45 protein-coding genes (1 of these 45 running past the window's edge) are annotated in these 57671 nt (G+C 70.5%); 19 read left to right on the plus strand and 26 right to left on the minus strand.

Features of this window, described 5'->3' with window-relative positions; translation table 11 throughout:
• Nucleotides 1-90 precede the first annotated feature (90 nt).
• The 3 genes from AB0B61_RS45030 to AB0B61_RS45040 form a co-directional block, all read right to left on the minus strand.
• Nucleotides 91-3000 (minus strand): CBM35 domain-containing protein, encoded by a 2910-nt coding sequence (locus tag AB0B61_RS45030; RefSeq protein ID WP_358446231.1) that lies wholly within the window; start codon nt 2998-3000, stop codon nt 91-93.
• 134 nt (nt 3001-3134) lie between these two features.
• The gene (locus tag AB0B61_RS45035) at nt 3135-5015 is read right to left on the minus strand and encodes a potassium transporter TrkA (protein ID WP_358446234.1); all 1881 of its coding nucleotides are present in this window, start codon (nt 5013-5015) and stop codon (nt 3135-3137) included.
• 250 nt (nt 5016-5265) lie between these two features.
• Nucleotides 5266-7269, minus strand: coding sequence for a translation factor GTPase family protein (locus AB0B61_RS45040; protein WP_358446236.1), 2004 nt, complete (start codon nt 7267-7269; stop codon nt 5266-5268).
• Between the two features lie 231 nt (nt 7270-7500).
• On the opposite strand from AB0B61_RS45040, the gene AB0B61_RS45045 reads away from it, so the two are divergent.
• Both AB0B61_RS45045 and clpX read left to right on the plus strand, forming a co-directional pair.
• Nucleotides 7501-8679, plus strand: coding sequence for a cytochrome P450 (locus AB0B61_RS45045; protein WP_358446239.1), 1179 nt, complete (start codon nt 7501-7503; stop codon nt 8677-8679).
• A 19-nt stretch (nt 8680-8698) separates the two neighbouring features.
• Nucleotides 8699-9916 carry an ATP-dependent Clp protease ATP-binding subunit ClpX gene (clpX, locus tag AB0B61_RS45050; RefSeq protein ID WP_358446242.1) on the plus strand — a complete coding sequence of 406 codons (1218 nt, stop codon included), beginning with the start codon at nt 8699-8701 and terminating at the stop codon, nt 9914-9916.
• A gap of 4 nt (nt 9917-9920) precedes the next feature.
• On the opposite strand, the gene AB0B61_RS45055 is transcribed toward clpX, so the two are convergent.
• On the minus strand, nt 9921-10907 hold the full coding sequence (locus tag AB0B61_RS45055; RefSeq protein ID WP_358446245.1) for a phosphotransferase: 987 nt from the start codon (nt 10905-10907) through the stop codon (nt 9921-9923).
• 172 nt (nt 10908-11079) lie between these two features.
• Between AB0B61_RS45055 and AB0B61_RS45060 the strand changes: the two genes are divergently transcribed.
• The 4 genes from AB0B61_RS45060 (at nt 11080) to AB0B61_RS45075 (ending at nt 18177) form a co-directional block, all read left to right on the plus strand.
• A complete protein-coding gene (locus AB0B61_RS45060; RefSeq protein WP_358446248.1) occupies nt 11080-11562 on the plus strand; it encodes a cation:proton antiporter regulatory subunit in 483 nt (160 codons plus the stop codon).
• An 8-nt stretch (nt 11563-11570) separates the two neighbouring features.
• A complete protein-coding gene (locus tag AB0B61_RS45065; RefSeq protein ID WP_358446251.1) occupies nt 11571-12731 on the plus strand; it encodes a cation:proton antiporter in 1161 nt (386 codons plus the stop codon).
• Nucleotides 12732-12940: 209 nt separating this feature from the next.
• Entirely contained in the window at nt 12941-16918 is a 3978-nt protein-coding gene (locus AB0B61_RS45070) for a Pls/PosA family non-ribosomal peptide synthetase (RefSeq protein WP_358446254.1), read from the plus strand.
• Nucleotides 16915-18177, plus strand: a complete 1263-nt coding sequence (locus AB0B61_RS45075; protein WP_358446257.1) for a M1 family metallopeptidase — start codon at nt 16915-16917, stop codon at nt 18175-18177. The genes AB0B61_RS45070 and AB0B61_RS45075 overlap by 4 nt, the downstream gene beginning before the upstream one ends.
• A gap of 6 nt (nt 18178-18183) precedes the next feature.
• Here the strand turns inward: AB0B61_RS45075 and AB0B61_RS45080 are convergent, their stop codons facing one another.
• Entirely contained in the window at nt 18184-19551 is a 1368-nt protein-coding gene (locus AB0B61_RS45080; RefSeq protein WP_358446260.1) for an MDR family MFS transporter, read from the minus strand.
• Nucleotides 19552-19645: 94 nt separating this feature from the next.
• Between AB0B61_RS45080 and AB0B61_RS45085 the strand changes: the two genes are divergently transcribed.
• Nucleotides 19646-20227: a TetR/AcrR family transcriptional regulator gene (locus AB0B61_RS45085; RefSeq protein WP_358446262.1), complete on the plus strand. Its 582-nt coding sequence runs from the start codon at nt 19646-19648 to the stop codon at nt 20225-20227.
• 7 nt (nt 20228-20234) lie between these two features.
• Here AB0B61_RS45085 and AB0B61_RS45090 read toward each other — a convergent pair whose 3' ends face one another.
• The gene (locus AB0B61_RS45090; protein WP_358446265.1) at nt 20235-21104 is read right to left on the minus strand and encodes a phenylalanine 4-monooxygenase; all 870 of its coding nucleotides are present in this window, start codon (nt 21102-21104) and stop codon (nt 20235-20237) included.
• A gap of 110 nt (nt 21105-21214) precedes the next feature.
• Between AB0B61_RS45090 and AB0B61_RS45095 the strand changes: the two genes are divergently transcribed.
• Nucleotides 21215-21751, plus strand: coding sequence for an NUDIX hydrolase family protein (locus tag AB0B61_RS45095; RefSeq protein ID WP_225296815.1), 537 nt, complete (start codon nt 21215-21217; stop codon nt 21749-21751).
• Nucleotides 21752-21846: 95 nt separating this feature from the next.
• On the opposite strand, the gene AB0B61_RS45100 is transcribed toward AB0B61_RS45095, so the two are convergent.
• The 5 genes from AB0B61_RS45100 to AB0B61_RS45120 all read right to left on the minus strand — a co-directional run bounded on the left by AB0B61_RS45100 (nt 21847) and on the right by AB0B61_RS45120 (nt 27301).
• Nucleotides 21847-22500 carry a DUF4142 domain-containing protein gene (locus AB0B61_RS45100; RefSeq protein WP_358446268.1) on the minus strand — a complete coding sequence of 218 codons (654 nt, stop codon included), beginning with the start codon at nt 22498-22500 and terminating at the stop codon, nt 21847-21849.
• Nucleotides 22501-22604: 104 nt separating this feature from the next.
• Nucleotides 22605-23084 carry a MarR family transcriptional regulator gene (locus AB0B61_RS45105; protein WP_358446271.1) on the minus strand — a complete coding sequence of 160 codons (480 nt, stop codon included), beginning with the start codon at nt 23082-23084 and terminating at the stop codon, nt 22605-22607.
• Between the two features lie 84 nt (nt 23085-23168).
• Nucleotides 23169-23837 (minus strand): nitroreductase family protein, encoded by a 669-nt coding sequence (locus tag AB0B61_RS45110; protein ID WP_358446274.1) that lies wholly within the window; start codon nt 23835-23837, stop codon nt 23169-23171.
• Nucleotides 23834-25465: an AMP-binding protein gene (locus tag AB0B61_RS45115; protein ID WP_358446277.1), complete on the minus strand. Its 1632-nt coding sequence runs from the start codon at nt 25463-25465 to the stop codon at nt 23834-23836. The genes AB0B61_RS45110 and AB0B61_RS45115 overlap by 4 nt, the downstream gene beginning before the upstream one ends.
• A 60-nt stretch (nt 25466-25525) precedes the next feature.
• Nucleotides 25526-27301 carry a PA14 domain-containing protein gene (locus AB0B61_RS45120; RefSeq protein WP_358446279.1) on the minus strand — a complete coding sequence of 592 codons (1776 nt, stop codon included), beginning with the start codon at nt 27299-27301 and terminating at the stop codon, nt 25526-25528.
• Nucleotides 27302-27481: 180 nt separating this feature from the next.
• On the opposite strand from AB0B61_RS45120, the gene AB0B61_RS45125 reads away from it, so the two are divergent.
• The 7 genes from AB0B61_RS45125 (at nt 27482) to AB0B61_RS45155 (ending at nt 35814) form a co-directional block, all read left to right on the plus strand.
• Complete coding sequence (locus AB0B61_RS45125; RefSeq protein WP_358446282.1) at nt 27482-29098, plus strand: protein kinase; 1617 nt, start codon at nt 27482-27484, stop codon at nt 29096-29098.
• 560 nt (nt 29099-29658) lie between these two features.
• Complete coding sequence (locus AB0B61_RS45130) at nt 29659-30579, plus strand: hypothetical protein (protein ID WP_358446284.1); 921 nt, start codon at nt 29659-29661, stop codon at nt 30577-30579.
• Nucleotides 30580-30722: 143 nt separating this feature from the next.
• A complete protein-coding gene (locus AB0B61_RS45135; RefSeq protein WP_358446288.1) occupies nt 30723-32381 on the plus strand; it encodes a WD40 repeat domain-containing protein in 1659 nt (552 codons plus the stop codon).
• Between the two features lie 97 nt (nt 32382-32478).
• Nucleotides 32479-33363 (plus strand): hypothetical protein, encoded by an 885-nt coding sequence (locus AB0B61_RS45140; protein ID WP_358446290.1) that lies wholly within the window; start codon nt 32479-32481, stop codon nt 33361-33363.
• A gap of 96 nt (nt 33364-33459) precedes the next feature.
• Complete coding sequence (locus AB0B61_RS45145; RefSeq protein ID WP_358446293.1) at nt 33460-33873, plus strand: peptidase inhibitor family I36 protein; 414 nt, start codon at nt 33460-33462, stop codon at nt 33871-33873.
• Between the two features lie 288 nt (nt 33874-34161).
• The gene (locus tag AB0B61_RS45150) at nt 34162-35133 is read left to right on the plus strand and encodes an NlpC/P60 family protein (protein ID WP_358446296.1); all 972 of its coding nucleotides are present in this window, start codon (nt 34162-34164) and stop codon (nt 35131-35133) included.
• A gap of 75 nt (nt 35134-35208) precedes the next feature.
• A complete protein-coding gene (locus tag AB0B61_RS45155; RefSeq protein ID WP_358446299.1) occupies nt 35209-35814 on the plus strand; it encodes a Chromate resistance protein ChrB in 606 nt (201 codons plus the stop codon).
• Here AB0B61_RS45155 and AB0B61_RS45160 read toward each other — a convergent pair.
• Entirely contained in the window at nt 35811-36020 is a 210-nt protein-coding gene (locus AB0B61_RS45160; protein ID WP_358446302.1) for a hypothetical protein, read from the minus strand. The genes AB0B61_RS45155 and AB0B61_RS45160 overlap by 4 nt on opposite strands.
• Nucleotides 36021-36029: 9 nt before the next feature.
• Nucleotides 36030-36803 (minus strand): hypothetical protein, encoded by a 774-nt coding sequence (locus AB0B61_RS45165; RefSeq protein ID WP_358446305.1) that lies wholly within the window; start codon nt 36801-36803, stop codon nt 36030-36032.
• Between the two features lie 183 nt (nt 36804-36986).
• Here AB0B61_RS45165 and AB0B61_RS45170 point away from each other — a divergent pair, with 183 nt between their 5' ends.
• Nucleotides 36987-38510 carry a flavin monoamine oxidase family protein gene (locus AB0B61_RS45170; RefSeq protein WP_358446308.1) on the plus strand — a complete coding sequence of 508 codons (1524 nt, stop codon included), beginning with the start codon at nt 36987-36989 and terminating at the stop codon, nt 38508-38510.
• Nucleotides 38511-38591: 81 nt separating this feature from the next.
• Here the strand turns inward: AB0B61_RS45170 and AB0B61_RS45175 are convergent, their stop codons facing one another.
• Both AB0B61_RS45175 and AB0B61_RS45180 read right to left on the minus strand, forming a co-directional pair.
• Complete coding sequence (locus AB0B61_RS45175; RefSeq protein WP_358446311.1) at nt 38592-39737, minus strand: aminotransferase class I/II-fold pyridoxal phosphate-dependent enzyme; 1146 nt, start codon at nt 39735-39737, stop codon at nt 38592-38594.
• Nucleotides 39734-41311 carry an APC family permease gene (locus AB0B61_RS45180; RefSeq protein WP_358446314.1) on the minus strand — a complete coding sequence of 526 codons (1578 nt, stop codon included), beginning with the start codon at nt 41309-41311 and terminating at the stop codon, nt 39734-39736. The genes AB0B61_RS45175 and AB0B61_RS45180 overlap by 4 nt, the downstream gene beginning before the upstream one ends.
• 119 nt (nt 41312-41430) lie before the next feature.
• On the opposite strand from AB0B61_RS45180, the gene AB0B61_RS45185 reads away from it, so the two are divergent.
• Nucleotides 41431-42306, plus strand: coding sequence for a LysR family transcriptional regulator (locus AB0B61_RS45185; protein WP_358446317.1), 876 nt, complete (start codon nt 41431-41433; stop codon nt 42304-42306).
• A gap of 56 nt (nt 42307-42362) precedes the next feature.
• Here the strand turns inward: AB0B61_RS45185 and AB0B61_RS45190 are convergent, their stop codons facing one another.
• The 4 genes from AB0B61_RS45190 to AB0B61_RS45205 are packed head-to-tail and all read right to left on the minus strand — an operon-like array spanning nt 42363 to nt 47708.
• Nucleotides 42363-42602 (minus strand): hypothetical protein, encoded by a 240-nt coding sequence (locus AB0B61_RS45190; protein WP_358446320.1) that lies wholly within the window; start codon nt 42600-42602, stop codon nt 42363-42365.
• Nucleotides 42603-42649: 47 nt separating this feature from the next.
• Nucleotides 42650-44779 carry a hypothetical protein gene (locus AB0B61_RS45195; protein WP_358446323.1) on the minus strand — a complete coding sequence of 710 codons (2130 nt, stop codon included), beginning with the start codon at nt 44777-44779 and terminating at the stop codon, nt 42650-42652.
• Complete coding sequence (locus AB0B61_RS45200; protein WP_358446326.1) at nt 44776-46404, minus strand: peroxidase family protein; 1629 nt, start codon at nt 46402-46404, stop codon at nt 44776-44778. The genes AB0B61_RS45195 and AB0B61_RS45200 overlap by 4 nt, the downstream gene beginning before the upstream one ends.
• Nucleotides 46401-47708, minus strand: coding sequence for a cytochrome P450 (locus AB0B61_RS45205; protein ID WP_358446329.1), 1308 nt, complete (start codon nt 47706-47708; stop codon nt 46401-46403). Before AB0B61_RS45205 ends, AB0B61_RS45200 begins: the two co-directional genes overlap by 4 nt.
• A 215-nt stretch (nt 47709-47923) precedes the next feature.
• Here AB0B61_RS45205 and AB0B61_RS45210 point away from each other — a divergent pair, with 215 nt between their 5' ends.
• Together AB0B61_RS45210 and ppk2 are read left to right on the plus strand one after the other, a co-directional pair.
• The gene (locus AB0B61_RS45210) at nt 47924-48883 is read left to right on the plus strand and encodes an acyl-CoA desaturase (protein ID WP_358446332.1); all 960 of its coding nucleotides are present in this window, start codon (nt 47924-47926) and stop codon (nt 48881-48883) included.
• A gap of 142 nt (nt 48884-49025) precedes the next feature.
• Nucleotides 49026-49931 carry a polyphosphate kinase 2 gene (gene ppk2 / locus AB0B61_RS45215; RefSeq protein WP_358446335.1) on the plus strand — a complete coding sequence of 302 codons (906 nt, stop codon included), beginning with the start codon at nt 49026-49028 and terminating at the stop codon, nt 49929-49931.
• Here ppk2 and clpB read toward each other — a convergent pair.
• The 7 genes from clpB to AB0B61_RS45250 all read right to left on the minus strand — a co-directional run.
• The gene (clpB, locus tag AB0B61_RS45220) at nt 49920-52553 is read right to left on the minus strand and encodes an ATP-dependent chaperone ClpB (protein WP_358446338.1); all 2634 of its coding nucleotides are present in this window, start codon (nt 52551-52553) and stop codon (nt 49920-49922) included. The two genes, ppk2 and clpB, sit on opposite strands and share 12 nt — an antisense overlap.
• 12 nt (nt 52554-52565) lie before the next feature.
• Nucleotides 52566-52859, minus strand: a complete 294-nt coding sequence (locus AB0B61_RS45225; protein ID WP_358446341.1) for a chaperone modulator CbpM — start codon at nt 52857-52859, stop codon at nt 52566-52568.
• Complete coding sequence (locus tag AB0B61_RS45230; RefSeq protein ID WP_358446344.1) at nt 52856-53782, minus strand: DnaJ C-terminal domain-containing protein; 927 nt, start codon at nt 53780-53782, stop codon at nt 52856-52858. Before AB0B61_RS45230 ends, AB0B61_RS45225 begins: the two co-directional genes overlap by 4 nt.
• Nucleotides 53782-54285, minus strand: a complete 504-nt coding sequence (locus AB0B61_RS45235; RefSeq protein WP_358446347.1) for a nucleotide exchange factor GrpE — start codon at nt 54283-54285, stop codon at nt 53782-53784. Before AB0B61_RS45235 ends, AB0B61_RS45230 begins: the two co-directional genes overlap by 1 nt.
• 1 nt (nt 54286) lies before the next feature.
• Nucleotides 54287-56185, minus strand: coding sequence for a molecular chaperone DnaK (dnaK, locus tag AB0B61_RS45240; protein ID WP_358446350.1), 1899 nt, complete (start codon nt 56183-56185; stop codon nt 54287-54289).
• 60 nt (nt 56186-56245) lie between these two features.
• A complete protein-coding gene (locus AB0B61_RS45245; RefSeq protein WP_358446354.1) occupies nt 56246-56722 on the minus strand; it encodes a general stress protein in 477 nt (158 codons plus the stop codon).
• Nucleotides 56723-56841: 119 nt separating this feature from the next.
• Nucleotides 56842-57671: the 3' portion of an AAA family ATPase gene (locus AB0B61_RS45250; RefSeq protein WP_358446357.1), read on the minus strand. 1882 nt of this gene lie beyond the right edge of the window; the window shows 830 of its 2712 coding nt (coding positions 1883-2712); its start codon lies beyond the right edge, outside the window; the stop codon is at nt 56842-56844.

The raw sequence follows: 57671 nt of genomic DNA on the forward strand, positions 1-57671 counted from the left end.
TTCTCGCTCATGGTCTTGTTGGCCGGCCCCTGGCATTGGCAGCCGCCAGTTCCCGCCGGGGAGACCGGCGGCACGGGGCGGGCACCGGCCTCAGCCGAGTGACAGCCGGTCCAGGTCGGGGGCGGCCTCCGTGTCGTTGTGGATCTTGATGGTGTTGGCGCCCGCCCGCAGGGTGACCGGCACGGACGTCGTGTACGGGGTGTTGTTGCCGACGCCGCTCACCTTCACCTCGATCGGCGCGGCGTCGTTGACGGTGACGAAGTAGGAGCGGTCGCCGTTGACCGTGAAGTCGATGAACAGCGTGTACTGGCGGGCCGTGTCGACGGTGACGTTCTCGAACAGCACGTACGCGTCCGCCGCCCCGCCCAGGTTGCGCACCTTCTGCCCACCCGAGCAGGGCGAGCAGTTGGTGATGCCCGCGCTGCCGAGCCGGTTGCGCGAGTCCTCGGCCTCACGCACGAACACCCGGTCGGCCGGGCGCAGCCGTACCCGCAACTGCTTGGTGACCTGGTTGGCGCGGCCCAGCACCTGGAAGGAGGCGGTGATGGGGATGTCGGCCGCGGTGACGTCCTGGCCGGGCGGCGAGGTGAGGGTCCAGGTGCCCTCCAGCGTCTGGCCGAGCCGCAGGGTGGCGGCGGTCGCGGCGGCGCCGGTCAGCGTCCAGCCGGCCGGCACCACCGGGGCCAGGTTGACCTGGTCGAGCGCGTCGTCGACGTCGAGCCGCAGCTTCGCCGACACCTTCATCGACTGCTGCCCTGGACCGACCCACTGCAGGCCGGACGGGTCCACGGTCATCGTCGTCTTCGGGACCTCCGAGGCCGGCGGCATCGGCGCGACGGCGATCCGGTCGAGCCCGGGGCCCTGCCGGGCCGTACTGGACAGTGTGATCGTGTTGGCGCCCGCGTTCAGCGGCACCGCCAGCGCCGTGGCGGCCGGAACGTCGGCGTTGTCGCCGCTCACCGGCACCTCCACCGCCGCGGCGCCGTTGACGCTCACCGACAATGAGGTGGCCGCGGCCGTGGTGTGATCGAGTTCGAGCCGGTACGTCCCGGCCGCCGGCACCGTGACGTCGCCGTAGGTGACCGCGTTGCGCGGGCCGCCGCCCAGCCCCACCACCCTGGCCAGGCCGGAGCACGCCTGGCACAGGTCCAGCCGGGCCGAGCCGCTCCTGGCCTGCCGCTCCGCCTCCAGCGACACCGCCGCCCCGAGGCCCACCGGGTAGGCCGACGCCACCTTGATCTCGTCGATCTGCAGCTCCTGGTAGAAGCGCGGCGCCTGCGGGCCGCCCCAGGTGTTGAGGACTTCCAGCTTGAGGTAGCGGGCGCGGGTGCCGCCGAGGTCGACGACCTGCACGCCGCGCGCGCTGCGCATCGCCGCGGAACGTACGGGCTTGCCCCAGTGCTCGCCGTCGTCGCTCGCGTAGACCCGGTAGTCCTTGATCCGGGCCGAGTCCTCGGGGCGGCCGAACGTCTCGCGGGCGTACGTCGGCGACCACTCGCGCTGGTTGACCGCCAGGTAGGCGGCCTCGCGCCGCTTGCCGAGGTCCAGGGTGAGCGAGACGGGCAGCTTGGCGTCGGCGTCCCAGTAGTTCTGGAAGCTGCCGTCGACCAGGGCGCTCGCCGGGTGACCCGCGCGGGTGGACGTGGCGGTCGCCTTGAGCGCGCTCTGGGGGTAGAAGTGCTCCTGACCGCGGGTCTCGACCTTGAACACGGTGTCGTAGTCGTCCCACTTGGTGATGCCGAGGATCGTCAGGTAGCCGCCGGACTGGGCGAACCGCATGCGCTCGCCGGTACGCAGATCGCTCACCGCGGAGACGCGATAGCCGTTGTCGCGCAGCCGCACCTGATCGGTCCTGGGCCTGGTGACCACGTGCACGTACTGGACCTTCGCGCCGCGCTCGACGGTGACGACGCCGTGCGCGCCGTCGTTCCAGAAGCCCGGCTGCATGCCGCCGTACATGTAGCCGCCGCCCTCGGTCCCCTGCAGCGACGACCGGATCGGCGGCACCCACCCGGCCATGAAGGTGTTGAACTCCTCCTGCTGCGGCGGGAACCTGCCGTTGACCATCGGGGTCTCGGCCATCAGCGACTTCATCGAGGAGCCGGCGTTGGTGACGTAGCGGCCGGTGCTGAGCCGGAAGTCGACGGGGTGACTGCCGCCGTCGTACCACCAGTCACCGGTGGTCGGGAGCTTGTAGTCGGCCTCGGTCAGGCGCGGCATCGGGGTGAAGGCGGCCTGCGGGTAGTCGTAGGCCGGTGTCATGCCGGTCTTCTGCTCGTTGCTGACCGTGTCCATGATCGGGGTGTCCTCGTTGTTGTTGCTCAGCAACCAGGACGGGCGCCTCTGCCGGATCTGCTCATAAAGCTGGTTCTGCTCCCAGTACTCGTTGTCGTTGTCGATCCAGAACCCGGCCAGGTCCGGATAGTTCTCCATGACCTCGAAGAACAGGTCGTAACTGAACTGGCCGAACCCGTTCCTGGTGGTCAGGTCGACCGAGCGGCCCTTGTAGGCGGAGTAGGCGGCGGAGTCGAGCGTCTCGACGCCCTGCTCGTTGTGCCACTGCGGGTCGTCGGTCATGTAGAGGATGACCCGCACGCCCTTGGCCTGGCCCGCCTTCACCAGCTCGCCGAGCAGGTCGCGCTGGGTGGCGCAGCTGCCGGGGATCTTCGACGGCCACGGCCGGGCGTAGCCGAGCCTGCTGTGGAAGGTGGCCAGCACGATGTAGGAGGCGCCCAGCTTGCGGGCCTCGTCGACCCAGTAGTCAGGGCTCCAGCCACCGCCGGTGACGTCCCGCTCCCAGGCGGCGCAGTCGAGGTGACGGGGCGCGGTGAACATGCCCCAGTGCAGGAAGAGCCCCGCGGTCGAGTCGCGCAGCCACTGCTGCCGCGGGTGCTCGACCTCCGCGCCGGCGGCGGGGGCGCCGACGATGTAGGCGGTCAGGGCGAGAAGGAGGGCGGCGCAGGCGGACAGGACTCTGGAGGGGGTGCGGCGGCGCTGCATGGCGATCGCTCTCTCGCTGGGCTGACGGGGGGTAACGCCAACAAGACTGATCTCTCAGACATCCGATGAATACACGAGACAGAGCCCAGAGTCAAGAAAGACCGCCCTCCGGGCGGTCAACTCATCCGATGACTTCAGTCCTCGGCGAGGACGATCACCAGGTCGCGGGGGCCGAAGGTGACAGCAGCCGACTTACCCGGATTTAGTACGACACCGTAGGCGGGTGGCGAGGCGGCCTCGGCCAGCACGCGGTAGCCGATCGCGGTCTCGCCGCGCGTCCGCGCGGAGTAGATCACGGTGGCGAAGCTGACCGACACTCCGGGCTGGACGTAGTCCGTCGCCGGCTTGAGGTAGATCTCCGACCCGGCGGAGTCGAACAGGAAGCGGAACACCTGCCCCAGGTGCGGGTTCTCCGACAGCTGGGTCATCAGCAGGCTGATCAGCTTGTCGCTGACGACGAAGTCGTCGGCCTTGGTGACCTGGGCCAGGCGGCGGTTGCGGTCGTCGTTCATCTCGCTGACGATCGCGTACCGCTGCCCGGACTTCGAGGCCATGTCGCGCAGGTGCAGCAGCGTCACCAGTGTGCGTGAGTCGCCGTGCTGCGGCTCCAGCCGGTCGTCGGCCAGCACGATGATGTGGTCGAAGGTGCCCACGTCCAGCGCTTCCAGGGTGACCCGGTCGGTGGTGTCGCACTCCTTGACGTTCACCGCCAGGTTGCGCAGGGCCACCTTCGCCCGGTCCAGGCTGTCGCTCTCCTCGACGGCGGTGGCCGCCACGTGCAGGGTCGACCCGGGCGAGACGTAGTGGTCCAGCTCCTGCACGATCTTCGGGGCGCGACTGTTCCAGCCCAGCAGCAGCGTCCGCTCCGGCGGCGTCGCCTGGCGGGCCGGGCGGGTGATCGCGCCCTCGACGACCGGCGGGAAGCTGCGGACGAGCCGGATGGCGGAGTCGTCCTCGGCGACCACGATCATCTGGTCGTCCTGGGTGATCTCGGTGTTCATCGGCGGGTTGAGCACCACGGACCCGTCGCCGTGCCGGATGCCGATGAGCGAGGCGGTCTCGTAGGCGAACAGCGCCTCGCCGTAGGGGAAGCCGGTCAGTTTCGGCTCGGGCCGCAGGTAGATCTCGTCGCCGCCGAAGTCCAGCAGGTCCGTGCAGACCACCGACAGGCCCGACTGGCGACAGGACTGCACGATGAGCCGGGAGGCGATGTCGTCGGTGTCGACCACCTGCGCGTGGCCGCCCCCGGCCAGTTCGGCGGCCACCAGGTTGGTCGTGTCCGTGACGGAGGCGATGATCGGCGGGCGGCGCCGGCGCCAGTTGCGGTTCGTCAGCGCCAGCAGCGTCTTGACGACGTGCGCGTCGGGATCGTCACCGGCCGGGGACAGCACGATGGCCGCCCGTGCCGTGTCCAGGCTCATCAGGTCGAGGTCGGTCGGCTCGGTCGGGCTGCCGGAGCGGACGACGACCCGGGTCTTGCCGGTGCTGCCCAGCCGCGAGCGCAGCTCCTCCTCCATCTCCAGCTTGTCGCGGTCCCCCAGGATCGCCACGCAGGACTTCGACTCGCTCTCGTTGGCCTCCACCAGCTCGGGGATGATCGTGAAGATCTGGTCCGACCAGCCGATCAGCGTCGTGTGCCCGGACTCCACGATCTTGGAGCGGCCTTTACGCAGCTCCGTCAGCTTGTTGTCCAGACCGGTGGTGAGCACACCGACGAGGCTGCTGACGATGAGCAGGCCGCCGATGGTGATCGTGAATCCCAGGACGGTGAAGAGCGGGCTGCCCTCGTTGTCGCCGGCCACGGTGCCGGCGTCCATCGCCCGCATGAGCATGCCCCACAGCGCCTCGTTCCAGTTCTGGTGCGGCAGGTCGTCCCGCGCGAGCACATAGACGAGCACGCCGAAGCTGCCGACCATGACCACGGTCACCAGCGCGAGCCAGCCGATCAGGGCCGGTGTGCCCTTCGACATCGTGTTGTCGAACCAATAGCGAAGACGCTCGCGCCGCGTGGCCATGACAAATCCCGTCCTTCATGGATCGCCGCATGGGACAAGCGACCCGGTCCCTATCCCCGTTCGACGGGCGGGACGCCGTACAGCGCGCCTTTCCCCGTGGCTGTCCCATCCGCCTGCCCCTCGGGCCCTGCCTCGGTGACCGTGGTCATCAGAGGCGCCGGAGGTGACTCTGAGGCGCGCGTCACAACAATAGCGACATCTACCCCTTTGCCCCCACCGATCCACCGAAAGCATCCCGGCTGCTCCCCGGTCAGACTCGCCGCATGACGTGCAGCAGGTACTCCTTGCGGTCCAGCGGGTTGTGGTCCGTGCGCGGCCGGGCCGGGACCGAGCCGCTGACGGGCTGGTAGCGGTCGAAGGCCGACTCCAGCACGCCCTCGCCACGGGTCAGCCCCGGCAGCTGCTGCTGCAACTCGTGTACGCGGGCCGCCGGGATGTCCCCCTCGACCAGGCAGGACGCGCCCCGCATGGCCGGAGTACGGGGGACGGCCCGCAGCCGGGCCAGCTCCGGCAGCACACCGCCGATCGTGTCGGCCGGGACTTCCAGGGTGAAGCGGTGCATCGGCTCATGCACCCTGGTCCCGGCCTGCCGCAGCGCGTTCATCAACACCAGCGGCGTCAGGTGGCGGAAGTCCGCGCCGGTGCTCGACATGCTCTTGTCGAAGATGGCGTGGGAGTGACTTTGGCGCGGCGAATAGCCGGAGTGCGTCATGGTGACCGTGCAGTCGGTGACCTGCCATCCGTACAGGCCCTGGTTCAGGCTCTCCCGTGCGGTGTCCTCGACCGCCTTGTGGAAGGCCGGCGGCAGCGCGCCGGGCGAGACCGCCAGCCGGTAGCGCACGCCGGTGCCGACCGGGGCGGGCTCGACGCGCAGCCCGACGGTGGCCAGGAACGGGTTGGGCGCCTTGCCGTTGAACTCGACGGCCGCGCCGGCGCCGATCGGCCGTTCGACGCAGATCGTGGTCGTCTCGCGGAAGCCGACCTCGAGGCCGAAGTCGGCGGCCAGGGTCGCCTGGATGACCTCCTTCTGCACCTCGCCGTAGAGCGAGACGTAGATCTCCTGCCGGATGTCGTCCTGGCGCAGGTCGATCAGCGGATCCTGCTCGGCGAGCTGGGCGAGGGCCACCCGCAGGGCGCCCAGCGCGGCGGGGCTCGCGGGGACGACGACCGTTTCCAGGGTGGGCGGGGCGAAGTGGTGACGGCCGTGGTCCTCGCGCGGTTCGCCGATCGTGTCGCCTAGCTGGATGTCGGCCAGGCCCCACAGCTTGCCGATCTGCCCCGCCGTGACCGAGGGGCGCTGGACGTCGCTACCGCGGTCGAACACGCTCAGCGCGGTGACCTTCTGATCGTCGCGGGGTTCGCCCTGACCGTCGTGGAAGCGCAGCCGGTCTCGTACGCGTACCGTTCCGCCGAACATCCGGGCATAAGCGATCTTCTCCCCCGCCGGGCCGCGTTCGACCTTGAAGACCGTGCCCGAGACGGGGTCGCCGGGCTCGCCCTGGGCGGCGGGCAGCAGCTCCGCGATGCCGGCGCTCAGCGCGTCCACGCCCGCGCCGGTGATGGCCGAGCCGAAGAACACCGGGTGCGCCAGCGCCCGGCCGGTCTGCGCCGCGAGCTCACGCCGCAGCCGCCGGTAGGAGACGGCCGTCTCGTCATGGACGTAGGCGGCCAGGAAGGCGTCGTCGTGGTCGGCCAGCAGCTCGGTCAGCCGCGCGGTGAAGGCGGCGTCGCCGGGTCCGTACGGAAGGAAGGCCGCCTCAGGGGTACCCGGGTCGCGCGCCGAGCCCATCGCCACGATCGCGGGCGTCAGCTTCTCGGCGATGGCCCGCAGCAGCCCGTCGTCCTGGGCGCCACGGCGGTCGATCTTGTTGACGAACAGCAGGGTGGGGATCCGCAGCCGCCGCAGCGTGCGCATCAGCACGCGGGTCTGGGCCTGCACACCCTCGACGGCGGAGATCACCAGCACGGCGCCGTCGAGCACGCTCAGCACGCGTTCGACCTCGGCGATGAAGTCGGGGTGGCCGGGCGTGTCGATCAGGTTGACCGTGACGTCGCCGATCACGAAGGAGACGACGGCGGACTTGATCGTGATGCCGCGCTGTCGTTCCAGCGCCAGCGAGTCGGTCTGGGTGCTGCCGTCATCGACGCTGCCGATCTCGTCGATGACACCGGCGGCGTAGAGCAGCCGCTCGGTCAGGCTGGTCTTACCGGCGTCTACATGCGCCAAGATCCCCAAGTTCAACGTGCGTTCCAAGCGTTCTGTCCTCTAGATAGGTGGCTGTTGCCGTCGCGGGGGACACGAACGCTGGCCTCATCGGTGTGCTCCTTGGGTTGGGTGGACTGGTTGCCGGGAGGGAGTACAACAGACGGCCGCCGGGCGGGGCAACCGATTTTGCACGCCTGCTGGAGTTTGCCGAACAACCATCATCGAGATATCTTAACCATCCGTATGATGAGATCATCCGAAATTCGGCGTGGAGGACACATGACCAGCGACGTACCGCACATCGACCTCACCGACCCCGACGTGCACCGCGACCCCTTCGCCGCCTACGGCCGCGCCCGCGAGATCTCCCCCATCGCCCGCGTGGGCGCCCCCGGCTTCGGCCCCATGTGGGTCGTGACCCGCCACGCCGACATCAAGACGATGCTCGGCGACCCCCGATTCGAGATCAGAAGCGACAGCTTCATGCGGCCCGACGTCCCCGAGGACTACCGGCCGTACATGCGCACCATGTCGGAGATGAACGGCGCCGAGCACCTGCGGCTACGCAGGCTGGCCGCACCCGCCTTCACCGCCCGCCGCGCCGCCGACTTCGCCCCGCGCGTCGCGCCGATCGTCGAGGCGCTCCTCGACGACCTGCCCGGTCACGGCCCCGTAGACCTGATGGCCCATGTCGCCCGGCCGCTGCCCATGGACGTGATCTGCGAGCTCGTCGGCATCCCCGCGCCCGACCGCCTCCGCTGGCGCGAGTACGGCGCCACCGTCGTCACCAGCGCCGGCCCCGCCTTCGCCGCCGCCATACCCGCGATCATCGAAGGCGCCAAGGCGGCCGTCGCCCGCCGCAGGACCGAACCCGCCGACGACCTGATCTCCGACCTCATCGAGGCCCAGGAGGAAGACGGCGACCGGCTCAGCGACACCGAACTCGTCACCCTCATCTGGCATCTGGTCATGGCCGGCCAGACCCCCACCAACCTCATCGCCAACGCCGTCGAAGCGCTGCTCACCCACCCCGACCAACTGGCCGCGCTCCGCGCCGACCCCGGCCTCATGCCGGGCGCCGTCGAAGAGCTCATCCGCTGGTGCGGCCCCACGCTGCTGACGATCCCCCGCTACGCCCGCGAAGACGCCGAGCTGTGCGGCACCCTCGTGGCCAAGGGAGACGCCGTCACCGCCTCCATCGCCGCCGCCCACCGCGACCCCCGCGCCTACGCCGACCCGGACCGCCTCGACCTCACCCGGCCCGTCGGACAACCCGGGCATCTCGGCTTCTCCCACGGCCCGCACTTTTGCGTCGGCGCCGCCCTCGCCCGCGTACAGACCGAAGTCGCCCTCACCACCCTGCTGCGCCGCCACCCCGGCCTCGCGCTCACCGAGCCCGCGCCGCGCGCCCCCGACCCCGGCACCTGGCGCCTGGCCGCCCTCACCGTGACCCTCTGATCACCGAGGAGATAGCTCAGTGGTCCGCGACCAGCCGACATGCACCTTCTGCGGCAAGACCCAGCGGCAGGTGCGCAAGCTCATCGCCGGCCCCGCCGGCATCTGCATCTGTGACGAATGCATCGGACTCTGCACCGAACTCATCGAGGCCGACGAGCGCACCCCGCCCCCTGACCTGCCCACACCACGGGACATGCACGAACGTCTCGACCACTACGTCATCGGCCAGGACGCCGCCAAAAGAACCCTCGCCGTCGCCGTCTACAACCACTACAAACGCGTCCGGCACCCCGAGGACCTCGAACTCGGCAAATCCAACATCCTGCTCATCGGGCCTACCGGCAGCGGCAAGACCCACCTCGCCCAGACCCTCGCCAGAATGCTCGACGTGCCTTTCGCCATCGCCGACGCCACCGCGCTGACCGAAGCCGGCTACGTCGGCGAAGACGTCGAGACCATCCTCCTCAAGCTCCTTCAGGCCGCCGGAAATGACATCGCGAAGGCCGAAACAGGCATCGTCTACATCGACGAGATCGACAAGATCACCCGTAAGAGCGACAACCCCTCCATCACCCGCGACGTCTCGGGCGAAGGCGTCCAGCAGGCACTGCTCAAGATCCTGGAAGGCACCACCGTCGGCGTCGCGCCCCAAGGCGGCCGCAAACACCCCCACCAGGAAGTCATCCACATCGACACCACCCATGTGCTGTTCATCGCGGGTGGCGCCTTCACCGGCCTCGACGACCTCATCGGCCAACGCACCGGCCGCGGCAGCGCCGGATACGCCCCCACCCGGAGAACCGGCCCGCGACCTCACGTCACCCCCGCCGACCTGCTGACCTTCGGTCTCATCCCCGAACTCGTCGGCCGGCTACCGGTGATCTCCACCCTGGACCCACTCGACCGCGCGGACCTCATCCGGATCCTCACCGAACCCCGCAACGCGGTCATCAGGCAGTATCAGCGGCTCTTCGCCCTCGACGGAATCGACCTCGAATTCACCGCCGAAGCCCTCGCCGCCATCGCCGACCAGGCGCTCCTGCGCCGCACCGGCGCCAGGGCCGTCCGCGCCATCCTCGAAGAGACACTGCTCAATCTCATGTACGAGATGCCGAGCCGCGACGACGTGGCCCGGATCGTCATCGACCGCGACACCGTACTCGACAACGTCAATCCCACTCTGGTGCCCCACGACCACCCCAGCCGCCGCCCGGAACGCCACGGCAAGTCGGCCTGACAGCTCACCCGCCGACGAACGCCAGCGCCTGCTGCAGATTGTGCTCGGCGATCCCCCGCATGAACTCACGCCCCGGAAAATCACCCTCGATCAACCGCAACGGCCCGGCCACCAGCGACAGACGCATCGCCAGCGTGTAGAACGACAACCGCCGCTCATCCAGCCCGTCCCAGCGCAGCGACTCGTAATGCTCGTGGAAGCGCAGGCGCAGGAACGCGTGCTCCCACTCGACATCGAAGTACATCAGCCCCTCGATGTCGATCAGCATCGGCCGCCCGGCGGCGTCCACCAGCACGTGGTCCGGGCCCAGCTCCCCGTGGACCAGCGCGTGCGCCGAGCGCGGCCGCACGCCCGCCGCCAGCTCCCGGACCACGCCCGCCAGCCGATCACGAGCCGCCGCGAGCCGCCCGTCCCGCGCGGCCCCCTCTTCGAGGTCGACGAGCGCCCGGTCGAAGACCAGCTGCTCGCACGACCGGCCCGCGGAGCCCCCGCCACGGTCGACCCAGGCCACCTTGCCGAAGCCCGGCCCCACCTGACCGCGCATCACCTCGAGCGCCTCGGCCAGCCGCGCGAGGACCGGAGCCGCCGCCCGCGGATCACGCTGGATGAGCGTCTCCAGCGTCCCGCCCGGCACGTCCTCGACCACCGCGATGTCGGCCGGATAGAGCTCCCTGCTCCGGTCGGCCAGATAGACCCGCGGCACCCGCACCCCGGCGCCGTCCAGCCGCCGATGAGCGGCCTCGAACAACTCCAGACCGGAAGCGGGCGAGAACGGGTCCGCGTGATCGTCGACCTGAAGGCCGGGCCAGTAGTTCTCGGCCGCGTCCCAGATATAGGCGATGGCGGTGAAACCGTCCTCGAGGAGAAGCCGGTACACGCCCTTTTTCGTGCCCCCTCGAAGGCGCGTCACGTCGACCAGCCGGCGCTCGGCCCCCAGGGCCGCCCGCACCACACCCGTCAGCTGCTCACGCGCGGCGAACCTGCGTTCCATGGCTCCCCCGATGCTTGAACCCGACGGTCAATCGGCGACTGTCAGGTGTGGGACGATAACACGGCGTTGGTGACGTCCCGCCTGCTTCTCCCCCCAGACGACCTCCGCTGTCAACCCGCAGGATTGATACGGTTTGACCAAGTAATCGAAATCTTGACCGGATGGGGTAGCGGTGGAGATCGAACAGACGGCGTTGCCAGGGATCGGGCTGCGGCACGAGTTTATGACGCGGTCCGGGCGGCGGATCGGCATCGTCTCGCACCGCACCGGCCGCCGGGACCTGGTGATCTACGATCCCGCCGACCCCGATCGCGCGTGTGAGACCGTCAAGCTGAACGACGAGGAAGCCGACGCGCTGGCCGAGCTGCTGGGCGCGCCACGCGTGATCCAGCGGCTCAACGACCTGCATCGCGAGGTCGAGGGACTGGTCAGCGAGAAGCTGCCGATCGGCGAGGACTCTCCGTACGCGGGCCGGCCCATGGGGGACGCGCGGGTGCGCACCCGTACGGGCGCCTCCATCGTGGCGGCGGTACGCGCCGGCCAGGTCCTGGTCAGCCCGGGCCCGGACTTCGTCCTGGCGGCGGGCGACATCGTGGTCGTGGTGGGCAGCGCTGACAGCACCGCCGCGGTGGCCGACATCTTTATCAACGGGTAGGGCCGCGAGTGCATCACACGGCGATTCTGTTCCTGGAGTTCGGCGCGGTTCTGCTGGGGCTCGGCATCTTGGGAGCGCTGGCCCTGCGCGTCGGCATCTCCCCGATCCCCCTCTATCTGATCGCCGGACTCGCCTTCGGCACCGGCGGCATTCTGCCGCTGGCCACCAGCGAGGAGTTCATCTCTGTCGGCGCCGAGCTCGGCGTCATCCTGCTGCTGCTCACCCTCGGCCTGGAGTACAACGCCGACGAGCTGGTGACCAGCCTGAAGGGCAACGCCCGGGCCGGGCTCGTGGATCTGGTGCTGAACGCGGCACCGGGCGCGATCTGCGCCTTACTTCTGGGCTGGGGCCCGGTGGCGGCGGTGGCGATGGCCGGCGTCACCTATGCCACCTCCTCCGGCATCACCGCGAAGGTGCTGTCGGACCTGGGCTGGATCGGCAACCGGGAGACACCGGTGGTGCTGTCGCTCCTGGTCTTCGAGGACCTGACGATGGCCGTCTACCTGCCCGTCCTGACCGCCCTGCTGGCCGGGTTGAGCCTGGTGGGCGGCGCGATCACGGTGGCCATCGCGCTGGGCACGGTCAGCGTGGTGCTCCTGGTCGCGCTGCGCTACGGCCGCTTCATCGAGGCGTTCGTGCGCAGCCCCAACTCCGAGGTGCTGCTGCTGAAGGTGGTCGGGCTGGCGTTGCTGGTGGCCGGCGTGGCCCAGCAGCTCCAGGTGTCGGCCGCGGTCGGCGCGTTCCTGGTCGGCATCGCGCTGTCCGGAGAGCTGGCCGAGGACGCTCAGGCGCTGCTGGCCCCGCTGCGTGACCTGTTCGCGGCCGTCTTCTTCGTCTTCTTCGGCCTGCAGACCGACCCGACGAAGATCGGCCCGGTGGCCGGGCTGGCCGTGCTGCTGGCCGTGATCAGCATGGTCACCAAGTTGCTGACCGGCTTCTACGCCGCCCGCCGGGCCGGTATCGGCAAGGCCGGACGGGCCAGAGCGGGAATCTCGCTGATCCCCCGCGGTGAGTTCAACATCGTGATCGCCGGGCTGGCGGTGGGCGCCGGCGCCCACCCCGATCTCGGGCCGCTGGCCGCGGCATATGTGCTGATCCTGGCCGCGTTCGGCCCGCTGGCGGCACGGCTGGTCCAGCCGTGGATCACCGCCATCGCCAAGCGTGCGTGAGCGCGGGACCAGCCGCGCCCGCCGCCTTTACAAAGTAGACTCCTACTCGCGCGCCCCCGCAGGCTCGGAATATACGGCCGATGTGCGACTGTTGGACTCGCGGTGGCGCAAAAGCCACAAAGGCGGCGGACGCAGCGTGTGCCCTTCAGAGCCCTTCGGGGGCGGCAGGATGCGGCAGGGTCGGCTCCGCCTGACTTGAGGAGCAGTATTTGCGCCCATACGCAGCCGATCTCCTACACATCGATGATACCAACCGTTTCGAGCCGTTAAGAATCGCTTCACGGGCCGTTTATCCGGCTGGCCCGCTGGCGGCGGCACCCCGTACCCTGCTCGACATCCTCGACGAGACCGCGCGCGTCCACCCGGACGAACCCGCGCTCGACGACGGCACCACCCGATTCGGCTACCGGCGGCTCCGCGCCGAGGTGGCGCGGGTGGCGGACGCGCTCACGGCCGCCGGGGTCCGCCGCGGCGACCGGGTGGGCGTGCGCGTGCCGTCCGGCACCGTCGAGTTGTACGTCACGATCCTCGCCGTGCTCGCGGCCGGCGCCGCGTACGTGCCCGTCGACGCCGACGACCCCGAGGAGCGCGCCGAGCTGGTCTTCACCGAGGCCGCCGTCTCCGCGATCGTGACCGGCAGAGCGAACGACGACCCGGCGGACGAGCCGGCCAACAGGGCGAGCGACGACCCGGCGGACGAGCTGACCGGCAGACTGGTCATACGGCCCATGACGCCCGAGTCGCCGGCCGCCCACGACGGCCACGCTCCACGATCGCCCGAGCCGGACGACGACGCCTGGATCATCTTCACCTCCGGCTCCACCGGCAAGCCCAAGGGCGTCGCCGTGACGCACCGCTCCGCCGCCGCGTTCGTCGACGCCGAGGCCGGCCTGTTCCTCCAGGACCGCCCGCTGGGCCCCGGCGACCGGGTGCTCGCCGGCCTGTCGGTCGCCTTCGACGCCTCCTGCGAGGAGATGTGGCTGGCCTGGCGGCACGGCGCCTGCCTGGTGCCCGCCCCCCGGTCGCTGGTGCGTACCGGCATGGACCTGGGACCCTGGCTGGCCGCGCAGGGCATCACGGCCGTCTCGACGGTGCCGACCCTGGCCGCGCTCTGGCCGGTCGAGTCGCTCGACGGCATCCGGCTGCTGATCTTCGGTGGCGAGGCGTGCCCGCCCGAGCTGGTGGAGCGGCTGGCCGTACCGGAACGCGAGGTCTGGAACACCTACGGACCCACCGAGGCGACGGTCGTCGCGTGCGCGGCGCGCCTCACCGGCGCGGAGCCCGTACGCATCGGGCTGCCCCTCGACGGCTGGGATCTGGCCGTGGTCGGCGAGTCGGGCGACCCGGTGGCCATGGGCGAGACCGGAGAGCTGATCATCGGCGGCGTGGGCCTGGCCCGCTACCTGGACGCGGTGAAGGACGCCGAGAAGTACACGCCGCTGCCGTCACTCGGCTGGGAACGCGCCTACCGCAGCGGCGACCTCGTACGCGCCGAGCCGGAAGGGCTCTACTTCCTCGGCCGGGCCGACGACCAGGTGAAGCTGGGCGGCCGCCGGATCGAACTCGGCGAAGTGGACGCCGCGCTGCAGGCGCTGCCGGGCGTCACGGGCGCGGCCGCCGCGGTGCGGACCGCCGGTGGCGGCCACCAGCTGCTCGTCGGCTACCTCGTGGCGGGCGACGGGTTCGACCTCGCGGAGGCCCGCGAGCTGCTGGCCGAATCACTGCCCGCCGCTCTGGTTCCCCGGCTGGCGATGGTCGAGGCGCTCCCGACGCGTACCTCGGGCAAGATCGACCGCGACGCGCTGCCCTGGCCGCTGACCGAGACGGGCACCTCGGCCGCCACCCCCGGCGTGCTGAGCCCGGTCGAGTCCTGGCTGGCCGAGCGCTGGAGCGACATCCTCGGCGTCGCGCCGGACGGGCCGGAGGCCGACTTCTTCACCGACGGCGGCACCAGCCTGGCCGCGGCCCGGCTCGTGTCGGTCCTGCGGATCGACTACCCCGACGTGGCCGTGGGCGACGTCTACGCGCACCCGACCCTGGCCGGGCTGGCGGAGCTGCTGGCCACGCGCGGCCCGGCCAAGTCGGCGCGCCGGGCGGTGGCGCCGATGCCCGTACGGGCCTCGCTGGCGCAGGCCGCGCTGATGGTGCCGCTGCTCACGGCGGGCGCCATGCGCTGGATCGTGCTGCTGGCGACGCTCGGCAACCTGCTCGCGCCGCCGTGGGCTCCTGCCCTGTCGTGGTGGTGGGTGGCGCTGGGCTGGCTGGTCTTCATCACCCCGCCGGGACGGATGGGCCTGGCCGCGGGCGCGGCCCGGCTGCTGCTGCGCCGCGTACGGCCCGGCCGCCATCCGCGCGGCGGCGGCGTGCACCTGCGGCTGTGGTTCGCCGAACAGCTGGCCGCCAGGCTCGGCGTCCCCGACCTGGCCAGCGCCCCATGGATGGGCCTGTACGCCCGGATGCTCGGCGCCAAGGTCGGCCCCGACGCCGACCTGCACTCCGCTCCGCCGGTGACCGGCCTGCTCCGGCTGGGCGGCGGCGCCTCGGTCGAGCCGGAGGTCGATCTCAGCGGCTACTGGTACGACGGCGACGTGCTGCGCGTCGGCGAGATCCGGATCGGCGCGGGCGCCACGATCGGTTCCCGCTCGACGCTGCTGCCCGGCACCAAGATCGGAAAGAACGCGCAGATCGCCCCGGGCTCGGCGGTCGCGGGCAGCGTACCGGCCGGACAGCGCTGGGCCGGCGCCCCGGCCTCCCGGCAGGGCAAGTCGCGCCGGTCCCGGCCGTCTGACCGGGCCGTCCGCTCCCGGCGCTGGGTGCTGGTGTACGGCCTGTCGGCCGTCGTGCTCAGCCTGTTCCCCGCCGTCGCCGTCGTGTCCGGTCTGGCGGTCCTGGCCCGCTACGCCGGGGACGCGCGCACCCTCGGTGCGGCGCTCACCGGCGCGCTGATCGGCGTGCCCGTCGCGACGCTCGTCGGCATGTCGGTGTTCGCGCTGGTCACGCTGGTGAGCGTGCGACTGCTCGGCATCCGCCTGCGGCCCGGCCACCATCCGGTGCACAGCCGCCAGGCCTGGCAGGCGTGGGCGACCGGACGGCTGATGTCCGCGGCCCGGGTCTGGCTGTTCCCGCTGTACGCGAGCGTGCTGACGCCGGCCTGGCTGCGCGCGCTCGGTATGAAGGTGGGCCGGGGCGTGGAGCTGTCGACCGTGCTCGCGCTGCCCACCATGACCTCCGTCGGCGACGGCGCCTTCCTGGCCGACGACACGATGGTGGCCCCGTACGAGCTCGACGGCGGCTGGATGCACATCGCTACGGCGCGCATCGGCAAGCGGGCCTTCCTCGGCAACTCGGGGATGACCGCGCCGGGCCGCAAGGTGCCCAAGGACGGCCTGGTGGGTGTGCTGTCGGCGACGCCGAAGAAGGCCAAGTCCGGCTCGTCGTACCTGGGCATGCCGCCCGTCGAGCTGCGCCGTACCACCGAGGAAAGCGATCGGAGCCGCACCTATGACCCGCCCGCGCGGCTGAAGGTGGCCCGCGCGCTGGTCGAGATCTGCCGCGTGGTGCCCGCGATGGGCACGGTGGCGCTGGCCGTACTGACCGCAGGGGCGGTGGAGTGGCTCGCGGCGTCGTACGGCTTCGCGGTGGCCGCGCTGCTCGGCGGGGTGCTGTTCCTCGTGGCCGGAGTGGTCGCGGCGGCCGTGGCGAGCGCCGCCAAGTGGGCGCTGGTGGGCAGGATCGCGGCGGGCAACCGGCCGCTGTGGAGCTCGTTCGTCTGGCGCAACGAGCTGGCGGACAACTTCGTGGAGGTGCTGGCGGCGCCCTGGTTCGCCGAACCGTGGCTGGGAACCGCACCCCTGAACGTGTGGCTGCGCTCACTCGGGGCAAGCATCGGGCATGGGGTCACCCTTCACACCTACTGGCTGCCCGAGGCGGACCTGGTGAGCGTCGGCGACGGCGCCAGCGTCAACCGGGGCTGCGTGCTGCAGACGCACCTGTTCCACGACCGGGTCATGAGCATGGACACCGTCACGCTGGACGGGGGCGCGACGCTCGGCCCGCACGGCGTGATCCTGCCCGCCGCGCGGGTGGGCGCCGACGCCACGATCGGCCCGGCCTCGCTGGTCATGCGCGGCGAGGGCGTTCCCGACGGCTCCCGTTGGTTCGGCAATCCCATCGCGGCCTGGCGATGACGTCGTACTTTCCCTCGCACGGCGATCTCAGGTACGGGGTCACGCACTACGAACTGACGCTGAAGTACCGCGTGTCGACCAACTGGCTGGACGGCACGGCCCGGCTGTCGGTGATCGCGCACGAGCCGCTCGACGGCCTGGAGCTGGACTTCGGCCAGTTCCGGGTGGTCGGTGTCACCGTCGGCGGCGTCAGCGCCCGCTACACGCACCGCGACGGCAAGCTGCGCGTCGGCCTGGCCGCGACGCTACTCGCCGGCGACACCGCCATGGTGGAGGTCCGCTACACGGGCAGTCCCCGGCCGGTACGGAGCCCGTGGGGCGGCCTGGGCTGGGAGGAGCTGAGCGACGGCGCGCTGGTGGCCAGTCAGCCCATCGGCGCTCCCTCCTGGTTCCCGTGCAACGACCGGCCCGACGACAAGGCGTCCTACCGGATCACGGTCACCACCGCATCGCCGTACCAGGTGGTCGCCAACGGCGTGCTCGCCGGCAAGTCCCGGTCGGCGGGCACCACGACCTGGGTGTACGAGCAGGCCGAGCCCATGGCGAGCTACCTGGCCAGCGTGCAGGTCGGGCGCTACCAGTTCACGGACGTGGGCCGCACGCGCCTGGCCCACCCGCCCCGGCTCGGGACGCGCGCCCGCCACGACTTCGGCCGGCAGGACCAGATGATGGCGCTGTTCACCGACCGGTTCGGCCCGTACCCGTTCGCCACCTGCACCGTCGTGGTGGCCGACGACGACCTCGACATCCCGGTCGAGGCCCAGGGCATGGCGATCTTCGGGCGCAACCACGTCGACGGCCGGCGCGGGCACGAGCGGCTGGTCGCGCACGAACTGGCGCACCAGTGGTTCGGCAACAGCCTGACCGTGGCCTGCTGGAACGACATCTGGCTGCAGGAGGGCTTCGCCACCTACGCCGAGTGGCTGTGGTCGGAGGCGTCCGGCGGGCAGACGGCCGACGAGCTGGCCGCCCGGTGGCGGCGCCGCCTGGAGGTGCTCCCCCAGGACTTCGTGCTGGCCGACCCGGGCTCGGCGCTGCTGTTCGACGACCGCGTCTACAAGCGCGGCGCCCTCACCCTGCACGCGCTGCGGCGGATGCTGGGCGACCAGGCGTTCTTCTGGCACCTGCGGGACTGGACCACCGCTCACCGGCACGGGAACGTCTCCACCGAGGCTTTCATCGCCCACATGCGGCGGCACACCGCCCTGCCTGTCGGGCCGCTGCTGTCGTCGTGGCTGTACGACAAACAACTGCCATGACGCCGGTCACGTGCGCTGATACCAGAGAGCCGGTACGACGGCGAGGGCGGTGAACGCCAACGCCCAGGCGAACGTGTGGCCGAACGCGGCCCCCGGATGCTCGGCCAGCTGGCCTTGCAGGATGACGGCGAGCACGGCCGTGCCGCAGGAGCCGCCGAGCTGCTGCATGATCCGGGTGGTGCTGCTGGCGTGCGGGATCTGCGCCCGGTCCAGGCCGCGAAAGGCGCCGACCATGATGGCCATGTTGGCCGCGCTCAACCCGGCACCCCGGACGACCAGCGCGGCGCCCAGGATCAGGCCGCCGGTGTGCCGGTCGGCGAGGGCGAAGGGGAGGGTGCCCAGCGCGGTCATGGCGATGCCCGCGAGGACGACCGGCCGGGGGCCGATGCGGTCGGTGACGCCGCCCAGCCCCCTGGCGAGGAGGCTGCCCAGCCCCTGCGGCGCCAATAACAGCCCCGCGGCCACCACGCTCGCGCCACGGTCCTGCTGGTAGTACAGCGGGAGCAGCAGCATCGACCCGAACATCGCCAGCCCCGACAGGAACAGCAGCGCCGAGGACACGGCGAACGCCCGCGTGCGGAACAGCCGCACGTCGATGAGCGGATCCGCGGTACGCGTCGCGCGGTAGGCGAAGCCGGTCAGCAGCAGTGCCCCGGCCGCCAGCGGGCCGAGCACCGTCGCGTGACCGAACCCGCCTTCGGCGCCCACCCGCGTCAGTCCGTACATGAGGGCGGCCAGCGCGGGCGAGAGCAGGAGCAGGCCGGTCACGTCGAGGCGGTGGCCGTCGCGCGAAGAGTCGGCGGGCAGGCCGCGCCAGGCCAGCAGCACCGCGAGCAGGCTGATGGGGACGTTGACGTAGAAGATCCAGCGCCAGCTCAGGTGACCCGCGATCAGGCTGCCGGCGACCGGGCCGAGGATCGGGCCGACGAGGGCGGGCAGGCTGACGACGGCCATCAGCCGGCCGAGCTGCCTGCCGTCCGCCGCCCGCATGAGCACGGTCTGCAGGATCGGCAGCATCAGCCCGCCGCCGACGCCCTGCAGCACGCGGAAGGCGATGAGCGAGCCGAGGTTCCAGGCCACGCCGCACAGCACGGAACCCGCCAGGAACAACAGCTGCGAGGCCAGCCACATCCGCTTGGCGCCGAAGCGGTCCACGGCCCAGCCGGTGATCGGGATCGCCATCGCCAGCGCGAGCAGGTAGCCGGTGCTCACCCATTGGACGGCCGACACCCGCGCGTCCAGGTCGCGGCCCAGGGTGTGGAGGGCGACGTTCACGATGGTGCTGTCCAGCAAGGGCGCCAGCGCGCCGAGAACGAGGATCCCGGCGAGCTTCAGCACCGCGGGGTCCAGCCGTTCGGAGGTGGTCGTGGTCATGTTCCGTCTCCCGGTCGATTAGAGACGCATCGTCTCCAATCTGTACGATAAGCTCAGCATGACAGGAGACGCAACGTCTCTAACGGAGGTTCTGGTGCCGCAGCAGACCAACCAGCGCCGTCGCGGCGCGGCGCTGGAGGAGACGATCCTCGAGGCCGCCTGGGCGGAGCTGGCCGAGGTCGGCTACGCCCGGCTGACCATGGAAGGCGTGGCCGCCCGGGCCCGCACCGGCAAGCAGGTCCTCTACCGCCGCTGGCGCAACCGGGCCGAGCTCGTCGTCGCCGCCATGCGCCACAGCACCGGGTCCATCGCCGACCAGCCGCCCGACACCGGCGAACTGCGCGGCGACGTCCTCGCCGTGCTGCGCCGGATGGTCGAGCGGCAGCGCGACATCGGCCAGGACGTCATCCACGGCCTCCTGGCCGACGCCCCCGACCTCGACCCGGGCCCGTTCGCCATCATGAGCGAGGTGATGACCGGCGTGCTCGAACGCGCCGCCCAGCGCGGTGAGATCGCCTCCGCCCGGCTGAGCCCCCGCGTCGTCTCGGTGGCGACCAACCTGCTGCGCCACGAGATCATGTTCGCCCGCCACCCCGTCTCCGACGGCACGCTCGTCGAGATCGTGGACGAGGTGTTCCTGCCCCTGGTCCACGCCTCAGCGCGCCACGGCCATTAGGCGGGTCTCAGTCCCGCGGCCGCAGTCGCGCCGCCGCGTCGTCGTCGAAGGTGTCGAGAAAGGCCGCGAGGGTGTCGGCGACGTGCGTCAGGGAGCGGGCGCCGAACAGGACGGGCTGGTATCCGGAGATCTCGTAGGGGGTGGCCAGCACGTCGAGCGGGTTCAGGTCGCGGATCCGGCTCCGGCCGATCCGCTCGATCTCGCCGTACGACGACAGGAGCGCCGCCCCGTACGCCTTCGGACGCCCGTCCTCCTCCAGAACCCCGTATTCCAGGGTGAACCAGTACAGATCACTGATGATCTGGAGGGCCTTCTCCGTCTCCACCCGCGTCGCGGCGTTACCGATCAGCCGGTAGATCGCGGCGAACTCGCGCGCGGCCAGGTGGATGCCGTGGCCGAACACGTCGTGGATGATGTCCGGCTCCGGCGAGTACAGCGGCACGGCCGGGTGGCGGACGAACTGCACGGCGTGGAAGTAGCCCAGGGCCATCGACCCGAGAAAGCGCTTGTTCTCGACCACTCCCCCGGCCAGCGTGAGCTCGAACCCCGTCAGCTGCCGCAGCCGGGCGCCGACCACCGCGTGCGGCGGGATGCGGTCGGCCGGGACGCACACCTCTTCCCGCGCCTCCAGCGCGGCCCGGCACGCGTGGGCCCGGTGCGCGCCGTCGAGCGCGCGGTGGACCCGGCGCCAGGTGGCGTGCTCGCTCTCGGTGTAGTCCACCGGCGGCGACGGGTCCCCCACCCGGTGGCCGCGGGCCAGGTCGGCGAACGCGCGGCGGCGGGCGAGATAGCGCGGGTCGCGCCGCCCGGGGTGCTCGGCGGCGGCGCCGAGCGCGCCGTCGGCGCTGATCGGGGTCCGGCGCCACGCATCGCTCATGAACTGATTCATTACCGAACGGCCGCGCGCCTGACGCCTCCGGCCATAGGCTTTACCGAAGCTTGGCGGGTCCGCGTGGATCATGGGACGCTGGGACGTACGATCGGCAGATGACCGAAAAGACCGAAACTGTGCCCGGCTGGCTCGCTCCGGAGGAACTGGAGTCGGTGCGGGGGCGGATGCCGATCCTCTATATCGACGCCGTGCCCGTGCGAGTCGACGAAACCGGCGTGGTGACCCGCGTCGGCCTGCTGCTGCGCATCGCCTCGGACGGGACGGTCAGCCGGGCGCTGGTCTCTGGACGCGTGCTGCACCACGAGCGGGTCCGCGACGCGCTCCTGCGGCATCTGGAGAAGGACCTCGGCCACACGGCGCTGCCCCAGGTCCCGGCGTCGCCGCAGCCGTTCACGATCGCCGAGTACTTCCCGACGCCGGGTGTCACGCCCTACCACGACCCGCGCCAGCACGCGGTGTCGCTCGCCTACATCGTCCCGGTCGCCGGTGACTGCCGGCCCCGCCAGGACGCGCTGGACTTCGTCTGGTTCACACCGGAGGAGGCCGCGTCGCCGCTGGTCCAGCAGGAGATGACGGGCGGCCAGGGGGTGCTGCTGAAGCAGGCGCTCGCCCAGGTCGGCCGCCTGCCGTAACCCGGTCGGGGCAGGCGCTCGCCCGGGTCGGCTACCCGTGTGACCCGGCCGGGGCAGGCGCCCACCCAGGTCGGGCGCCTGCCCTGACCGGGAGCTCAGGCGGCCGGCGGGGACGGGAAGGCGTCGGGGTTGGTCAGGCCGGTGCTCTCCAGCAGCCGCTGATGGTTCAGCACCGCCGCGTTGGCCTTCTCGGAGAAGGGCCGGACCAGGGTGTTCTGCGTGCTGCCGCGCACGGCGCCGATCAGGCCGAAGATCTGGCCGTGCGCGAGGCGCAGCCACTTCACGAACGTCGAGTCGTACTCCTTGCCGGACCGGCTGGAGATGTCATCCATCCATTCCTTCTGCAGGTCGGTCGGCTTGATCGGCAGCGGCACCTTGAGCTTGGCCGCGAGAGCGAGGACCTGCTCGTCGAGAACAGTGTGCTGGGCGGCGATCTCCTTGCTGACCTGCCGGACCCGCGCGGTGCTGGCCCGCGTCTGGGCCTGCTGCGCCATGGTCATCTCCCACAGGGTGGCGAGCCGGACCTTGGTGATCAGCTCCCGGTCGGCCGCCGACAGCGGGCCCCACTTGGTCGCCCACGTACTGTCGTCCTTCACCGTCGCGGCCGCGGCGGGCGGCGCGCTCCCACCGGTCGGCACGACCGTCGCGCTGGGAATCTGGGCGCCGGGCAGACCGGCGCACGCGCCGAGGGCCAGGATCATGGCGACGCCACTGATGACGAGAACGGGACGGCGGTGTCGCAGTCGCACGCCGTCACCCCCTTTGGGTCTGGACTGTTCAGAAGGAGGTACGCAGGCGTGGGCGGTGCCGTTCATAGCAGGATGCAATTTTTGCCCTGAGCAAAGATTTTCTCTCAGACGTCCGGCCAGCCGAGCGGATGCAGGGCGCTCTCCGGCGGCTCACCGCCCGCCTCGGTGAAGGCGGTCATCGCCGTGACCAGCGCCCGGCGCTGCTCGGCCGGCATGCGCGAGACGATCGCGGCGATCTCCGTGCCGCGCCGGGCGGTGACCTGGTCCACGATGTGCCGTCCCTCGGCGGTCAGGCGCATCAGGCTCTCCCTGCGGTCGCGCGGGTTGGCCTCGCGCACGATCAGCCGGGCGGCGGCGAGCCGGTCGGCCATCCGCATGGCCGTGGAGGGGTTGACGTTGAGCAGCTCGGCCATGGCGACGAGCTTGGTCGCCCCGTGCCCGGCCAGCACCACGAGCATGCGGAACTGCGGCAGCGTGACCTTGTCCCCGACCGCGCCGAGCGAGCGGACGGCGATGGCGACGAGCAGGCGCGAGCCGGTGAGGACCGCCGCGACGACGGCGGACAGGTCCTCCCGGTTCTCCACATTCCCCTCTGGCAAAGGCCCCTCTGACATAGGCACTGTTGTACACGCCCTTGCTGAGGGCGGCACCCGTCAGATCGGTTCGCGTCAGCCGGCCTGGGCGCCCGGCCCGCTCCAGCGATCCAGGTGGAGGACGTCGTCGAGCGGCAGGCGCGAGGCGGGCTTGAAGGTGTCCCCGGTGTAGTAGGCGGTGGGGATGAGCGCGCCCTGCCGGATGTCGTCGGGCAGGCCGAGCAGCTCGGCCACCTCCCGCTCGTAGGCCAGGTGCAGGGTGGTCCACGCCGTGCCCAGCCCGCGCGCCCGCGCGGCGAGCATGTAGCTCCAGACCGCCGGCAGCAGCGACCCCCACAGCCCGGCCTGGTTCCCCTCAGGGAGCCGGGACACCTGGATGCACGGGATCACCAGCACCGGCACCTCGCCCATGTGCTCGGCGAGGTGGACGGCGCTCGCCGCGACGCGCTGCTGCACCTCGGCGCGGGCCGGGTCGTCCTGGGACATGCTCGCGGTCACGCTCCCGGAGGAGAAGTACGCCTGCGCCGAGCGCACGTAGTATTCCCCGATGCGCCCGCGCAGCTCGGGATCGGTGACCACGATCCAGTGCCAGCCCTGGCGGTTGCCACCGCTGGGCGCCTGCAGCGCGATCTCCAGGCACTCCCGCACCAGCTCGATGGGGACGGAGCGGTCGAGGTCGAGACGCTTTCGCACGCTGCGGGTGGTGGTGAGCAGTTCGTCGATACCTAGCGATGGGATCGTCATGAGCTCATCGTGCCACCGGTGAGTTTGCGCCGGTCCACCTTCCCCGTCTGGTTGCGGGGCAGGGTCGTCACGAACTCGATGTCGCGCGGCACCTTGAAACCGGCCAGCTCGTACTTGACCGCCTGCTTGAGCTCGTCGGCCGACAGCTTCGCGCCCGGCGCCCGGACCACGTAGGCGGCCAGGCGCTGGCCGTACTCCTCATCCGGTACGCCCAGGACGGCCACGTCGGCGACGCCCGGCTGCCGGCCCAGGAGGTTCTCCACCTCCTGCGGGAACACGTTCTCGCCACCCGAGACGATCATGTCGTCCTCACGGCCGTCGATGAACAGCAGCCCCCGCCCCTCCCGATGCCCGAGATCGCCGGTGCTCAGCAGGCCGCCGGCCTCCGTGGCGGCCTGCCCGCCGACACCGCCGGCCCCGGCCTCCCTGCCGACACCGGCCGCACCGCCGCCGCCCGAGTAGCCGCTGAAGGTGAGGCCGCCGCCCACGAGCACGCGGCCCACCTCGTACGGGGGCAGCTCGCGGCCGTCCGGGCCGGCGATCAGGACCGTGGTCCCGCGTACCGGGCGCCCGATGGTGTCCGGGGCGGCACGCAGGTCGGCGGGAGTGGCGAGCGTGACCCAGCCGACCTCGGTGGAGCCGTAGAGGTTGTAGAGCACGTCACCGTAGGCGTCCATGAACGCGGTGGCCAGGTCCGGCGGCAGCGCCGACCCGCCGGAGACCACCACGCGCAGATCCGGCGCCGACGGGACGCCGCCCAGCGCGAGCAGCCGTTTCAGCATGACGGGCACGGCCACCATCGCCGTGGCCCGATGGCGTCTGAGAACGCGCTGGACCGTCTCGGGATCGAAGCGCCGCCTCAGCACGACCGGGCAGCCGAGCACCAGCGCCACGCCGTACCAGAGCAGGCCGAGGCCGTGGAACAGCGGCGGCGCGATGAGGATCGGCTCGCCGCTGCGCAGCGGCACGGTGGCCAGCATCGAGGTGAACGGCTCGGCCAGCGCGGTCAGCGACAGCCGGCGCGGCGCGCCCTTGGGCACGCCCGTCGTCCCGGAGGTGAGCAGCACCAGCCGTCCCGGCCGGCGCGGCGCCGGTGGTTCGGGCCCGTCGGCGGCCGCGATCAGCTCGTCCAGGTCGGTGACGCGGGTCCCGGCGAAGTCCACCGACGGCAGCTCCGGCGCGGCGATCAGAGTGCGTACGTCCTCGCGTTCCAGCACCTCACGCAGGCGCGGGCCGGCCAGGCCGGTGTTGAGCAGCAGCAGGTCCGCGCCCAGGCGCGAGACGGCCGCCAGCGCCTCGACGAAGCCGCGGTGGTTGGGCCACATGATCGCCACGGTCTGGCCCGGCTGTACGCCGAACCGGCCGTACAGGGCCGAGGCCAGCGCCGCCACCCGCGCGTCCAGTTCGGCGCACGTCAGTGAACCGTCCTCGTCGTGGATGGCTGGACGATCCGGCCAGCGCGCGGCTGCCATGGCCACGCCCGTGGCCGGGGTGACGTGGAAGTGCCGGAACGCCTCGACCATGCGCGCCAGGTTCGCGGGCGGCACGGGGCGCAGCAGACCGTTGCGGGCGAACGTCTCCGCGGCCTCGACACCGAGACCGCAGAGACGGGTCAAGCTGGTGATCATCCGGGCACCTCTTCTCCGGGGTAAGGAGGGCCTACCCCCGGATCGGAGTGTCTAGCCCGGCTATCCGGCGAGCAGCTTCTCCGCCGGGATGATCTGGCGGGGCAGGGTGGGGCTCTCCCAGCGCAGCTCGGCGATGGCGTCGTAGCCGCTGTCGTAGAACTCCATCTTGATGTCGTGCGCCCCCGCCGTCAGGGCGATCTGGCCGGTGTCGTCGCGTTTGGAGTGGTCGGTCCAGTTGTCGATGAGCGGCTTGCCGTCCACCCACAGCCGTACGCCGTCGTCGCTGGTGGTGACGAAGGTGTAGGTCTCCGCCTTGTCGGCCACGACCTTCCCCGTCCAGCGCACGCTGAAGGTGTCGGCGCCGATGGCGGGGGCCGGGGCGGCCGAGCCCCAGTCGAAGTTCACGGTGGGGTCGATCCTGGTGACCGTGGCGCCGGTGAGGTCGGCGTTGTCGAAGTACGTCGCCGACAGTCCCTGCTGGTCGATCACCAGCGTCGTCGCCGAGCCGGCCGGGAGCGTCACCGCGGCCTTGCCGCCGGTGATGGTGGCGGTTCCGGTCCGGTGCGGCGTCCAGGCGTCCGACGTGCTCTGCCAGATCGCCGCGGTCCCCGCCGTCAGCCCGGTCAGCGCGAGGCCGGCGTCGATCGGATCGGCGCCGACGTTGACCAGGACCACGTTCTTGCTCTGGTCCGAGGCGAAGACGTGCAGCTTGTCGTTGTTCGCGCTCGCCTTGACGATGGTCTTGCCGAAGGGCCGGAACAGTCCCTCACCGGTGTACATGCCGACGCCGTGGTAGATGGGCAGGGGCTCGTTGCGCGGAATGTTGCCCTCACCCTTCTCGCTGGTCAGGCCGAGCTGCCCGTTCTTGTCGCCGTACTGGTAGGCGCTGGCGCCCGCGTGCAGGATCTGCCCGAGCGCCGCCGCGCCCCACACCGTGTTGAAGTGGGTGAGCGTACGGTGGCCGTCGTCGTCCTTGTGGTCGGAGTTGAACTCGCCGATCTGAATGTCGATCTTCCGGCCCAGTATGGACTCCGCGAGCGCGCTCACCTCCTTGATGTCGGTCTCGTACGTGCGGATCACGCTGCCGAGGAGTTGCTCGTCGGTGATCTGATCGTCGCCGGAGCCGTAGTCGTGGTAGTCGACGAAGTCGACGCGGCTGCCGGAGTTTTCGAGGAACGTCTTGATGTAGGTGCGGTCGTCCCAGGCCGTGGCCGGGCCGCCCACCTTGACCGCGGGGTTCTCGGCCCGCAGGGCGTCGGTGATCAGGTTGAAGCGGCTGCTGTACTCCGCCGCCGTCATCTCCGGCTTGTCGGGCGTGCACGCGCAGTTGAGCTCGTTGCCGAGGATGAACCGCTGGACCGGCTTGCCGGTCGCCGCGAAGTGCTTGTAGAGGGCCACCGCGTCGCCGCGGTTCACCTCCGCGCTCTGCCGCCCGTCCACCTGGAGGATGACGACCGGTTCGGCGCCGAGGTCGCGGACGGCGGTGATCCAGGCGTCCCCCGAGACCTCCGTGGCGCATTTGTAGCCGCCGCAGACGATCGGGCTGTCATGGTTGCCGGGCTCCTGGTAGTGCAGTTCGATCCGCATCCGGCCCACGCCGAGAGCGCGCAGCCGGTCGCGGTGCTTGGTGTCGTTGGTGATGTACGAGCCTTCGCCGTACCCGGTGATCCCGATGCCGAAGTCGGTGGGGGCGATCGTCCGGATCGGCTGGGTGAAGTCCACCGAGACAGTGACGGCCACTGCCGCCTGCGCCGGTGCGCCCGCCGTCCAGACCACCGCGGCGGCCAGGCCGCCCGCGAGAACGGCGTGCAGCGTACGACGTGCCAGTGCGATCATCCTTCTCCTGTCACAAGGTCCACAAATCCCGTGGATCATGACATATGCGGATTACGCGGGAGTGACTTCCCGGGTGGATGTGGCGCGACACGCCCCCGATCTCGTGGCGCGGAGGAGGCATGGGCACACAACACCGTGATCCGGCACAATCGGCTCTATGCAGATGCACGAGAGGGCCTGATGCGACCTCTCCGTTCGACCGACCCCCGGGCAGTCGCCGGATACGCCCTGCGAGGACGGCTCGGCCAGGGCGGGCAGGGCACGGTGTTCCTGGGCACGTCGCCCAGCGGGCAGCAGGCGGCCGTCAAGCTCCTGCACACCTCCTTCGGCCACGACCTCGAAGCCCGGCGGCACTTCCACCGGGAGCTGGCGGCCCTGCAGCGGGTGGCGCCGTTCTGCACGGCCCGCGTCCTGGCGGCCGATCCCGACGCCGACCCTCCGTACGTCATCAGCGAGTACATCGAAGGCCCGTCGCTGCAGGACGCGGTGCGCGACAACGGGCTGCTGGGCGGCGCGGACCTGGACCGGCTGGCCATCGCGACCGCCACGGCGCTGGGCGCCATCCACGCGGCGGGGGTGGTGCACCGCGACTTCAAGCCCGCCAACGTGCTCCTGGCCGCCGACGGTCCCCGGGTCATCGACTTCGGGATCGCGCGCCCGATCGACGCCACCGCCGCCACGGTCAGCGGGGTCGTGGGCACCCCGGCGTACATGTCGCCCGAGCAACTGTCCGGCCACCCCGCCGGTCCGCCGCTGGACATGTTCGCGTGGGGATGCACCATGGCGTACGCGGCCAACGGCCGGCCGCCGTTCGGGCACGAACCGCTGCCCGCCGTGATCAACCGCATCCTGAACGCCGAGCCCGATCTGGGGCTGCTGACCGGGACCTTACGCGGCTTCGTCGCCGCCTGCCTGCACAAGGACCCCTCGTGGCGGCCGACCGCCCGGCAGGTGCTGCTGGGATTGATGAACAAGCAGCCGGGTCCCCCTTCGTACGGGACACCGCCTCCTGCCTCGCACGGGACGTCACCACCGGCGCCCCGGCAGGGCCCTTGGCCGATCACGCCGCAGCCCGCCACGCCCGCGCCGACGCAGCCGGGCCGTGCGCGTGGCGGCGTGATCGCCGGCACGGTGCTCGCGGGGGCCCTCGTGATCGCCCTCACGGTGACCGCGGCCGTCGCCATCGTCCGGGACCGGACAACACCGCGGCCCCCCTCCAGCCCATCGCCTTCGGCGACGTCCCCGACAACGACAGCGGCGGCGACGCCCACACCCGCGGCGCAGGTGGCCCGCTCACCGCGCCTGGGGCTGGAATTCTGGCAGGACAACGTGGCCGGCCCGATGGCCATCACCGACCTCGACCGGCCCGTCACCACCGTCACCATGAAGCGCCGCCCGTTCGAGCTGCGCTTCCCCACCCTCCCCAAGGACACGGCGGCCCAGATCTGCGCGTGGACGGACGACTCGGTCTTCTCCGTGGACGACGGCGGCAAGGTGGCCGACCACCCGTGCTTCAGGCCCGGGACCGGCATCGCCGACTACGAGCACGGCTCGGGAACGCTTTACCTGAACAACCGCGGCCACAACTACCTGATCGGCGACCGGGTCGGGCACAGCTCCGCCTCCCAGGACTCAGTCCTGTTCTCCACGGTCTTCAAGGACGGCGCCTCGACGCTCCTGGCCGACCAGCAGAAGGATCTGTATCTGACCGTCTTCATCGACCTGGACGGAGACGGGACCTTCAAACGAGCGGGGCCGGGCGAGTACGAATACGTCATCCTGCACTTCTCCGGCTGAGCGCGGTCCCCGTCTCTTCAACCATCGGGCGCCGGCCACGGCCGCGGTGACCATGGCCGCCACCACACCCACGCCCGGTCCGAACCGATGCGTCCAGGCGATGACGGCGTCCATCCCCCACACCGCCGGCGGGACGCCGATCGACAGCGACAGGAGAGCGGCGGTCACCGCGGCTGCGCGGTCTTCGAGCCGGGTGACGAGCGTTCGGCAGATCTGAAGCCCTTTCACGTTCAACCCTCACATCCAGTTCAGCGGTGAAGCCTGTCGAAGAGGATGTAGGGGGGCGCCGGGCCGTTTACCCCTCGGGTGAAATTCCACACCGACTTTCGGCGGCGGGCGAGGGGAAATCCGCCGCGCTCACCTATACCAAGGGCGATGCCCATTCCGCCTGGGGCCACCACTGGCTCCATTCCTCGGCATTTCATATCAATTTGCCCATATCGGACAGAAGAAAAGACCGCATCGAACATGGGGGAAAAACAGGATGCCGGCCCTTATATCTAAGACGACAACCTTTCGTCTGGGGCGCACGCCCTCCACTTCCCCCCTAGGAGCCGAGCATGTCGGATGCTTCCCGACCTGGCCCGGAGGTGCATGTGTCCCCGCCCGGGAACGGGCGGCCGGATCATGCCGACCAGTTTCTCGAAGCGGAGCACGTACTCATTGGCGAAGACATCGGGGCCGAACTGGACGAGGCGATCGACGCTGTCGAGCGCGATCTCGCCACGCACGCGGAGGAGAGGAGAGAGGACAGGAAAGAGGAGCGCGAGCGCCGGCTCGAAGCCGACCGCCGGCTGGTCGCCCTGTTGAAGACGGAGAACTTCGCCGGACCGCAGTTCAACCGCCTGGCCAGCGCGATGGCGGGGTACGGATGGCCGATCCTGCTCCACTGGCTGCGTACCGGAGAGATCTTCCGGAGAGTCGCGTCGAGGTGCCGCTGCCCGGTCAAACACCATGCCGCCGCGCGAGACTGGACGCTCGACGATCGCCGGCAGATCGCCACCGACACGGTGCTGGAAGGCGTGGAGATCTTCCGCCGCCAACTCCAGGCCGACCGGTACAAGCCGGAGAAGGGCGCCAGCCTCAAGACGTACTTCGTCGGCTCATGCATATGCGCCTTCTGCAAGGTCTACGGGCTCTGGTGGCGCGAACAGACGCTTACTGACGGGGTACTGCACTACGCCTGCATCGACGATCTCGAATCGGCGAAAGTGTCGGTCCAGTCAAGGACGGTCGATCCCGAGGAGAATGCCGTAATGGGGGATCTGGTACATCGCGCGATCAGCTCGATGGAGGATCGGGATTTACGCCGCGTCGTCGGGCTCCGCGCCATTGGTTATACCCAGCGGGAGGCCGCCGCCGAGACCGGCCTGAGCGAGAAGGCCGCCGAGCGGCGGCTCGCGAGATTCAGACAACGCCCCAATCCGGTCAACCCGCCCGACCCGAGCGACGCAGGTGAGGGGAGAGGTGAGATTCGTTGAATTCCCGAGATTCCGCCTCCCGCCCGGCTGCCGCCGAAGAGGCGGCGCCTGAATTCGGACGGGAACATTTCGATGAGCTGCTGGACCAGTCATCGTTCGGGGGCGCGGTCGTCGCGGAAATACAGGAGGAAACTCCGGAAGCCGTGCGCGCGCAGATGGATTTCCGCCTGGCCGCCGGTGTCGCGCCCTCGAAAGGGACGGTCGACGATCTCATCCTCCGGCTCGTGTGGCTCTGCCGGGCCTGGGGAGAAGGGGAACCGCCCCCTGAATTCGCCCCTTCGGTAGAGGTGGCCTTTCCGGGTGTCGCGGAGACGGCTCGCGGGCATGCGCCGCCGTCCATGGCGATCCAGTGGGAGGGGCGCGCGCCGTCCTTCGACGATTCGGCCGACGCCGCGTCCGCGTACGCCCTGGAGCTGTGGCGCGGCATCCGGACCACGCGGCTCACCGCCCCCACGGCGGATGGCGCTGCCATGATCATCAACGAGGTGTGCAGCGGTCGTCCGGCCGGCATGCTGGCCTATCTCATCGATCGGGGCGCGGTGGCCGAGGTCAGATCCGATATCGCGTGGGCCGTCCTCGAGCTGAGTTACACCATCGAGTGCGGCCAACCCGCCCCGCGCGTCGTGCTGGACGCCGCCGAAGCCATCCTCCAGAGACGATGTGCCACCGGTTTCGGCGTCATCGACGATCTGGGCATTCCGGATCTGCCACGGCCGTCACCGGCGGAACCAGGAGCGCCGCCCTCGGCCGCGAGTCGCCGGCCGGGCCCGCTCCCCCACCCGCCGGTCGCGGCCGGCGGCGGCCGGAAACGATCCGGGCTCCGCGCCGCTGCCGCCGGAGGCGCCCTGGCGGCGGCTTTCACCGCGATTCTCCTGGTCTGCCGGCCCTTCTCCACTCCGGACCCCGCCGGATGGGGTCAGGCGAAGGCCGCGGGCGAACTCACCGACCGCGCCCACGCGATCTCGGCCATGAACTTGGCCGCCGACGGCAGAACCCTGGTGATCGGCGGCGACGACGCCACCATCGAACTGTGGGACCTCCTGCGACGAGCGAGAACACGCCGGCTCATCGGGCCCACCGGAAACCTCACCTCTGTGGCACTCAGCCCCAGCGGCGACTGGGTGGCCGGCAGCAGTCTCGGGCGCGTGTGGCTGTGGGACACGAGCACGGGCCGGGAGACCGGACGGCTGCTGGCCGGCCGGACGAGCTGGGTGTACTCGGTGGCGTTCAGCCCCGACGGATCGACGCTCGCGGCCGGAACCCAGGACGACTACGTCCGGCTGTGGGATGTACGCACGGGACGGGAGATCGGCCGGCCGCTGACCGGACACCGCAGCGCCGTCTACTCCGTGGCGTTCAGCCCCGACGGGCGCACCCTGGCCAGCGGCGGCGCCGACGACAGCGTGCTGCTGTGGGACCTCCGCCGGGGCACCTCCGTCCGCCGCCTGATGGGCGACGGCGGCGCCGTACGCTCCGTGGCCTTCAGCCCCGACGGATCGACGCTCGCGGCCGGAACCCAGGACGACTACGTCCGGCTGTGGGATGTACGCACGGGACGGGCGTCCGGCCGGCCGCTGACCGGACACCGCAGCGCCGTCTACTCCGTGGCGTTCAGCCCCGACGGGCGCACCCTGGCCAGCGGCGGCGCCGACGACAGCGTGCTGCTGTGGGACCTCCGCCGGGGCACCTCCGTCCGCCGCCTGACGCGCGACGGCGGCGCCGTACGCTCGGTGGCCTTCAGCCCCGACGGATCGACGCTCGCGGTCGCCGGCCGGAGCGTCGAGCTGTGGCGTCGCCGGTGACGGCGCTCGCCGGCGGGGCCGCCCTGAACCGGCCCTCCCCGCGAACCCGCCCCAACGCCCTTGTATTGCGGTCATATACGCGAGGATGATCGCCCGTATGCGAGTTGTCGTTCTCGTCTGGGAAGGTCTGCTCGGACTGGCCACGATCGGGATGATCGTGGTGGCGCTGCTGAGCGCGCCGAGCGTGCATCTGGTCAACGTGCTGGCACAGGCCGGGCCCTTGGGGCTGGTGGCGACGGGGCTGGCTCTCTCGTTCCGCGCCGGGACGCCCAACGTGGCCGTCGGGTCGATCTCCGCTCTCACCGGCATGGTCACCGCGTCGCTGGCGACGCAGGGACTGGGCTGGACGGCGGCGATCATCGCGATCGTGCTCGCCACGGTCGGCGGGCTCGTGCTGGGCCTGTTCGTCGCCGCGCTCTCGGCTCCGGCGTGGGCCGTGACTCTCGGCGCGGCCGTGGCCTGCGAGGCAATGCTCGTCGCCATAGCGGACGGCCAGACCGTTAACTTCCAGCTCGGCGGTGATTTTCCGGGCTATCTGTGGTTCGTGCTGTTCGTCATCGTGTCCTTGGGCGGCGCGCTGGCCTGGAGCGCCCTGCGCCTGAAGTCGGTGTGGCTCGGCGCCCTCGTGGGACTGGGCGGGTCGAGCCTGCTCGCCGCCCTGGGCGGAGTGGCGCTGCTGACCCGCCTCCACGCGGCGAGCCCCATTTCGGGCTGGACCACCACCTTCACGGCCCTGGCCGCGGTCCTGCTGGGCGGGATCAGCGTGCACGGCAAGCGGGGCGGCGTGGCGGGCACCGTGCTCGCGGTGCTCTTCCTGTCACTGGTCCAGGGGCAGCTAACGCTCTGGGGCACGCCGTTCTGGGTGTTCATGCTCGTCACCGGAGGAGTGATCCTGGCCGCGCTGCTGGCCGGGCGGCTGGCCGACCTCGCGGCCCCGGAAGCACCCTGGCCTGTGACGCCGGAGTCGCGCATGCCCGTGTGACACGGCCCTTCTCTCGATCACAACCCTTCCGCCGGGAAGATCGCATCATGTATGTTCGACCCGTCATCGAAGGAAAGTTTCACGTGAAGAGGGGCAATGGGCAAGAAGCTTCAGATGCTCGCGCTACCGATCGCAGCCGCCGCGCTGGCCATCCTGCCGACCATTCCCGCCCAGGCCGCCACGGGCTACGACCGGTGCCATGACGGCAAGTACTGCATGTTCTCCGGCCTTGACGGCACGGGCGACATCATCGAGATCCAGAGCGACACGCCGGACCTCGCCGCCTTGAACATGGCGGGCCGGGCCAAGTCCGACTGGAACCGGACGAGCTCCTACATCCACCTCTACTCCGAAGCCAACTACGGCGGCTGCTCGGCGGTGACGACTCCGGGCGGCAAGGGCAACTTCTTCTCCACCTATCGCGACTTCTTCGACTCCGTCCGCATCGGCGGCCAGAACGGCCCGTCCTGCGGCATCGAGGACACCTTCCGGGTCAAGTCCCACTCCTGACGGCACCACGAAGCTGACAGCGGCACGAGGCTGGCAGCGGCACGAGCGCCCCGGCATCGCACCCGCGCTGCCGGGGCGCACTCATGTCCACTCGGTTGCCCACTGAACGTCCCGGGGTCCGCGCGCGTATCTCCTCATGGGTCGGCGCACCACACCCCTATCGCCGTTAGTACGGAACCACGCAGGCCGTCCCCGCGCCGAACAGGCCATCACTTCTGTACGGTTCCGGCCAACGGTGGACTGGTACGAGGAGGCATCGTAGTGGCCGTGCCGACAAGGCTTGGGCGGATGGCACTGACCGCGGCGCTGGCGTCGCTCGCATGGGCCGCCGCCGCCCCGGGCAGCGCCGTCGCCGAGCCGGCGCCCACCCCGCAGGCCAAGGCCAAGGCCAGGGCCAAGCTGGTCAAACTGAACGAGCAGGCCGACAAGGTCGTCGAGCAGTACAACCAGGCCACCGAGAGCTACCAGAAGGCCAAGAAGAAGTACGACGCCCTCAACGCCGAAGTCGGCCGCAAGGGCGTACTGGCCCACTCCCTGCGCAGGGACCTCGCCGCGGCGGCGGTGAGCGACTACCAGTTCGGCGAGTTCGCGGGCTGGCAGCGATTCATCGTCGAGGACACCCCCGAGGCGACCCTGGGCGGCATGGCCGCCCTCGACCAGATGGCGCGGGACAGGGCGGCGAAACTCCTCGCCTTCGAGGCGACCACCAAGGACCTGCGTGATCGGCGCGACGACGCCAAGACCGTCCTGGCCGATGCCGACTCCGCGCGCGACAAGGTACGCGGCCAGAAGACGGAGGTCGAGAAGCTCATCGCCGAACAGACCAAGATCCTGCGCAAGCTGGGCGCCTTCCAGAGCGGCAACCCCCACAGCACCGGCCTCAAGTACACCGGCCCGGCCTCCGGCAATGCCCGCGCCGCGCTGCAGTTCGCCTTCGCCCAGGTCGGCAAGCCGTACCGGTACGGCGCCACGGGCCCGAACTCCTACGACTGCTCCGGCTTCACCCAGGCCGCCTGGCGAGCCGCCGGGGTCGGGATCCCCCGCACGACGTACACCCAGTGGAGCTGGGGCGCGAGCCGCCGCGTGTCGCTCGACAAGCTGCTGCCCGGCGACCTGCTCTTCAGCAGAGGACTGGGTCACATGGGGATGTACGTGGGCAACGGCAAGATGGTCCACGCGCCGCAGACCGGGGACGTCGTCAAGGTGGTCGACCTCGACGACTACTGGCGCGCCCGCCTCCTCGGCGCCATCCGTCCCTGACCACGGCGCGGGCGGTCGCGGGTGCCGTGCGGGCGGCTACGATCGACTCGTCGAGCTGTGCGGAGGAGGCGGGTCGTGCCGGGCACCGAAAGGCCGAAGACCGGCCACACTCCCGAAGGCCAGGAGGCCGCCGAGCTGGCGAAGCCGGTCACCTGGCTCATGCTGATCTACCGGGTGCCCAGTGAGCCGACCCGGTTGCGGGCGGCGGTCTGGCGGCGGCTGCGCAACCTCGGCGCCGTCTACCTGCAGAACTCCGCGGCCGCCGCACCGCGCACGCCGCAGAGCGAGCGGATGCTGCGGGCGCTGCGCAACGAGATCGTCGAGTCGATGTCGGGCCAGGCGTTCCTGGTCAGCACCTCCTCGATCATCGGTGAGACCGAGCTGGTCGCCCTCTACAACGCCGCCCGCGACGACGAATACGAGGAGATCCTCGACAAGTGCGCCGACTTCCACGCGGGCGTGGCCAAAGAGGTGACCGCGCGGCACTTCACCTATGGCGAGCTGGAGGAGAACGAGGAAGACCTCACCAAGCTCAAGGGCTGGTACGCGAAGGTCAAGGCGCGTGACGTCCTGGGCGCCTCGCGGGGCAAAGAGGTGATCCAGGCGCTGGAGGACTGCGCGAAGACGCTGGAGGAGTTCGCCACCTCGGTCTACGAGGCCGAGGACAGCGCCATCTTCTAGTCGCGCGCATCCAGCCGCAGGGCGATGACGAAGGCGGCCATGAGGCACAGGCCGAGCACCGGCGTCAGCACCGGCTCCGGCACCGCGAACGCCAGCAGGACCACCGTCCCGAGCGCCAGCGTGGCGACGACGGCCGCGGCGATCTTCCAGTCGTCGCCGATGATCAGGTCGTACCAGAACTGGCCGAATCCTCGGATGAAACCCATGCTCCGCTCCTAGATAGACGCGCTCGGGACGGCGGGCCGCCTGAGGGCGTGGACCATCAGCCGCGACAGCCCGAACCACGCGGCGACGAGCACCGGGATCGCCAGGTCGGCGCCCGGCCACTCCAGGCTCTGGTGGCCCCCGGTGAAGACGCCCAGCCCTTCGACCGACCAGAAGGTGCCGAAGGCGGCGAGCAGCAGGCCGACGCCGTACTTCATGGTGTTCTCCGGCACCTTCGACAGCGGCCCCCTGACGGCGATGCCCACGGCGAGGACGAGGAGCACGCCGATGACGGCGGCGCCGATCGCCACCGGCATGTTCCCCGCGCTCAGGCCGAAGGTGATCACGATGAAGACCACCTCGACGCCCTCGAGGAACACGCCCTTGAAACTGATCATGAACGAGAACCAGTCGAGGCCCTTGGCCGTGACCGCGCCCGCGCTCTCGGCCGCCGCCACCTCGTCGGCGAAGATCTGGTCCTCGTCGTGCATGGCCTTGCGCCCGGACGAGCGCAGGATCGCCTTGCGCAGCCACTGCAGGCCGAAGATCAGCAGGAGGGTGCCGATGGCGAGCTGGAGTGCCGCCTTCGGCAACCAGGTCGCGAGGGCGTAGCCGGCGGCGGCGGTGAAGGCGGCCAGCGCGACGAGGGCCGCGGCCACGCCCGCGAGCGTGGAGCGCCAGCTCCGCGTCACGCCCATCGCCATCACGATCGTCAGGGCCTCCACCATCTCCACGATCGAGGCCAGCAGCACCGCCGCGCCCAAGCCCCATGCGGCCGCGTTCATCGGCCCACGTCCCTCCGCCACTTCTCTCCACGGCGAACCATCATCCGCTGCGAAATATAACAACTGTTAGTTTGCCCATATATCCAGCGCTATGTCTACGAAGCGTGGACCGGGTCGCCTGCCGCCGTACGAATTCCCCCCTGGCGATCATCGTCACTTAAAGCGATCATAAGTGTGCTTTAGGTGACGACGAAGGAGTGTGACGCCCTGGAAGAGAACCCGTCGACAGCGCTCGGTTCGGCCATGCCCGCGGAGCTGATGGCCGCCGGAGCACCACGACCGAGTCACGACCTCAGAGTGCCCGCGGACCTGGTCGCGGCGGCCGAGCACGGACTGGCCGCCGGCGGCCGGCCGCACAAACGCGTACTGATCATCGGTGGTGGAATGGCCGGTCTGGTCGCCGCCTACGAGCTGATGCGACAGGGGCACGAGCCCGTCGTCCTGGAGGCCCAGCAGCGGGTCGGCGGGCGCGTGCTCACCCTGCGCGGATTCGCACCCGGCCTCTACGCCGAGGCGGGCGCGATGCGGATCCCGCGCGTGCACGACCTCACCCTCGCCTACTGCGAGAGGTTCGGGCTGACCCTGCGGCCGTTCGTGATGGGCAACCCCCACGCCCTGGCCTACATCCAGGGCGTCAGGACCACGATCAAGGAGCTCAACGACAACCCCGACATCATCGACTTCGGCCTGGCCGAGCACGAGCACGGCCGCACCTACGAGGACCTGTGGCGCACCGCCACCCAGGAGATCCACGACCTCTACGCGCAGGAGGGCGAGAACGCGCTCGACCGCATCTGCGCCGAATATGACCGCTACTCCATCCGCAGCTTCCTACGCGAGCGCGGATTCTCCGAGGGGGCCATCGAGCTCTACGGCGTCATGAGCTTCCGGGAGGCCAACCTCAACGCGGCGGTCATCGAGCAGTTCCGCGAGATCATCGGGCGCGCGTTCGAGGACATGCAGGAGATCGAGGGCGGTGCCGACCGGTTGCCGACCGCCTTCTACCACGAGCTCAGGAACCACATCCGGTTCGGTCACGAGGTCTCCGCCATCGAGCAGGACGACCACTCGGTCACCCTGCACGTCAGGACCGGCTCGGGCCGGACGACGCTCACCGGCGACTACGCCATCTGCACGATCCCGTTCTCGGTGCTGCGTGACGTCGAGACCCGGCCCGCCTTCTCCCGCCGCAAGCAGCGCGCCATCCGGGAGCTCAACTACAACGCCTCCACCAAGATCCTCTTCCAGGTGCGGCGGCCGTTCTGGGAACAGACCGACGGCATCGTCGGCGGCACCACGGTCACCGACCTGCCGATCCGGCGCATCTGCTATCCCTCACATCCCTCCCCCGACGAACGCTCGATCCTGCTGGCCAGCTACACCTGGGGCCAGGACGCGCTGCGGTGGGGCGCGATGTCCTCGCAGAAGCGGATCGATCAGGCCCTCGAGGACGTGGCCAAGATCCACCCCAGCATCTACGACCACTTCGAGTTCGGCGTCACGCACGCCTGGTACAACGACCCCTACGCGGCCGGCGCCTTCGCCCTGTTCGAGCCGCACCAGCAGAGCAACCTGCATGACGCGATCATGGCGCCGGAGGGCCGGGTGCACTTCGCGGGCGAGCACTGCTCACTGTGGCACGCATGGATCGAGGGCGCCCTGGAGTCGGGACTCAGCGCGGCACGAGCCATACACGAGGCGGGCTGAGCACAGCCGGTGCGAATCGCGGAAGCGCCGCGCGCTTCCGCGATCCACGACGGGGCGGCCCCGACGAGCGCGCCGTCCTACCTAGCGGCCGAGCAGACAGTCGATGACTCGATCAAGGGCATCCGTGAGTACGTCAGGCGGAGTCGCGAAGTTGAGCCGGATGAAGCCCTTCCCTGACGCTCCGTGATCGACGCCCTCGGTGGTGGCGATGTTGGTCCGGTCCAGCAGGTGGGCCGCCGGGTCAGCGAGCCCGAACCGGCGCAGGTCGAGCCAGGCGAGGTAACCCGCGTCCGGCTCTCTGTATCCGATGTCCAGGTCGGCGAGCATGTTGGTGACCAGCTTCCGGTTGCCGTCCAGAAACCGGACGGCTTCGCGCAGCCACGGCCCGCCGTCGCGGAGCGCGGCGACGGTGGCGGTCATGCCGAGCGGGCTCATGCCGCCGACCGCCGCCCTCGGCAGGCTCTGCCAGAGCCGCGCGTCGTCTGGATTGCTGAAAGCGATCAGCCCGCACCGCAGGCCGGGGAAGTTCCACGCCTTGGTCGCGCTGATCAGAGTGATCGCGTTGTCGTCGAGCGAGCCGTAGGGGATGAAATCGAGCTGATAGCGCAGCGGCGCGTGGATCTCGTCGCTGATCACTCGCGCCCCGTGCCGCGCGGCGAGTTCGGCCAAGCCCTGCAACTGGTCGCGATCGAACACGCGGCCTGTCGGGTTGTTGGGATGGCAGAGGAGGACACTGCCCGCCCTCGCGCGCAGTGCCCGGTCGATGCCGTCGAGGTCGAGTTCGTAGCCTCGTTCTCCGATACGCATCGGAACTTCGACGGCCTCGCGACCGGCGACCCGGATGGCGTCGAAGAACCGGCCGTAGGTGGGGGTCGGCACGACCACCGGCGAACCCGCCCTGGTCAGATGCTTGATCGCCATGGTCACGCCGCGCATCAGCTCCGGCAGCAGCCGCACGCGGTCCGGGCCGAGCGGGAGACCGTGCACCTCGGTGAGCCATTGGCCGGCCGCCTGGGGAACCTCGCTGAGTTCGTCGGCGATCGGATAGCCGAACGCCTGCCGTCGCACGGCGTCCTGAACGGCGGCGAGGACGGGGCCGGCGACCGGCAGGTCCATCTCGGCGACGGTGAGATCGATGATGTCCCGGTCGTACTGAGACCACCGCTTGTTCCGCCGGGCGCGGGATCGCTCGAGGTCCCAGTCGAGGTCGATCGCCTTCTCGATCAAGTCATGCTCCCTACGTCTTGTGGGGTCGCGGCCGCTGCCAGTGATCGCTGGTGGCGCAGGCCGGATCGGTGCGCGAGGAACCAGATTCCCGCGCTGAACACACCGACGAGAATGGAGTCGTACGGCGCGGCGACAACGCCGGCACCTTCGAACGAGCCGAGCGCGGACAGCACTGCGAGCATGAGCAGGAAGCCCACCAGCCAGCCGCCCGCCGTTCGCATCCTGGCTGTTCGGACGAGGTAGATCAGGAAGCCGATCAGCAGCAACGGCACGGCGACGCGGATCTTTTCCCAGGTCGACCAGTAGAGAATGAGGCCGGAGAGCACGAAGGACGCGAAGCCGACCGGAATCGCCCACCTTCGGAGCCAGCCCTTCTCCAGCGGGGTTGTCGCCGCGAGTACGGTGACCGCGACCGAGACGGCCGCGTACGAGAGTCCGTAGTAGAAGCTCAGCGAGCTGGCGATGGATTTCCAGTTCCCGAAAATGAGCACGATGACCGAGCCGATGCCGACGTTGAGCAGCAGCGCGCGCCGGGGAATGCCGAACCGCGAGTCCACTTTTGTCAGTGCGGCGGGCAGCAGGCCGTTCTGCGCGGCGCCGTAGGTGTAGCGGCCCTTGACGCCGATGCCGATCAGCAGGCTGCCGGAGGGGGAGAAGATCGCGTCGGCAAGCAGCACGGTGGCGAACCAGGACAGGCCGAGCAGGGTGGCGAGCGAGGCGAGCGGCGAATTGAGGTTGATCCCGTGCCAGCCGCTGCCGAGCAGCCCGTTGGGCAACGAGAAGATCATCACCGCTTGCAGGCCCATGTACAGCACGATCGTCCCGGCCAGCACGATCAGCGTGGCCCTCGGCACAGTGCGGCGCGGGTCCTTCGCCTCGCCGGACATCACGGCCGCGGCGTTGATTCCGGTGAACGAGTACACCAGCCCACCGCCGACCACCGCGGTGAGTGCCGCCGAGACGCCGTAAGGTGCTATCCCGCCGCCGGTCGCCACGTTGGCCGTGTCGAAGCCACTGGCCAGCAAAAGGATCACCGTTAGCGCCGGGATCACCACCTTGATGGTGGCGACCACGTTGTTCACCTTGGCGAGCAGTTTGATCCCGAACAGGTTGAGCATGCAGAAGAACACGAGCAGCCCGGCGGCGATCAGCCGTCCCGCCAAGCTCAACGACTCGCCGGACATCACCCACGGCAGCCACTTGGCCGCGTATTGCACAACCGCCGTCGACTCACTCGGCCCGGCGCTGACGGCCTGGAGAAACACCGCCCAGCCGACCACGCTGCCGACCAACGGGCCTGACGCCAGTTGCGGCCAACGGACGTTGCCGCCGGACATCGGATGGCGGAAGGCCAGGTCGATGAAGGCGAGTGATACCAGAGCGGTAGCGACCGAGGCGATCGTCCAGGACAAAAAGGCGGCCGGCCCGGCCGCCTTGGCCGCGGTGTACGGCGCGAGCAGCCAGCCCGAGCCGATGACGCTGGAGAAAGTGATCAGGGAAAGGGACATCGTGCCGAGCCCGCGCCGCAGGCGCAGATCTTCGCCCGGCGAAACGCCCGACGGTGTCTGATTCATGCCCTGAACTATCGATGATGTCGGAATCGTGGAGGTAGACCCGAAATGCCTGGGGCCAGGGTTAGGCTGTGCCTATGACTGTCCCCGGCTACGGTGGGCCCGGTCACAAGATCGAGACAATGGATCTGGTCGTGTTCACCACCGTGGCCCGCACGGGAAGCCTCGGCGCCGCGGCGACCGAACTACGGCTGTCGATGCCGTCGGTCAGCGCCAGGATAGCCGCCCTGGAGCGCAAGCTCGGCGCCGCGTTGTTCGTGCGGGGCCCGCGGGGCAGCGTCACCACCCCGGCCGGCGAGCGGTTGAACGACTACGCACAGCGATGTCTCGACCTTCTCGACGAGGCGGCCATCGGCGTGGCGAAGCACGAGACCCAACGGCTCGTCCTCGCCGCGCCCGCGAGCCTCGGCGACGTCGTCTTCCCCGCCGTGCTGCGGGCGGTCGCAGGCGAACCGATTGCCGTGCACTGCCGGGTCGCACACAGCGGCGAGGTCGTCGGCCGTCTCCTCGACGGTAGCGTCCACGCCGGATTCGTGATGCCCAAGGTGCCGTTGCGCGGGTTGCGGTCCGAGCCGATCAACCGATCCGCGATGGTGGCGGTGTGCCCTCGGCACCATCCTCTCGCCGATCGCAGACGCCTCGGGATCGAGGACCTCAGCCGAACCGGCGTCATCGTCTACCGGTGGGGTCGCGACGCCCAGGAACTTTCCGCTTCCCTCGAACATCCGGACCGAGGACTCGACGCCCCGATCCACACCACCGGCCTGCCGTCGACCGCGATCCGGCTGGCGATCGACGCCGGCTTCGTCGCCATAGTCCCCGCCTTCGTCGCGGCACGATCGATCCGGGACGGCGACACTGTGCTCCTGCCGCTTCGGTTCGGCGGTTGGCGGGTCGACGTGCAGTTCGTCTACGCCTCGGCCACCGCCGACCGGCTCGGTGTGCGCACCCTGCTGGACAACCTGCCCGCCCTCCGCACCGCCTTCGACGAGGGTTGATCGGCAGTGGTTCGCCTCCTCTGCCGCCCTGGCCCTGAAGATCAGCGGCGGGCGCGTCAGGGGCGCGTCCGCTCGGCGTAGTGGCGCAGGTGCGCCGCCGCCGTGGTCAGGTCGGCGGCGGCCGTCGCGCAGGCGGCGACGTGGGCGTTGATCGCCTCGCGCAGCCATCGCGGCGTCTCGCCGGTCGCCAGCCTGGCCTCGATCTCGCGCAGGCGTACGGCGCAGTCGGTCAGGGCGCGGATGTCGGCCTGCAGGAGTGCGGCGTGGGCGGCGATCGCCGCGGAATCGGCTGGCATCGGTCCTCCGGTCGCGGGGGGGTCGGCCGCTCAGGGGCTTCGGCCGGTCAGAGGGTCGGTAGCGGGACGGCGGCGTCGCGGAGTGTCTGGCGGGCGGTGGCCGACAGGCACAGCAGCGGGCGGGCGCCGTCGAGGCCCAGCTCGCGGAGCTGGCGGGCCAGCGGGTGCGCCGACCCCGGCGCCACGGCCAGCCGGAGCCGTGGCACGGGATGCAGGCGGCCCAGCCCGCGGGTCCGTACGCAGGAGCGCAGCGCGGTGCCCGCCGCCCCCCGCGCGTAGCCGACCAGGTCGCGGTCGCTCACGGGCAGCCAGGGACCGAGGACCCCGCTCAGCGTGAGAAGCCGTTCGTCGAGGCCGCCGACGGCGACGCGCGCGTAGCCGCTGGTCAGCTCGAACTCCAGCGGCACCAGGTACGGCTCGCCGCCCCAAAGCCGCGGTGCCACGGCGCCGAGGGCGGCGGCGTCGATCACGGAGCCGGCCAGGAAGCTGCCCGAGCGCCGCCGGTCGGCCCCGCGCAGCAGATCGAGCCAGACGAGCGGCGACCTCGACCGCCACGGACCGGGTACGACGATCCCGAGGTGAAGCTCGCGGTAGCCGCCCGCGCTGGTACGCCGGTCCCAGGAGGCGTGCACGGCGACCAGGGCTCGCCCGGCGACCCGTACGGCGGGCCCGAACCCGGTCCCCTCCAGCAGTGCCGCCGCCCCCGCCGGATCCGCGGCGAAGTAGGCCGTGAGGCCGCTGCCGTTGTGGCACCTGATCGGCAGCTCGACCCCGTCCACGGCGTACGTGGGCACCGTGAGGAAGGGCGACCCGGCGGGGCGGGGCGCGCGGTCGGACAGCCGGTACGCCTGCGAGCGGACGACCTGCCCCCGGAACGGCCCGAGCCGCCCGTCGATCCGCCGACGGGCCTCGGGCAGGTCGTCGGCGATGTTGGCGATGTAGTGCTCGATGCTGTGGCAGAGCGGGAAGAGGTGGGTGGAGTCGAAGTAGTCCACGGCGTACCAGTCGGGATGCAGGTCGAAGCAGGTGCCCGCGCCCTGCCCGTCGAGGGTGGGGACGATGTCGTGCTGGTTGGTGACGCTGGCGACCCAGGTACGCGGGTCGGCGGGCCGCTTGAAGTCGACGGGCGAGCCGACCGCGACGGCGTGCGTGACGGTGTAGCGGGCGCAGAACTCCGCGTCCTGGGCCAGGTTCATGATGGCCGCGCCACCCGCGCTGTGGCCGATGAGAGCCAGCTCGGCCCCCTGGGGCAGGCCGTAGTCGTCGATGGCCTTGGCCAGCGCGCGGCTGTAGGGGCTGCTGTCCAGCACGGCGCTGCTGAAGGCGCCGAGCAGGTCCTGGGGCGAGTCGCCGTCGAGCCGTCCCGCCCGTATCCCGGGCGCCTGGACGACGTGGCGCACCGCTCCGTCGAGGCCCGCCACGCTCTGGATGAGCACCCGTCCCGTCGTACCGACCACGCTGATGTTGCGCAGGAACCCGAGCAGCGACCCCTGCGGGCTCAGCCGCGCGGTTTCGGCCGCGGACAGGTCGACCCGGCGCGCCGCCCCCTCCCCCGTGTCGAGGACGGCGACCATCTTGTTGCTCATGCCGGTGATCGGGTCGGCGGTGGCGTAGCCCTTGCCCGTCGCGATCAGCCAGGCGGTGTCGTCGTTGAGCGGGTTCTCGTCGAGCAGCGCCCGCAGGGCGAGGACCTCGCCGAAGACCGGGGCGAGGGCGCTGAGCGCGCGCACGGCGCCGCGGTCCTTGAGCAGGGCGCGCAGCGCGCGGACGGCCTCCAGGTCGCGGTCGGCGGCGGCCGCCTCGATGAGCCGGCCGAGCATGGGGTCGGCGCTCAGCTCGGGGTGGTCGAGGGCGACGGCGGCGATCCGCAGTCGCAGCGAGGTGGCCAGCACGCGGACGGCCAGGCTCTCCGCGCCCGCCATGCCGCCGAGCTTGGCCGCCAGGGCGCCCAACCGGCCGCCGGTGAGCGCGTAGCCCAGGCCCGCGCCATCGGTGATGGCGCGCAGCAGCGCCCGGTGGGCCAGGTAACCCGCCGAGGGGGCCTGCGGCAGCGCGCTGAGCAGGGCGCCGTCGGTGAGCGCGGCCGTGGCGTGGCCCGCCGCCTCCCGGATCGTGACCCCGATGTCGACCAGCTCGCGGGCCGCGGCACGCATCGACTCGGCGGCCGGGTCGCTCATCGGGCCGTCCGTCGCGTCATGCTGACGAAGCGGGGGCTTGGATCCTCCGGGACGTTGCGGTGCAGCACGTCCGACAGCGTCCGCGTGCTGGCGATGATCCGCATGCCGTGCGGGGAGAAGGTCGCGGCGTTGGACACCCGCGGGGCCAGCAGCGGATTGGTCAGCGCCTGGGAGAAGGCGTCGATGGCGATGATCTTCGTGAGCAGCGGCGGCAGGATGGCGTCGGGGCTGCCGGGCTCCTCGGCGAACAGGCCCACGTACAGGTCGAGGTCGTCGACACCGCGGTAGAGCTCCCGCAACGCGCCGCTGATCCGCCCGTCACCGGAGATCTGGTCGAAACCGCGCACCCGGGGGAAATTGCAGTGCTCGCGGTAGCTGTTGTACGGGGCCAGGCCGAGGGTACGCGAGTCGGCGATGCTGGCCATGTCCACCTCCCGCAGCAGGGGGTCGGTGTTGAACAGGCCGATGCGGCCGGCGCGCTGGCGGGAGGCGTCCTCGAAGAGCCGGCCGAGGCCGTGCTCCGGGATCAGCGCGCCGCCGAGCAACGTTCGCGCCATCGGCAGGTCGTGGCCGCCCACCGACAGCTGGGAGGGGATCAGGCTGTGCCAGCGGTAGACGAGGTTGAACTCCACCGAGGCCCAGTTCTCGCGGTGCCAGGGCACGTGGGCCAGCATCGTCGACAGCCGCGAGTCCAGGGTGAAGCGGAAGTGGTAGGGCGTGATGTGGTTGATGTACTCCTCGACGACCAGCTTGATCAGCAGCACGATGAGGATGTTGCGCGCCGTCTGGAACAGGCGCTCGTCGTCCCAGCGCGGGCAGAGCTGGCCGAGCAGGCGGGCCACCCTGTTGTGCTCGCGCAGGAACAGCACCGTCAGCATGGTGAAGCCGAGCTGGATGTTGCCCCGGTCGCTGCCGGTCGCGAACAGGGTGTCGCGCTGCTCGTCGGTGAGCTCGGCGAAGCGGATGACGCTCAGGGCGGCGAACTCCGGTTTGATCTTGCCGTTCTCGCACAGGTAGGGCGGGAACTCCCCGCCGTTGATGAACTGGCTCTTGAGCAGCCCACCATGGAAGGTACGCAGCGCCGCCGTCGCCGTCGCGTGCAGGCCGTAGACCTGGTTCAGGTCGATCTGGTGGTTGGAGCTGTTCTTGCGGGGGTCGCGCGGGACGTGGACGTCACCGCGCAGGAAACCGTCGGTGAACCACTGGGCGAAGTAGGCGAACAGCACCGTGGAGCGCGGGCACGGGATCATGCTCTCGCCACGGGTGAACAGGTCGGCGGCCTTCTCGGGGGTGGGCCGGGCGCTCTCGGGCACGGCGAGCGGGGGTACGTGCCTGCCGCTGTAGGTACGGTCGGTCAGCGAGGCCCATGAGGTGTAGTCGGCCATCGTGCTCAACGGCTCCGGCCGTGGCGGCATCTCACGGACCGCCTGGTCGATCAGCAGGGCGTTGAGGCGACGCCGTACGGGCCTGATGGACTGGACGAGATCCCAGAACGGCCGGCCGTGGGTCAGCGCCAGGAACCTGAGCCGGTTGACGGCCCCGTCGGTGGCGATGCTCCGCGCCGTCGCTCCGCCCTTGGCGGCCGTCCCGCTCTCGGCCGTCGTCCGGCGCCGCGCCATGGTCATCGTTCCTGGCCTTCGGCGCCGAGCCCGAGGACGAACCGGTCGGGGAAGATCCCGCCGGCCCGGACGACCTGTCCTTCCGGCGGTGGGAGCAGGCGCACCCCTGGACGCAGCAGCAGGCGGCGTACGGCTTCGCAGATGACGGCCCTGGCCGGATGCACGCCCAGGCAGGCGTGCTGGCCGGAACCGAAGAACAGCTGATGGTGCCCCGGCCGGTCGAGGCGGAACTCCTCGGGCTCGGCCACCACGTCCGCGTCGAACATGGCCGAGGCCGGCGCGGCGAGCACGAGCGTGCCCGCCGGGATCGTCGTGGCGCGGGGGGTGCCGGCGGCCAGGACGTAGTCGCGCTCGCACAACCGGGGCAGCAGCTTGAAGAACGGGTTGAACCGCAGCGCCTCCCAGACATAACGGTCGAAACGGCCAGGATCCGGGTCGCCGGCGGCCTCGATGGCCTGGGCCAGCACCTCCGGGCGCAGCAGAAGCTGCTCGACCGCCTCGACCATGGCTCCGGGCGCGCTCTCCACGAACCCCAGCGGCAGGCCGGCCATGTTGATCAGGACGCGTTCGTCGTCCACACCGATCTCGGCGGGCAGGACGGTGCCGGCGAGCCGGGTGAAGACGTCGTCGGGCAGGCGCCGTCCCGCCAGCAGCGCGGCCCGGCGTTCGGTGAGCCGCTCGCGCAGGTAGGCGATCATCTCCGCGCCCGCGCGGACCGACGCGGCCTGGATCTTCGGATCGCCCAGGAAGTTGGCGAAGCCGTCGGTGACGATGGCCCGCGTCCACCGCGACAGGGTCTGCGGGTCGGGGCCGGGGAAACCGAAGTAGGTCGCGGACACGCCCAGGGCGACGGGGCGGAACAGCCCGTGGACCGCTTCGACGCCGCCGGACGGCCAGGCGATGTCGAGCCGCTCGTCGGCCAGGCGCCCGGCCAGCTCGCGCACCCCCGGCACGTCGCGCGGGTCGAGCATGACCTGCATCAACCCTTTGTCCCGCCAGTTCATCGGGGTGGCGTCCCGGCCCAGCATGAAGGGGCCGCCCAGCGCGGCGTCGAGACGGGGACCGAAGGCGCGTACCGAGAAGACCGTCTCGCGGGAGAGCACCTCGGTGACGTCGGCGAAGCGGGTCACGACCGTGAAGGCGGGCGTGACGAAGATGGGGCGCCGCTCGCGGAGCTCGGCGAACAGGGCCCGCCAGTCGGTCCGCAGCCACTCCCGGACCAGGCCGAACGCGGAGATCGGATCGCGCGCCAGCGCCTCGTCGTATCTCTCCAGATGGCCGCCCGTGGTTGTCTGATCGACAGCACCCATGCCGTAGGCCCTTCTGTCCGACGCCGGAGCGAACAAAGATCATTACGGTCTGTAGCCGCAACTAGGCATGCGATACCCATTTCTTGGTGACTACCGTATGGAGTGTTTTGATTCCTCTGAGTGATGATGTCGTCACTTCCAGGTCATTGCCGTGCGCTGGGGACACAGCCGTTGAATGAGGAGCCCAACCGTCCTCGCTGATCATGGGAGGTAGCGTGAGCTCGTCATCTGCCCCGCGGCCGGATTCGGGCACCACGGATTCGGACCGGGCGGAGACGGTGATGGCCACCACCGGCCGCCGGACCGTCTACCTGATCGTCCTGGTGGTGTTGCCGGTGCTGCTTCCCGTCCTGGCCGTGCCCGCCGTCTGGGGATGGGGCATCGGGCCGCGTGACGTGGTGATCGCGGTGGTGATGTACCTGGTCAGCATCTTCGGGATCGCCATCGGCTACCACCGGCTCTTCACCCACCGCGCCTTCAAGTGCCGCCGGCCGCTGCGCATCGCGCTCATGCTGGCCGGGGGCATGGCGGTCGAGGGCCCGGTCACCCTGTGGACGGCCGAGCACCGCCGACACCACAAGTACGCCGACCGCGAGGGCGACCCGCACTCGCCGTGGCGTTATGGCGACAGCGGCCTGGCGCTGCTGCGCGGCATGGCACACGCCCACATCGGCTGGTTCTACACCGCACGCGACCGCTCCAGCCGCCGGCACTGGGTGCCCGACCTGCTGGCCGACCCGGACGTACGGCGGTTCGACGCCGCCTATCCGGCCGTGGCGGCGTTGTCGTTCGCGCTGCCTGCCGCGGTGGGCGGGCTGTGGTCCATGTCGTGGGCGGGGGCGTGGACGGCGTTGTTCTGGGGCGGGCTGGTCCGCTACGCCGTGGTGCACCACGTCACGTGGTCGGTGAACTCCATCGCGCACACCTTCGGCGAGCGGCCGTTCCGTACCCGGGACCGCTCGTCGAACGTACGGTGGGTGGCGTTGCTGACGCTCGGCGAGGGCTGGCACAACTGGCACCACGTGGAGCCGACCTGCGCGCGGCACGGGGTGCTCAGCGGCCAGCTCGACCCCAGCGCCCGGCTGATCCGCTGGTTCGAGCTGGCGGGCTGGGCCTACGGCGTGCACTGGCCCGACCCCGACCGCCTGAGCGCCCGCCGCGTTCCGCGTCCCTGACCGCGTCGGCCCGCGCGATCCCCGCTCTTGACGGCGCCGCCCCCCGGCGGCCGGATGGGCGACCTCGGCTGGACATCAAGCGTTCAACTGTCCGCCTCGCACATACCGCGTTACCGGGCGATTTTTGGGCAAGTCCGTTGTTATGGAGCGGGTTTCTCTGCTGGACTCCACCCCCGGACTGCTGGTGGACGACAGCGACGACGACGATCCGGTGCTGTTGCGGCCGGACGGCAGCCGGGTCGACACCTGGCGTGAGCACTATCCCTATTCCGAGCGGCTGGAGCGGCAGGACTACGACCACGACAAGCGGCTGTTGCAGATCGAGCTGCTGAAGCTGCAGTACTGGGTCAAGGCCAACGGCCAGCGCCTGGTGATCCTGTTCGAGGGGCGTGACGCGGCGGGCAAGGGCGGCACGATCAAGCGGTTCATGGAGCATCTCAACCCGCGCGGGGCGACCGTGGTGGCGCTGGAGAAGCCGTCCGAGCGCGAGCGTACCCAGTGGTACCTGCAGCGCTACATCGCCCATCTGCCCGCGGCCGGGGAGATCGTGCTGTTCGACCGGTCCTGGTACAACCGCGCCGGGGTCGAGCGGGTGATGGGGTTCTGCACCGAGGCCGAGTGCCGGGAGTTCATGGTGCAGGTGCCGCAGTTCGAGCGGGCGCTGGTGCGCGACGGCATCCACCTGGTCAAGCTCTGGTTCTCGGTGACGCGCTCGGAGCAGCGCACCCGGTTCATCATCCGGCAGGTGGACCCGGTACGGCAGTGGAAGCTGTCGCCGATGGACCTGGCCTCGCTGGACCGCTGGGACGACTACACCAGCGCCAAGGAGGAGATGTTCCTCAACACCGACATCCGCGAGGCGCCGTGGACGGTCATCAAGAGCAACGACAAGAAGCGGGGGCGCCTGGAGGCGATGCGCCACGTGCTGAGCCGCTTCGACTACGACAACAAGGACCACGAGGTGGTCGGCACCCCGGACCCGCTCATCGTCAGGTCGGCGTCCGACATCTACGACGAGGACCACACGGCCGCGGGGTCACCGGCCTGAAGCCTCACTCCCTGATCCGTGGAAGGTGACGGTCAGCTCGCCCTTGTCGACATCCACCGTGACGGTCGAGCCCTCGGGGACGTCGCCGCTGAGCAGCGCGCGGCCGATCCTGGTCTCGACCTCGCGGGCGATGTAGCGCCGCAGCGGCCGGGCGCCGTAGACCGGGTCGTACCCCTGGTTGGCGATGAGCCGCCGCGCCGCCTCCGTGACCTCCAGGTTGAGCCGCCGGTCCGCCAGCCGCTGCCTGATGTCGTTGAACATCAGGTCGACGATCAGCTCGATCTCGCCCTCGGTCAGCGGCTTGAACAGCACGATGTCGTCGACCCGGTTGAGGAACTCGGGCCGGAAGTGGCGGCGCAGCTCCCCCATCACCCGCTCGCGCGCCTCGGGCTTGATCTCGCCGTCGGAGGTGACGCCGTCGAGCAGGTACTGGGAGCCGATGTTGGAGGTCATGATGACCACGGTGTTGCGGAAGTCGACCGTGCGGCCCTGGGCGTCGGTCAGCCGCCCGTCGTCGAGGACCTGCAGCAGCGTGTTGAACACGTCCGCGTGGGCCTTCTCGATCTCGTCGAACAGCACCACCGAGTACGGCTTGCGCCGCACCGCCTCCGTCAGCTGGCCGCCCTCCTCGTACCCGATGTAGCCCGGAGGGGCGCCGACCAGACGGCTGACCGTGTGGCGCTCCTGGTACTCGCTCATGTCGATGCGGATCATGTTGTCCTCGGTGTCGAACAACGCGGCCGCGAGCGATTTGGCCAGCTCGGTCTTGCCGACACCGGTCGGCCCGAGGAAGAGGAACGATCCGATGGGGCGTCTGGGGTCCTTGATGCCGGAGCGGGCGCGGATGACGGCGTCGGCCACGAGCCGTACGGCCTCCTCCTGGCCGATGACGCGCTCGTGCAGGATCTCGTCCAGCCGCAGCAGCTTCTCGCGCTCCGCCTCCTTCAGCCGGCTCACCGGGATGCCGGTCCAGCGCGAGACGATGGAGGCGATCTCCTCCTCGGTCACGACCTCGCGCAGCAGCCGGTGCCCGTGCTGCCGGGTGTCCAGCCGCTCCTCCTCGCCGCGCAGCCGCCGTTCCAGCTCGGGGAGCTTGCCGTGGCGCAGCTCGGCGGCGCGGTTGAGGTCGTAGTCGCGCTCGGCCAGCTCCGCCTCCCGCCGTACGGACTCGATCTCCTGCCGCAGGGCCTGGACCTTGCGCAGGGCCGAGCGCTCGGCCTCCCACTGGGCCCGCATCGCGCCGGCCTCGGCGCGCAGGTCGGCCAGCTCCTTGCGCAGATCGGCGAGGCGAGCCTGGCTCGCCGGGTCGTCCTCCTTGGCCAGCGCGGCCTCCTCGATCTCCAGCCGCATGGCCCGCCTGGTCAGCTCGTCGAGCTCGGCGGGCATGGAGTCGATCTCGGTACGGAGCATCGCGCACGCCTCGTCGACCAGGTCGATCGCCTTGTCCGGCAGGAACCGGTCGGCGATGTAGCGGTGACTCAGATTCACCGCGGCGACCAGCGCGCTGTCCTGGATCTTCACGCCGTGGAAGACCTCCAGCCGTTCGCGCAGCCCGCGCAGGATCGAGATGGCGTCCTCGACGGAGGGCTCCTCGACCAGCACCGGCTGGAAGCGCCGCTCCAGGGCCGCGTCCTTCTCGATGTGCCGGCGGTACTCCTCGATCGTGGACGCGCCGATCATGTGCAGCTCGCCGCGCGCGAGCATCGGCTTGAGCATGTTGCCGGCGTCCATGGCGCCTTCGGTCGCCCCGGCTCCGACGACCGTGTGGAGCTCGTCGACGAACAGCAGGATCCGGCCCTCGGCCGCCTTCACCTCGTTCAGCACGGCCTTGAGGCGTTCCTCGAACTCCCCGCGGTACTTGGCGCCGGCCACGAGCGAGCCCATGTCCAGGCTGAAGATCGTCTTGTCGCGCAGTCCCTCGGGGACGTCACCGCGCACGATCCGCTGGGCGAGCCCTTCGACGATGGCCGTCTTGCCGACACCGGGGTCACCGATCAGGACGGGGTTGTTCTTGGTCTTGCGGGACAGGATCTGGATCACCCGGCGGATCTCGGAGTCGCGGCCGATGACCGGGTCGAGTTTGTCCGCGCGGGCCTCGGAGACCAGGTCGCGCCCGTACTTCTCCAGTGCCTCGTAGGCCACTTCGGGCATGGCGGAGGTGACCCGCTGGTTGCCCCGGACGGCGGTGAGCGACTCCAGGAAGCGGTCCCGGGTCAGTCCCCGGCCGTGCAGCAGCCGTCCCGAGGCGCCCGAGGCGCCCTCCTCGATCATGGCCAGCAGCAGGTGCTCGACGGAGACGTACTCGTCCTTGAGCCGCTTCGCCTCCCGCTCCGCGCTGTCGAGCAGCCGGGTCAGCCGCTGGGTGACGAAGACCTGGCCGGGTGTCGTCCCCGGCCCGCTGACCTTGGGCCGGCGGGCGAGCTCCGCCTCCAGGTCGGTGATCAAGCTGTCGGTGTTCGCCCCCGCCGCCGCCAGCAGCCGGGGTGCCAGCCCTTCCGGTTGTTCGAGCAAGGCCAGCAGGAGGTGCTCGGCGTCGACCTCGGTGTGCCCGTGGCGCACGGCCTTGGTCTGGGCGTCGTGCAGGGCTTCCTGCGATTTCTGCGTCATCCGGTTCGGGTCCACTCCAGCTCCCTTTTAGTGTCGTTCCGACAAGCGCCGCAGGGTCGTCTCCAGCTCTTCGATCCGGTCGAGCAGGTCGATCACCAGGCCGATGGCGGCGTAGTTGATCGACAGGCCGTGGTGCAGCCGCTGGATCCTGGCGGCCACGGCCACTTGGGCGGGCGGGAAGTACAGCTCTCCCCTGGCGTCCCTGACCGGTTCGAGCAGGCCGAGCGCCACGAGCCGGCGGATGGCCTCCGGGTGCAGGCCGGTGGCGCGCGCGTAGGAGTTCAGGTCCAGGCGCGCCGGCCGTACGAGTGCGTAGGTCATGAACGCCCCCTCGGGTCGAAGGCCGAGACGGCGGCGAGCTGCTCGAACAGGCTCCGCTCCTCCTCGGTGAGCCGAGGCGGCACCATGACGCGGACCTCGGCGAAGAAGTCCCCGGCGCCGCCACCGCGCGGGTCGGGCATGCCGCGCCCGCGCAGCCGCAGGCGGCGGCCGGTCGAGGTGCCCGGCGGCACCTTGAGCTTCGCCTCGCCGCCCGGCGTGTCGATGGCGACCGCGGCGCCCAGCGCGGCCTCCCAGGGCGCCAGCGGCAGGACGGCATGGATGTCGCGTCCCTCGACGCGGTAACGGGGATGGTCGGCGATCCGGACGATGAGGTAGAGATCGCCCCGCGGCGCGTCGCCGCTTCCGTGGCCGCCCTCACCGGCGAGCCTGACGCGCCGGCCGTTCGTGACGCCCGGCGGGATCGTGACGTCCAGTCGCCGGCCGCCGGGCAGCGTGATGGTACGGCGCCCGCCCTTGTAGGCCTCCTCGACCGTGAGCGTCAGCTCGGCCTCCTGGTCGGCACCGGGCACAGGCCCCCAGCCGCGCCCGCCACGGCCGCCTCGGGCGCCGAACATGCCGCCGAGCAGGTCCTCGATGTCGATGCCGCCCTCGAAGCCCTCTCCCCCCGCCGGACGCCGCTGACGGCCGCCCCCTGCGCGTGCGCGGGCGTACTGCTCGGGGTCCACGTCGGGCGGCACCTGGCGGAAATCCGGACCGAACGCGTCGTACCTGCGGCGCGTTTGAGGATCGGACAGGACGGAGTACGCCTCCGAGATCTCCTTGAACCGGTCCTCCGCCCCGGGATCCTTGTTGACGTCGGGATGGTTGGCGCGCACGAGCTTGCGGTAGGCCCGCTGGATCTCGTCCTGGTCGGCCTTCCGGTCGACGCCCAGCACCTCGTAGAAGTCCCGTCGGACGACCATCACTCCGCCTTCTTCGACACGACCACCACCGCGGGCCGCAGCTGCCGCTGTCCGTCGCCGTAACCAGGGCGCACCACCTGGACGACGGTGCCGGGCGCGACGTCGTCCCGTGCGACGGTGGCCACCGCCTCGTGGTGGACCGGATCGAAGGGCACATCGCTCTCGTCGTGGCGGGCGTACCCGAGGCGCGACAGCACCGCCAGGGCCTGGTCCCGTACGGCCCGCACCCCCTCGGCGATGGCGCGCGCGTCGCCTTCCTGAGCGGTCGCGTGGCCCAGGGCGAGCTCCAGGTTGTCCAGGATGGGCAGCCACTCGGCCGCCACCCTGTCCCGCTCCTCGGCCCGCAGCCGTTCGGCGTCCCGGGCGATGCGTTTGCGTACGTTGTCCAGCTCTGCGACCGAGCGCAGCCAGCGGTCCTCCAGTTCGGCCAGCTTCGCGTCGGTCTCCGCGGACGCGTCGGGGGGTGCTTCGGCCTGGTCCGTCCTGTCTTCGTGGCCGTTCATGTCACTCCGAGTCGGACGTGGTGAACTCGGCGTCGATCACGTCCTCGTCGCGGCCGGAAGCGGCCTCCGTCCTGCCCTGCGGTGGCACACCGGCCTGCCCCTCCGACCGGCCGCTGACCGCGAGCCCGTGGTAGACCTGCTGGAGTTCGCCGCTGAGGCCGCGCAACCGGTCGAGCGGCACCTCTTCCTTGACCGCCTGCCGGGCTTCCTGGACGAGTTGCTCCGCACGCGCCTTCTCGTGGACGGGGACCCCGTCGCCGAGCTCCTCCAGGCGGCGTTCCACCTGGTAGGCGACCGAGTCCAGCTCGTTGCGGGCGTCGATCGTCTCCCGGAGCCGGGCGTCCTCGGTGCGGTGCTGCTCGGCTTCGGCGACCATCCGCTCGATGTCCTGCTTGTCCAGGTTGGAGCTCTCGGTGATGGTGATCCGCTGCTCGGCACCGGTGTCCTTGTCGCGGGCGGTGACGTTGAGGATGCCGTTGGCGTCGATGTCGAAGGTGACCTCGATCTGCGGCTCTCCCCGGGACGCGGGGCGGATGTTCTCCAGCCGGAAGCGTCCGAGCACCCGGTTGTCGGCCGCGCGTTCCCGCTCCCCTTGCAGGATCACGATGTCGACGGCGTTCTGGTCGTCGTCGGCGGTGCTGAAGGTTTCGGTCCGGCGGGCCGGGATCGTGGTGTTGCGTTCGATGACCTTGGTCATGACGCCGCCGAGCGTCTCGACGCCCAGCGAGAGGGGCGTGACGTCGAGCAGGACGACGTCCTCGACCTCGCCCTTGAGGATGCCGGCCTGGATCGCCGCGCCGATGGCCACGACCTCGTCCGGGTTGACCGTCATGTTGGGGTCCTTGCCGCCGGTGAGCCTGCGCACGAGATTCTGTACGGCGGGCATGCGGGTCGAGCCGCCGACGAGGATCACCTCGTCGATGTCCGACGGCCTGAGCTTGGCGTCCTCCATCGCCTGCTCCACGGGATGGACGCAGCGCTCCACCAGGTCGGCGGTGATCTGCTCGAACGTGGAGCGCATCAGCGTGGTGTTGAGGTGCTTCGGCCCGGTGGCGTCCGCCGTGATGAACGGCAGGCTGATCGTGGTCTGCGTCACCGCCGACAGCTCGACCTTGGCCTTCTCCGCCGCCTCGAACAGCCGCTGCAGGGCCTGCGGGTCGCGGCGCAGGTCGATGCCCTGGTCCTTCTGGAACTCGTCGGCCAGGTAGTCGACGATCCGCCGGTCGAAGTCGTCGCCGCCGAGGTGCCCGTCGCCGGAGGTCGAACGTACCTCGACGACCCCCTCACCGATGTCCAGGATGCTGACGTCGAAGGTGCCGCCGCCCAGGTCGAAGACCAGCACGGTCTCGTTGGACTTCTTGTCCAGCCCGTAGGCCAGCGCGGCGGCGGTCGGCTCGTTGATGATCCGCAGGACTTCCAGCCCGGCGATGCGGCCCGCGTCCTTGGTCGCCTGGCGCTGGGCGTCGTTGAAGTAGGCCGGGACGGTGATGACGGCCTCGGTCACCTTCTCACCGAGGTACTTCGCCGCGTCGGCGACGAGCTTCCTCAGCACCAGGGCCGAGACCTCCTCCGGCGCGTACTGCTTGTCGCCGACCTGGAAGCGTACCGACCCGTCCGGCCCTTCCACCACGTCGAAGGAGACCGCGTGGATCTCGCTCTCGACCTCGTTGAAGCGGCGGCCGATGAACCGCTTGGCGGAGTAGATCGTCCCCTTCGGGTTGAGGATGGCCTGACGACGGGCCAGCTGACCGACCAGCCGCTCGCCCTGGTCGGTGAACGCCACCACCGACGGTGTCGTCCGTGACCCCTCCGCGTTGGGAATGACCGTGGGCTGACCGTCCTCTGTGGCGGCGATCACCGAGTTGGTCGTACCGAGATCGATACCGACTGCTTTCGCCATGGCGAGCTCCCCCTAGCCGCTTTTTTTGCTAGCCGCTTTTCTCGCTAGCCGCTTTTCTCGCTAGCCGCTTGTCTTGCCGAGCAGTTCCTGAGCCCTGGCCACGTGGTCGGATTCGACGAGGACGTCGTACTTGTCGGCTACCAGCCCGCTCTCCGAGACGAAGTCCCGGCGACCGCCGTGCACCGAGTGCGAGATCAGGCCGTAGATCGCTCCGGCGACCAGTCCCCACAGCAGGCCCCACAGCAGCAGGCCGACCATGGCCGAGGGCCTGGGCGCGAAGAAGATCCCCAGGAACAGGCCGATGAGCACACCGAACCAGGCTCCGGACGCGGCGCCCAACCCGGCGGCGCGCAGGTACGTCATGCGCGAGACCACTCGCTCGATCGAGCGCAGTCCCACGCCTACGATGAGCGTTCCCTGTACGGGGAACCCGTGGTCGGACAGGAAGTCCACGGCCTTCTCGGCCTCGGCGTACGTCGGATAGCTGGCGACCGGGACCCGGTTCGCGGTGATCGGGCCTGGTGATGCTAGAGACATGACTCCTCCTCGCGCTCAGGCGGGATACCTCTGCGTACGCTTTCGAGGCTTATCCGGGCATCCGTCCGCCACATCCCCCAGATGTGTAGTCATCACCGTCTGTTACGGTTTGGTGCCGCTCAGGCTCCCGCCACACCGGACGGGCCGGACTCGACCCTCCCCTGCGACACCACGAGACGGACGAGCTCGATGCGGGAGTTGATCTGCAGCTTGCGGTAGACGTGCCGCAGGTGGAAGGCCACCGTGTGCACGCTGATGAACGTCTGCTCGGCGATCCGCCGGTTGGTCCAACCGTCGGCGACGAGCAGCGAGATGTTCCGCTCGGTCTCGGTGAGGCTGTCCCAGCCGGAGACCGGCCGCTCGGCGTAGCTCCAGTGGCGGTGGCGGACGCCCATGCCGCGCAGCCTCTGGCGGACGCGCGCCGAGTCCCTGACGGAGCCGATGTCCTGGTAGATCGAGAGGGCGCGATCCAGGTTGGCGGCCGCATCCTCGTGCCGTCCGGCCGCGACGAGCGCCATGCCGAGGTCCTCCACGGCCGAAGCCCGCGCCCACGCGTCGTCCGTCCGCTCGGCGGCCTGGGAGAGGGCGTCGCAGTCGCCGTCGAGCAGGCCACGGGCGTGCGCGGCCGAGGCGACCAGCGCGGCGAACTCCGGGTTGCCCTTGCTGAGCGCCTCCACGGTGACCACGACCGCCTCGGCCGCCGCACGGTCGCCGGCGGCGAGGGCGACGCGGACCATCCACGCGCTCGCCGTGGGATCCACAGCGAGCATCGCGCGCAGCCGCCCGCGTGGTACGGGAGAGTCCGCGAGCCCGAGCGAGACGGGAAGATCCACCTGGCCGTTTGGGGCGGAAAGGGCCGTGAGCAGCGTCATCGCGCTCAGCGGTCCGTCGCGTACCTCGGCGACCTGTGCCGTCAGCAGGGTGTGCCGCGGATGGCCGTCGAGTGGAC

The organism is Nonomuraea sp. NPDC049158 (genome assembly GCF_040648335.1).
In the GTDB taxonomy this organism is placed as follows: Bacteria; Actinomycetota; Actinomycetes; order Streptosporangiales; family Streptosporangiaceae; genus Nonomuraea.

Bases quoted from the DNA above. Each gene is read 5' to 3' on its own strand.
- AB0B61_RS45030 (WP_358446231.1), bottom strand. From the start codon at position 3,000: ATGCAGCGCCGCCGCACCCCCTCCAGAGTCCTGTCCGCCTGCGCCGCC.
- AB0B61_RS45035 (WP_358446234.1), bottom strand. From the start codon at position 5,015: ATGGCCACGCGGCGCGAGCGTCTTCGCTATTGGTTCGACAACACGATG.
- AB0B61_RS45045 (WP_358446239.1), top strand. From the start codon at position 7,501: ATGACCAGCGACGTACCGCACATCGACCTCACCGACCCCGACGTGCAC.
- AB0B61_RS45055 (WP_358446245.1), bottom strand. From the start codon at position 10,907: ATGGAACGCAGGTTCGCCGCGCGTGAGCAGCTGACGGGTGTGGTGCGG.
- AB0B61_RS45075 (WP_358446257.1), top strand. From the start codon at position 16,915: ATGACGTCGTACTTTCCCTCGCACGGCGATCTCAGGTACGGGGTCACG.
- AB0B61_RS45080 (WP_358446260.1), bottom strand. From the start codon at position 19,551: ATGACCACGACCACCTCCGAACGGCTGGACCCCGCGGTGCTGAAGCTC.
- AB0B61_RS45090 (WP_358446265.1), bottom strand. From the start codon at position 21,104: ATGAGCGATGCGTGGCGCCGGACCCCGATCAGCGCCGACGGCGCGCTC.
- AB0B61_RS45095 (WP_225296815.1), top strand. From the start codon at position 21,215: ATGACCGAAAAGACCGAAACTGTGCCCGGCTGGCTCGCTCCGGAGGAA.
- AB0B61_RS45110 (WP_358446274.1), bottom strand. From the start codon at position 23,837: ATGACGATCCCATCGCTAGGTATCGACGAACTGCTCACCACCACCCGC.
- AB0B61_RS45115 (WP_358446277.1), bottom strand. From the start codon at position 25,465: ATGATCACCAGCTTGACCCGTCTCTGCGGTCTCGGTGTCGAGGCCGCG.
- AB0B61_RS45120 (WP_358446279.1), bottom strand. From the start codon at position 27,301: ATGATCGCACTGGCACGTCGTACGCTGCACGCCGTTCTCGCGGGCGGC.
- AB0B61_RS45125 (WP_358446282.1), top strand. From the start codon at position 27,482: ATGCGACCTCTCCGTTCGACCGACCCCCGGGCAGTCGCCGGATACGCC.
- AB0B61_RS45130 (WP_358446284.1), top strand. From the start codon at position 29,659: ATGTCGGATGCTTCCCGACCTGGCCCGGAGGTGCATGTGTCCCCGCCC.
- AB0B61_RS45140 (WP_358446290.1), top strand. From the start codon at position 32,479: ATGCGAGTTGTCGTTCTCGTCTGGGAAGGTCTGCTCGGACTGGCCACG.
- AB0B61_RS45145 (WP_358446293.1), top strand. From the start codon at position 33,460: ATGGGCAAGAAGCTTCAGATGCTCGCGCTACCGATCGCAGCCGCCGCG.
- AB0B61_RS45150 (WP_358446296.1), top strand. From the start codon at position 34,162: ATGGCACTGACCGCGGCGCTGGCGTCGCTCGCATGGGCCGCCGCCGCC.
- AB0B61_RS45160 (WP_358446302.1), bottom strand. From the start codon at position 36,020: ATGGGTTTCATCCGAGGATTCGGCCAGTTCTGGTACGACCTGATCATC.
- AB0B61_RS45165 (WP_358446305.1), bottom strand. From the start codon at position 36,803: ATGAACGCGGCCGCATGGGGCTTGGGCGCGGCGGTGCTGCTGGCCTCG.
- AB0B61_RS45180 (WP_358446314.1), bottom strand. From the start codon at position 41,311: ATGAATCAGACACCGTCGGGCGTTTCGCCGGGCGAAGATCTGCGCCTG.
- AB0B61_RS45185 (WP_358446317.1), top strand. From the start codon at position 41,431: ATGGATCTGGTCGTGTTCACCACCGTGGCCCGCACGGGAAGCCTCGGC.
- AB0B61_RS45190 (WP_358446320.1), bottom strand. From the start codon at position 42,602: ATGCCAGCCGATTCCGCGGCGATCGCCGCCCACGCCGCACTCCTGCAG.
- AB0B61_RS45195 (WP_358446323.1), bottom strand. From the start codon at position 44,779: ATGAGCGACCCGGCCGCCGAGTCGATGCGTGCCGCGGCCCGCGAGCTG.
- AB0B61_RS45200 (WP_358446326.1), bottom strand. From the start codon at position 46,404: ATGACCATGGCGCGGCGCCGGACGACGGCCGAGAGCGGGACGGCCGCC.
- AB0B61_RS45205 (WP_358446329.1), bottom strand. From the start codon at position 47,708: ATGGGTGCTGTCGATCAGACAACCACGGGCGGCCATCTGGAGAGATAC.
- ppk2 (WP_358446335.1), top strand. From the start codon at position 49,026: ATGGAGCGGGTTTCTCTGCTGGACTCCACCCCCGGACTGCTGGTGGAC.
- AB0B61_RS45225 (WP_358446341.1), bottom strand. From the start codon at position 52,859: ATGACCTACGCACTCGTACGGCCGGCGCGCCTGGACCTGAACTCCTAC.
- AB0B61_RS45230 (WP_358446344.1), bottom strand. From the start codon at position 53,782: ATGGTCGTCCGACGGGACTTCTACGAGGTGCTGGGCGTCGACCGGAAG.
- AB0B61_RS45235 (WP_358446347.1), bottom strand. From the start codon at position 54,285: ATGAACGGCCACGAAGACAGGACGGACCAGGCCGAAGCACCCCCCGAC.
- dnaK (WP_358446350.1), bottom strand. From the start codon at position 56,185: ATGGCGAAAGCAGTCGGTATCGATCTCGGTACGACCAACTCGGTGATC.
- AB0B61_RS45245 (WP_358446354.1), bottom strand. From the start codon at position 56,722: ATGTCTCTAGCATCACCAGGCCCGATCACCGCGAACCGGGTCCCGGTC.